45 protein-coding genes (1 of these 45 cut by a window edge) are annotated in these 57,671 nt (G+C 52.5%); 17 read left to right on the forward strand and 28 right to left on the reverse strand.

Going from position 1 to position 57,671, the window contains the following annotated elements; translation table 11 throughout:
* Positions 1-505: 505 nt before the first annotated feature.
* The 5 genes from BMX45_RS22305 (at position 506) to BMX45_RS22325 (ending at position 8,407) form a co-directional block, all read left to right on the forward strand.
* Complete coding sequence (locus BMX45_RS22305) at positions 506-1,837, forward strand: glycoside hydrolase family 125 protein (protein WP_090911927.1); 1,332 nt, start codon at positions 506-508, stop codon at positions 1,835-1,837.
* Entirely contained in the window at positions 1,824-2,714 is an 891-nt protein-coding gene (locus BMX45_RS22310; protein WP_090911929.1) for a carbohydrate ABC transporter permease, read from the forward strand. The genes BMX45_RS22305 and BMX45_RS22310 overlap by 14 nt, the downstream gene beginning before the upstream one ends.
* Positions 2,715-2,727: 13 nt before the next feature.
* Positions 2,728-3,627: a carbohydrate ABC transporter permease gene (locus tag BMX45_RS22315; RefSeq protein WP_090911932.1), complete on the forward strand. Its 900-nt coding sequence runs from the start codon at positions 2,728-2,730 to the stop codon at positions 3,625-3,627.
* Positions 3,628-3,725: 98 nt separating this feature from the next.
* On the forward strand, positions 3,726-5,075 hold the full coding sequence (locus tag BMX45_RS22320; protein ID WP_090911934.1) for an ABC transporter substrate-binding protein: 1,350 nt from the start codon (positions 3,726-3,728) through the stop codon (positions 5,073-5,075).
* 80 nt (positions 5,076-5,155) lie between these two features.
* Positions 5,156-8,407: a carbohydrate-binding protein gene (locus BMX45_RS22325; RefSeq protein WP_090911936.1), complete on the forward strand. Its 3,252-nt coding sequence runs from the start codon at positions 5,156-5,158 to the stop codon at positions 8,405-8,407.
* A 175-nt stretch (positions 8,408-8,582) separates the two neighbouring features.
* Here BMX45_RS22325 and BMX45_RS22330 read toward each other — a convergent pair whose 3' ends face one another.
* The 3 genes from BMX45_RS22330 to BMX45_RS22340 all read right to left on the reverse strand — a co-directional run bounded on the left by BMX45_RS22330 (position 8,583) and on the right by BMX45_RS22340 (position 11,184).
* The gene (locus tag BMX45_RS22330) at positions 8,583-9,614 is read right to left on the reverse strand and encodes a dienelactone hydrolase family protein (protein WP_090911938.1); all 1,032 of its coding nucleotides are present in this window, start codon (positions 9,612-9,614) and stop codon (positions 8,583-8,585) included.
* Between the two features lie 90 nt (positions 9,615-9,704).
* Positions 9,705-10,604: an anti-sigma factor gene (locus tag BMX45_RS22335; RefSeq protein WP_090911941.1), complete on the reverse strand. Its 900-nt coding sequence runs from the start codon at positions 10,602-10,604 to the stop codon at positions 9,705-9,707.
* Entirely contained in the window at positions 10,585-11,184 is a 600-nt protein-coding gene (locus BMX45_RS22340) for a sigma-70 family RNA polymerase sigma factor (RefSeq protein WP_090911943.1), read from the reverse strand. Before BMX45_RS22340 ends, BMX45_RS22335 begins: the two co-directional genes overlap by 20 nt.
* Before the next feature lie 233 nt (positions 11,185-11,417).
* Between BMX45_RS22340 and BMX45_RS22345 the strand changes: the two genes are divergently transcribed.
* The 3 genes from BMX45_RS22345 to BMX45_RS22355 are packed head-to-tail and all read left to right on the forward strand — an operon-like array spanning position 11,418 to position 14,678.
* Positions 11,418-12,581 (forward strand): COG1470 family protein, encoded by a 1,164-nt coding sequence (locus BMX45_RS22345; protein WP_090911945.1) that lies wholly within the window; start codon positions 11,418-11,420, stop codon positions 12,579-12,581.
* Between the two features lie 5 nt (positions 12,582-12,586).
* Positions 12,587-13,609 carry an ABC transporter ATP-binding protein gene (locus tag BMX45_RS22350; RefSeq protein ID WP_090911947.1) on the forward strand — a complete coding sequence of 341 codons (1,023 nt, stop codon included), beginning with the start codon at positions 12,587-12,589 and terminating at the stop codon, positions 13,607-13,609.
* Positions 13,575-14,678, forward strand: a complete 1,104-nt coding sequence (locus BMX45_RS22355) for an ABC transporter permease (protein WP_090911949.1) — start codon at positions 13,575-13,577, stop codon at positions 14,676-14,678. The genes BMX45_RS22350 and BMX45_RS22355 overlap by 35 nt, the downstream gene beginning before the upstream one ends.
* A gap of 95 nt (positions 14,679-14,773) precedes the next feature.
* On the opposite strand, the gene BMX45_RS22360 is transcribed toward BMX45_RS22355, so the two are convergent.
* The 8 genes from BMX45_RS22360 to BMX45_RS22395 all read right to left on the reverse strand — a co-directional run bounded on the left by BMX45_RS22360 (position 14,774) and on the right by BMX45_RS22395 (position 23,975).
* Positions 14,774-15,583, reverse strand: coding sequence for an alpha/beta hydrolase (locus BMX45_RS22360; RefSeq protein ID WP_090911951.1), 810 nt, complete (start codon positions 15,581-15,583; stop codon positions 14,774-14,776).
* A 56-nt stretch (positions 15,584-15,639) separates the two neighbouring features.
* Positions 15,640-15,972: a cupin domain-containing protein gene (locus tag BMX45_RS22365; protein WP_090911953.1), complete on the reverse strand. Its 333-nt coding sequence runs from the start codon at positions 15,970-15,972 to the stop codon at positions 15,640-15,642.
* 182 nt (positions 15,973-16,154) lie between these two features.
* On the reverse strand, positions 16,155-17,273 hold the full coding sequence (locus BMX45_RS22370; protein ID WP_090911954.1) for a hypothetical protein: 1,119 nt from the start codon (positions 17,271-17,273) through the stop codon (positions 16,155-16,157).
* Positions 17,274-17,287: 14 nt separating this feature from the next.
* Positions 17,288-18,727, reverse strand: coding sequence for a family 43 glycosylhydrolase (locus BMX45_RS22375; protein ID WP_254778189.1), 1,440 nt, complete (start codon positions 18,725-18,727; stop codon positions 17,288-17,290).
* A gap of 16 nt (positions 18,728-18,743) precedes the next feature.
* Entirely contained in the window at positions 18,744-19,622 is an 879-nt protein-coding gene (locus BMX45_RS22380; RefSeq protein WP_090911956.1) for a carbohydrate ABC transporter permease, read from the reverse strand.
* A 21-nt stretch (positions 19,623-19,643) separates the two neighbouring features.
* Entirely contained in the window at positions 19,644-20,576 is a 933-nt protein-coding gene (locus BMX45_RS22385; RefSeq protein WP_049788790.1) for an ABC transporter permease, read from the reverse strand.
* 110 nt (positions 20,577-20,686) lie between these two features.
* On the reverse strand, positions 20,687-22,225 hold the full coding sequence (locus BMX45_RS22390) for an extracellular solute-binding protein (RefSeq protein ID WP_090911958.1): 1,539 nt from the start codon (positions 22,223-22,225) through the stop codon (positions 20,687-20,689).
* Positions 22,226-22,436: 211 nt separating this feature from the next.
* Complete coding sequence (locus tag BMX45_RS22395) at positions 22,437-23,975, reverse strand: extracellular solute-binding protein (RefSeq protein ID WP_090911960.1); 1,539 nt, start codon at positions 23,973-23,975, stop codon at positions 22,437-22,439.
* 198 nt (positions 23,976-24,173) lie between these two features.
* Here BMX45_RS22395 and BMX45_RS22400 point away from each other — a divergent pair, with 198 nt between their 5' ends.
* The gene (locus BMX45_RS22400; RefSeq protein ID WP_175495179.1) at positions 24,174-26,486 is read left to right on the forward strand and encodes an AraC family transcriptional regulator; all 2,313 of its coding nucleotides are present in this window, start codon (positions 24,174-24,176) and stop codon (positions 26,484-26,486) included.
* A 145-nt stretch (positions 26,487-26,631) separates the two neighbouring features.
* Positions 26,632-28,206, forward strand: a complete 1,575-nt coding sequence (locus tag BMX45_RS22405) for an FAD-dependent oxidoreductase (RefSeq protein ID WP_090911962.1) — start codon at positions 26,632-26,634, stop codon at positions 28,204-28,206.
* A gap of 76 nt (positions 28,207-28,282) precedes the next feature.
* Here BMX45_RS22405 and BMX45_RS22410 read toward each other — a convergent pair whose 3' ends face one another.
* Positions 28,283-28,990: a 4'-phosphopantetheinyl transferase family protein gene (locus BMX45_RS22410; protein WP_090911964.1), complete on the reverse strand. Its 708-nt coding sequence runs from the start codon at positions 28,988-28,990 to the stop codon at positions 28,283-28,285.
* Positions 28,991-29,173: 183 nt separating this feature from the next.
* On the opposite strand from BMX45_RS22410, the gene BMX45_RS22415 reads away from it, so the two are divergent.
* Positions 29,174-29,935: an aminoglycoside adenylyltransferase domain-containing protein gene (locus BMX45_RS22415; protein ID WP_090911966.1), complete on the forward strand. Its 762-nt coding sequence runs from the start codon at positions 29,174-29,176 to the stop codon at positions 29,933-29,935.
* A 23-nt stretch (positions 29,936-29,958) separates the two neighbouring features.
* Here BMX45_RS22415 and BMX45_RS31610 read toward each other — a convergent pair whose 3' ends face one another.
* From BMX45_RS31610 to BMX45_RS22465, 10 genes are all read right to left on the reverse strand, one after another.
* Positions 29,959-30,066: a hypothetical protein gene (locus BMX45_RS31610; RefSeq protein ID WP_015734120.1), complete on the reverse strand. Its 108-nt coding sequence runs from the start codon at positions 30,064-30,066 to the stop codon at positions 29,959-29,961.
* 877 nt (positions 30,067-30,943) lie between these two features.
* Positions 30,944-35,593, reverse strand: a complete 4,650-nt coding sequence (locus tag BMX45_RS22425) for an S-layer homology domain-containing protein (protein ID WP_090911970.1) — start codon at positions 35,591-35,593, stop codon at positions 30,944-30,946.
* Between the two features lie 124 nt (positions 35,594-35,717).
* Positions 35,718-37,250, reverse strand: coding sequence for an extracellular solute-binding protein (locus tag BMX45_RS22430; protein WP_090911972.1), 1,533 nt, complete (start codon positions 37,248-37,250; stop codon positions 35,718-35,720).
* 96 nt (positions 37,251-37,346) lie between these two features.
* Positions 37,347-38,264 (reverse strand): carbohydrate ABC transporter permease, encoded by a 918-nt coding sequence (locus tag BMX45_RS22435; RefSeq protein WP_090911974.1) that lies wholly within the window; start codon positions 38,262-38,264, stop codon positions 37,347-37,349.
* A gap of 16 nt (positions 38,265-38,280) precedes the next feature.
* Entirely contained in the window at positions 38,281-39,249 is a 969-nt protein-coding gene (locus BMX45_RS22440) for an ABC transporter permease (protein WP_175495180.1), read from the reverse strand.
* A 1,139-nt stretch (positions 39,250-40,388) separates the two neighbouring features.
* Positions 40,389-41,999, reverse strand: coding sequence for a response regulator transcription factor (locus BMX45_RS22445; protein ID WP_090911975.1), 1,611 nt, complete (start codon positions 41,997-41,999; stop codon positions 40,389-40,391).
* Between the two features lie 26 nt (positions 42,000-42,025).
* On the reverse strand, positions 42,026-43,876 hold the full coding sequence (locus BMX45_RS22450) for a sensor histidine kinase (RefSeq protein WP_139212484.1): 1,851 nt from the start codon (positions 43,874-43,876) through the stop codon (positions 42,026-42,028).
* Positions 43,858-45,417 (reverse strand): extracellular solute-binding protein, encoded by a 1,560-nt coding sequence (locus BMX45_RS22455; RefSeq protein WP_090911979.1) that lies wholly within the window; start codon positions 45,415-45,417, stop codon positions 43,858-43,860. The genes BMX45_RS22450 and BMX45_RS22455 overlap by 19 nt, the downstream gene beginning before the upstream one ends.
* A gap of 180 nt (positions 45,418-45,597) precedes the next feature.
* On the reverse strand, positions 45,598-46,029 hold the full coding sequence (locus BMX45_RS22460; protein WP_009591953.1) for a hypothetical protein: 432 nt from the start codon (positions 46,027-46,029) through the stop codon (positions 45,598-45,600).
* Positions 46,030-46,076: 47 nt separating this feature from the next.
* Positions 46,077-46,706 (reverse strand): stalk domain-containing protein, encoded by a 630-nt coding sequence (locus BMX45_RS22465; protein ID WP_090911981.1) that lies wholly within the window; start codon positions 46,704-46,706, stop codon positions 46,077-46,079.
* A gap of 205 nt (positions 46,707-46,911) precedes the next feature.
* Between BMX45_RS22465 and BMX45_RS22470 the strand changes: the two genes are divergently transcribed.
* From BMX45_RS22470 to BMX45_RS22490, 5 genes are all read left to right on the forward strand, one after another.
* The gene (locus BMX45_RS22470) at positions 46,912-47,103 is read left to right on the forward strand and encodes a hypothetical protein (protein WP_090911983.1); all 192 of its coding nucleotides are present in this window, start codon (positions 46,912-46,914) and stop codon (positions 47,101-47,103) included.
* A gap of 141 nt (positions 47,104-47,244) precedes the next feature.
* Positions 47,245-47,589, forward strand: coding sequence for a hypothetical protein (locus tag BMX45_RS22475; protein WP_090911985.1), 345 nt, complete (start codon positions 47,245-47,247; stop codon positions 47,587-47,589).
* 238 nt (positions 47,590-47,827) lie between these two features.
* Complete coding sequence (locus BMX45_RS22480; protein ID WP_090911987.1) at positions 47,828-48,319, forward strand: cation:proton antiporter regulatory subunit; 492 nt, start codon at positions 47,828-47,830, stop codon at positions 48,317-48,319.
* A 3-nt stretch (positions 48,320-48,322) separates the two neighbouring features.
* Complete coding sequence (locus tag BMX45_RS22485) at positions 48,323-49,567, forward strand: cation:proton antiporter (RefSeq protein WP_090911989.1); 1,245 nt, start codon at positions 48,323-48,325, stop codon at positions 49,565-49,567.
* A 17-nt stretch (positions 49,568-49,584) separates the two neighbouring features.
* Complete coding sequence (locus tag BMX45_RS22490; protein WP_090911991.1) at positions 49,585-50,454, forward strand: YitT family protein; 870 nt, start codon at positions 49,585-49,587, stop codon at positions 50,452-50,454.
* 182 nt (positions 50,455-50,636) lie between these two features.
* On the opposite strand, the gene BMX45_RS22495 is transcribed toward BMX45_RS22490, so the two are convergent.
* From BMX45_RS22495 to BMX45_RS22515, 5 genes are all read right to left on the reverse strand, one after another.
* Positions 50,637-50,852 (reverse strand): DUF2905 domain-containing protein, encoded by a 216-nt coding sequence (locus tag BMX45_RS22495; RefSeq protein ID WP_009591958.1) that lies wholly within the window; start codon positions 50,850-50,852, stop codon positions 50,637-50,639.
* A 100-nt stretch (positions 50,853-50,952) separates the two neighbouring features.
* A complete protein-coding gene (locus BMX45_RS22500) occupies positions 50,953-51,786 on the reverse strand; it encodes a carbohydrate ABC transporter permease (RefSeq protein WP_090911993.1) in 834 nt (277 codons plus the stop codon).
* A gap of 2 nt (positions 51,787-51,788) precedes the next feature.
* Complete coding sequence (locus BMX45_RS22505; protein WP_090911995.1) at positions 51,789-52,682, reverse strand: carbohydrate ABC transporter permease; 894 nt, start codon at positions 52,680-52,682, stop codon at positions 51,789-51,791.
* Between the two features lie 78 nt (positions 52,683-52,760).
* Positions 52,761-54,089: an ABC transporter substrate-binding protein gene (locus tag BMX45_RS22510; protein ID WP_090911997.1), complete on the reverse strand. Its 1,329-nt coding sequence runs from the start codon at positions 54,087-54,089 to the stop codon at positions 52,761-52,763.
* Positions 54,090-54,250: 161 nt separating this feature from the next.
* Complete coding sequence (locus BMX45_RS22515; protein ID WP_175495181.1) at positions 54,251-55,750, reverse strand: arabinosylfuranosidase ArfA; 1,500 nt, start codon at positions 55,748-55,750, stop codon at positions 54,251-54,253.
* 409 nt (positions 55,751-56,159) lie between these two features.
* On the opposite strand from BMX45_RS22515, the gene BMX45_RS22520 reads away from it, so the two are divergent.
* The gene (locus tag BMX45_RS22520) at positions 56,160-57,077 is read left to right on the forward strand and encodes an ArsR/SmtB family transcription factor (RefSeq protein WP_009590874.1); all 918 of its coding nucleotides are present in this window, start codon (positions 56,160-56,162) and stop codon (positions 57,075-57,077) included.
* Positions 57,078-57,217: 140 nt separating this feature from the next.
* On the opposite strand, the gene BMX45_RS22525 is transcribed toward BMX45_RS22520, so the two are convergent.
* Positions 57,218-57,671, reverse strand: the 3' end of a protein-coding gene (locus tag BMX45_RS22525) for a sn-glycerol-1-phosphate dehydrogenase (protein ID WP_090912001.1). Its footprint extends 755 nt past the window's final position; the window shows 454 of its 1,209 coding nt (coding positions 756-1,209); the start codon falls outside the window, past its right edge — the gene reads right to left on this strand; the stop codon is at positions 57,218-57,220.

Genomic DNA, 57,671 nt, shown 5'->3' on the forward strand with positions numbered 1-57,671 from the left:
TTACAATGCAACCGGCCCTTATCGCGCTCGGTTTCTCGGTCTTCTCATTGTATGTAGGCAGCGGCCCAGAAGTGCCTGTACGGGGCAAACTGATACGCAAAAACGTTAAATGCGCTATCCCTTCCCGTAAATTTCAAACACCAGTCGCACTCTTGGGCCAATGGAGTTTCTACTTGATCTAATGGATCCGGCTGCCAAACATAAACGATCCGAAACACCGAAATTCCAGAGGTACACCCTATATTGATATAACATGATATAAATATAAGGATCATCAGAATTCATATCTTGAAACCAAAGAGATATCACTTCATTTCAAAGTAAACGATCCAAAGAACCACCATTAATTCGCGTAGCACAACAAAATAATATAACAGCATAAAATTTATAAAATATAATATATTGACATTAAATTGGTATGTAATTATATTGAATGTAAGCGTTTTATATATGAGCATAACAGCAACGATCGACACCCGGAACTATGGAAGGGAGAAGAGCTAACATGTTTACGTTGGACTATTTTGCTGTTTTGCACGATTTGCACCGCACGATATCCGAAGGCACCCCGGATGATCCGAAACTTGGGCATATGTTCAGGAGCATGCTGGACAACACGCTGGGATCGACCATCCGAAGACAGCCAGACGGCACCACCTTTGTCATTACCGGCGATATTCCGGCCATGTGGCTGAGGGATTCGGCGGCGCAAATCCGGCCGTTCCTCGTTCCGGCAGGCCAAGACCCCAGACTGGCCGATCTGATCGAAGGGCTCGTACGGAGGCAGTCGGCATTCATCCTGCTGGATCCTTACGCCAACGCGTTTAACGATTCGCCTTCCGGTCAAGGCCATCAGGACGATCACACCGCCATGAACCCCTGGCTTTGGGAGCGCAAATATGAGGTCGATTCATTGTGCTACCCCCTCCAACTTGCTTACCTGTTGTGGAAAGAAACCGGCAGAACCTCTCACCTCGATCACACATTCCATTCAGCTGCCAAGGCTATTCTGGCCCTTTGGCGAACCGAACAGCATCATGAATCGAAATCGCCGTATTATTTCGAACGCTTTGATTGTCCTCCAAGCGACACGCTGCCCCGCGGCGGCAAAGGCACGGAAGTGGCTTATACGGGAATGACCTGGTCCGGCTTCCGTCCCAGCGACGACGCCTGCGCCTATGGCTACCTGATTCCGTCGAATATGTTCGCCGTCGTCGTGCTCGGTTATCTGGCGGAAATTTGCCGAGACGTCCTTCGCGATCCCCAGATGGGGGCGGAAGCGGCGAAACTGGCGGATGAAATCCGGCATGGCATCGAGATGTATGGCGTACTCGACCATCCCGAATACGGCAGAATTTACGCCTATGAGACGGACGGAATGGGAAACCACCTGTTTATGGATGACGCCAACGTCCCCAGCCTGCTGTCCATCCCCTATTTGGGTTATGCAGGCGCCGATGACCCGGTCTATCAAAATACCCGCCGGTTCGTGCTGAGCCAGGCCAATCCGTATTATTACCAAGGCACTGCCGCCTCCGGCATCGGGAGCCCCCATACGCCGGCCCGTTATGTATGGCCGATTGCGCTGGCCATTCAGGGCTTGACGACCACCGATCAAGAGGAGAAGCTTCGGCTGCTTCGGTTAATGGCGAATACCGATGCTGGCACCGGCATGATGCATGAAGGATTTCTGGTCGACGATCCTGCCCGTTATACACGCCCATGGTTTTCTTGGGCAAATATGATGTTCTGCGAGCTGATCATGGACTATAACGGCATTCGGGTCAAAGCGAATGAACGCCTAGGAGGTCATCGGGATCATCATGGGAACCAATAGAAAGCTACGCGGCTGGGTCATCGGCTATCTGTTCATTTTGCCGTCCATTATCGGCTTCAGTGTTTTTGTCGGATATCCCCTGCTTTCGTCCATGTATTATGCCTTGACGGAATGGAGCGGGTACGACGCCCCCCGTTTTATCGGCTTCGAGAACTTTAGATACCTGTTCACGGAGGATCCGGCCTTCTGGCCATCGATCCGCGCGACGTTTTATTTCGTGATCCTGAGTGTTCCGTTATCGCTGATCCTAGGTTTGTTGTTGGCGATGATGCTGAACAAAAACCTGACCGGCATCAAATGGTTCCGCACCATCTTTTATCTTCCGGTCGTCGTTCCCTCCATCGCTACGCTCACGTTGTGGCAGTTCATATATGAACCGCAATACGGGCTGGCGAATTCGCTGCTAAGGGAGTTCGGGCTGCCGCCGGGCACATGGCTGACGAGCGAAACGACAGCGCTTCCATCCATTGTGTTGATCGGTTTATGGCAGGTCGGTTCCAGCGTCATTATCTTTCTGAGCGGGCTGCAGTCCGTTCCGCAGGACATGTATGAAGCCGCCGAAGTCGACGGCGCCTCCAGATGGCGAATGTCGATTAACATTACGCTTCCGATGATCACGCCCATCCTGTTTCTGCAGCTGATACTCGGCATCATCGGCGCATTCCAGGCGTTTAACCAGGTTCAGGTGCTGACCGGAGGCGGGCCGAATTTTTCCACTTCCCTGCTGAATTACAAGATCTATACCGATGCCTTCAACGGAAGAATGTTTGGTTATGCCATCGCGGAGGTATGGGTTCTGTTCGTTATCATCATGATTTTTACCGTTATTTCATACCGGTACTCCAACCGGTTCGTTTATTACGAAAGCGACAAATAAGGGGGTAAGAAGCATGCAAGCGGAAGTACGGCCGGAAGGAAGAGGAAACCTGAATCCAGCGGACATTCGCGTGAAGCGGAGAGCAAGGTTTAACTGGATTGACGCCTTTCGATTTATGGTCTTGGCCATCGGCGCCATAGCCATGCTGTTCCCTCTCTTCTGGATGGTTACCATTGCGCTGAAGAGCAACAATGACGTGTTCAAAATTCCGCCGGAATGGTTTCCGCGGGAATTTCATTGGTCCAATTTCGTGACCGGAACGAAGGAAATCAACTTCTGGCAAACATTCGGGAACTCCCTGTTCATTGCCATCACCTGCACGATCGGGCAGATTATCAGCTCGGTGCTGGTCGGGTACGGGCTCGCACGGCTGAAGTTCCCGGGCCGGAAGCTGTGGTTCTCGCTATTTATAGGAAGCCTCATGCTTCCCGGATTCGTAGGCATGATTCCCATGTTTAATCTGTACACCAGCATCGGATGGTACGATTCGTGGCTGCCCATCATCGTGCCCGCTTTTTTTGGAAACGCCACGTTCTCGTTCCTGTTCGTCCAGTATTTAAGGACGATTTCCGTTTCGTTTGACGAGGCGGCCAAAATCGACGGGGCTTCGGACCTTTATGTGCTGCTTAAAGTATTGGTGCCCATGTCGATGCCGGTGATCATGACCATGGTGATCTTTGCGTTCCAGGGCGCATGGAATCAATATTTGGAACCCCTGCTCTATATTATCGACCCGAGCAAATGGACGCTGTCTCTGGCAATGGCTACCTATACGGGCACCTATGCGACAGCCTGGAATTTGTTCATGGCCGCGGATCTGATTTATATCCTGCCGATGCTGCTGCTCTTCTTCTTTGGCCAGAAATTTTTTATGCAGGGGCTCGGCTCCATGAATTCCGCAGGCTTGAAGTAAGTCGACCTCATGGATGGGAGGTGATGCAGACCGGGTTGGCTGAAGCGAAAACAAGGTGATGTTCAGTTCATTAATTTTACATTTGGGGAGGTCTTTCAATGAGACAGGGTGCAAAAGGGTGGGCCAGCGCTATCATCGCTTTATTGTTCTTCTCAAGTTTGCTGGCCGCTTGCGGCGGGAACGGCGGCGGAGGCTCCGGTTCGGCGGAATCCGGGAACGTGCCGTCCGGACAAGATAACGCGGGATCCGGCAAACCCGTCGAAGTCACGATGATTACTTGGGAGTCGGCGGCCATGAACGAAAAAATCATGGCATCCATGAAAAAATTCGAAGAGGAAAACCCCGACATCAAAGTAAAACTCATTCCTACGCCATTGGACAATTACGGCGTCAAGATCAACGGGATGATCACGGCCAAGAAAGCGCCGGACATCTTCATGACCGGCAACGACATGCTGCTCGATAATGCCGGCAAGGGACTTCTCTACGACTGGACGGAGCTTGCCACCCAGGACAAAGCGTTCATGGAGGGCTTTTACGAAGGCGTGGTGGACAGCTGGTACTATGAAGGCAAGCTCGTTGGCTTACCGGGTCTCTTGAACACGTACGGCATTTTTTACAATAAAAAGTCCTTCCAGGAGGCAGGCCTTCCGGAACCGAAAATCGGCTGGACCTATGACGAATTCTTTGCGGCGATGGAGAAACTTTCGAGCAATCAAGGCGGCGTTCAGCAATTCGGTTATTATGCCCCCCTTGATCCCTTCCACGTCTCACTCTATTCGGTTTCCGCGGGCGGCGCTCCCTTCGCCGACGCCATTATCAATCCAACGAAGGTGGAAATCAGCGACCAATTCCGGGAAGGCGTCGAAAAGTATAAGTCCGCGATAGCAAACGGCTACATGAATCCCCCTACCTTTGATTTAACGAATGCCATGAGCTCGTTCAAACAAGGCAAAGTTCCGATGACCCTGCAAGGACAGTGGGTAGCGGACGATCTGATCCGCACGGCTCCCAAGGAATTGGAATGGGGCTACGCGCCGATGCCGGTGGTGAACAGCCAGACTGAGATTTATGACGCCGTAGGCTGGTCCAGCCCGGCAACGCTCAAAAATCCGGAAGCGGTATGGAAAGTGCTCAAGTACCTGGACTCCAAAATGTATGAAGAGGTTCTCCCATCGACCCCGGTCGCTCCTGCGGCTTATCAGGCATCTTCCGCAGCTTATTACGATGCGCTGAAAGCGGCGGGCCATCCCGAAGTGGGCGAAGGCCTCGATCATATTCTGAAATCCCCGAATACGCAGCCGGTTCGTTTCCTGTCGACGTGGGCGGGCAAAGCGTACCCGTTCATCGAAGCATCATGGAAAAACATACTGATGGGCAAAGCCCCGATCACCGAACTGGATGTGATGGCTGGAAAAATCAATAACGTGATCACTACCGGCAAATAACCGGAAGCATCAAGCGTTCATGAAGCCGATCGTGAATCTGTCCGGATCGGCTTCCAACTGAAAATGAAGGAGGAATATTCATGTTACGAAGATCAGGCAAATGGTTCAGGTTTTTGGCGGTGCCTTTGACCCTCGCTTTCTTGCTTGGCTCCATGCCGGGGATCGGATCTTCCAAAGCCTATGCCTATACCGCATCGGACGGGGATACGGCGATGAAAGCTTATAACGAAACATTCTGGGACCCGAACGCCAAGATGTTCTGGAAGGACACCAAACGCGACAAACATCAGGACTTCTGGGTGGAGGCAGAGCTGTGGGAATTGGTCATGGATGCGTATCAACACACCTCCGATCCTGCTCTGAAGGCTGAGCTCAGAACACAGATCGACGATGTTTATGACGGCACCGTAGCCAAGTATGGCGAAGATTGGACGAATAATCCGTTCAATGACGATATCATGTGGTGGGCGATGGGCAGCGCCAGAGCCTATCAAATCACCGGGAACCCAAGATACTTGGAGGCAGCGAGGCATCATTTCGATTTCGTGTACGATACGCAGTGGGACGAAGAGTTCGCGGGCGGCGGCATTTGGTGGCTGAACAGCGACCATAACACCAAGAACGCGTGCATCAATTTCCCGGCGGCTCAAGCGGCATTGTATCTTTACGATATTACGAAGGATGAGCATTATCTAAACGCCGCAACCCAAATATTCAGATGGGGCAAAACGATGCTGACCGACGGAAACGGAAAAGTATTCGACCGGATCGAGCTCGAACGCGGCGCGGTTCCGGACGCCACTCACTACAACCAGGGTACATACATCGGAGCGGCCGTCGGATTGTATAATGCGACCGGGAATGCGGTTTACCTCGAGGACGCGGTCAAAGCCGCGAAGTTTACCAAGAGCCGTCTGGTGGATGCAAACGGCGTGTTGAACTATGAAGGCCCCAACGGGGACCTGAAGGGCGGCAAAACGATCCTGATGCGCAATTTGGCCCACCTGCAAAAAACACTGGGTGAGACCGGGCAGCACCCGGAGTTTAGCGCTGAATTCGACGAATTCCTTGCCTTCAATACCGAGATGGCCTGGAGCCACCGCAATCCGAATCAGATCGTGGATGGAAACTGGGCGGGACAGCTGCTGTCCGGAACCTATGAGTCCTGGTCCTCGGCTGCTGCCGTTCAAGCGCTGAACGTCATCAAGCCGATGGAAGCCGACCTTCATTATGGCGTTAAGAATCCCTTCGATAAAATCGAGGCGGAACGCTATAATATCGGTTCCGGTTTCGTGCTCGAGGGTGCGTTTGAAGGTTCGCTCCAACTGGGCGGAATTCAGCACGGCTCTTATGCCGCATATAAAAATGTGGATTTCGGATCAGAAGGGGCGATCGGCTTCATCGCCAGGGCGTCCAGCGGAACGGGTGGAGGCCATATCGAAATCCGGCTCGACTCCAAAGACGGCCCCAAAGTCGGGACCTTGAACGTAGAGGGAACGGGCGGCTGGAATAACTATATCGATGCCGTAACCCTCCTTAAGGACGACCAGGGATCGCCAAGCTCCATTACCGGCGTCCATGATGTGTATCTTGTCTTCACCAAAACGAATGACGATTATTTGTTCAATTTGAACTGGATTAAATTCACGACGACCGATCCGACCGAAACCGATGCCTATGCCAAGCTTAGAGCGGGAAATTACGACAGCAGCGAAGGTCTCAGCAAACATGCCGAGCTTGGGTACTTAGACGGTATCCATCACAATGCTTATGCGGCTTATGAAGGAATCGACTTTGGATCGGGCGCGGCAGGCGTAACCGTCCATGTGGCGAGCGGCAATCAGGGCGGCACGATCGAAGTCAGGTTGGACGGTCTGGATGGACCTACCGCAGGCGTTATCCCAATTCCGGCGCTCGGAAGCTGGGATCGTTGGGTCGATATTATGGCGAATATCGATGACACCCTGGCCGTGGGGATTCACGATGTATACCTGGTTTTCAAGGGAGCGAACGGCAGCGACTATCCCCTTAATCTGGAGTGGTTCACCTTTACAACCATGAAAGGAAAAGCCAGGGACGCTTACGGCAAGCTGGAGGCCGAAAACTATAGTAACGGAGTAGGCTTCGGCAATGAAACCGGAGGCGGGGAAACCTACCTGGCCGGCATATTTGGACCGAATAATCCTTATGCCATGTACAATTACATCGATTTCGGCAGCGAAAGCCCAACCCAGTTCCATGTCAATGCGGCCAGCGATACTAGCGGCGGGACTATTGAAGTCCGACTGGATAGCCTTAACGGGCCGGTTATTGCTACCGGAACCGTCTCGGGAACCGGGGGCTGGCAAAATTTCAAGGTTTTCTCGGCGGACGTAACGACTCCCGTAACGGGAAAACACATTGTATTCATGTCTTTTAAAGGCGGAGACTGGTTATACAACTTCGATAAATTCACCTTTGGCGATCCGGCCGTGTTCAAGGAGCCTACCCCTCCTACGATACCCGAAGAAGACGACATTGCTCCGGGCGAAGTAGAAAACGTGCAGGTGAAGCGCGGAGAGGGTAGCATGACGCTGTATTGGGACGGTCCTTATGATATCGATGCTCAAAAAGTGCAAATTACGCTGCGGAGCGATGGGCAGCAGGTCGGAGATGTCATCGAGGTCAATCGCGGAATTCAAACAGCGGTGATACAAGGAATCGAAGCGGGCAAGGATTATTCGCTTTTCATCCGGTCCAAGGATCTGTCCGGCAATGTTTCGCAAGGGATCACCCTTGAGGTAACCGACTCGCCTGCCTTCTCTCTGACTGTGAACGGCAAGAGCTTGAAAGACGGCGATTCCATGGAGGATTACACGCCCCTCCGTTTTAAAATCCTGGACTCTTCCATCCGTTTTGCCGGGATTACCATCGACGGAAAGGCATACACCATCGATCCGGTGACCATGGATCCTATCGACATTGATTTGACCGGCAACTTGGGCGATAAAACCGCCACGATTACGACAGAGGACCGCTCAGGAAACAAGCTTCAGAAAAACCTCCGGTTCCGGGTCATCACCAGCGTGAATTCCATGAAACAATTAGTCGAGCGATTCACGGATTCAGGCGATGTACGCGGTGCACTCATTCCCCAGCTCAGCAATGCCCTTAACCAGGTCCAGCATCATCTGGATAAGGGAAGACGCGATCAGGCCGTGAAACATATGCAGAATTTCACCAAGCACCTGAATAAAGAGGCTATGGGCCGCAACGTCAACGAGCAAGCCAAGGGGATATTGAATACGGATGCCAACTTCCTGATCCATGATTGGCAGGATGACTTGGAATAAAACGGAAGCGCCTTACCCCCTGATGACATGTAAAAAAGATGACTCCCGGTCACTCGGGAGTCATCTTTTTCGGCTATTATCTCCTGCGTGTGCGCCACTCTTCCAAGTACAGACCCTAATCAATGCGAGATCGGGCTCTATATCTGTGCTAATCAGCGGCCAGCAAAGAAAATCTTCAATTCTTCGGGCTGCTTAACCGTTCGAACAGCCAATCGTACGAATGACGGCCGCTAATTTCGTGCGCTCCAGGAAACAGGTCGGCTTGAAGCCTATCCTCCGCGCCGGCACGCCGATAGGTTTCCCTGAGCTGTTCAACCGCCGAGTTAAAACCCGCAGCCGGAAATATCCGATCATCGGCTCCCGACTCCAGATACAAGGGTCTTGGAGCGATCAGCCCTATCCATTCCGGCAGCTCGGCATGGTTCAGGATACCCGGAATGTAATTGCATATACAGTGCTGCATCGCCATAATGCTGTCCTTGAAGGTGTTGGGATAACCGGCAAGCACCGCAGCCCGGATCCGTTCATCCAGCGCCGCGCACAGGAACGAGATCAGGCCGCCTCCCGAAAAACCCATGATGCCGATTCTGCCCGGTTGGACTTCGGGACGCTCGGCCAGATAGTCCAATGCCCTAAGCGTTTCGGCTGCGCGGAGACCGGCGAGCGTCTTGCCATGCATCAGCAGCTGGGTGGACAGCCGGTGGCAGGAGTTCGCGGCTTCCGGGTTCCGTGCAAGATCGGCGGCTAGGCGGCGTTCTCCGAAACCGGCCACATCCGGAGCGATCACCACCATGCCTCGCCGCACCAATTGAACCGCGAAATGCCGATGTATACCTGGCGGATCCGGATCGCTGGATCCGTCCTGCCTCAGCCCTACGATCTCCCGGCTTCCATAGCCATGGCCATGAACGGCGACGGCTGCGGGCATCGGCTTCCGCTGATCTTCCGGGATTAGGATATACGCCGCAAAGGATACGCCCGGTACGGCTGATAATTCTACCCTTTCGCGAATATAACCGTCGCATGATTCCTGTTCGAGCAGGACAGGCTTGTGATTTTCGTTGGTTTCGAACTCGCCGATCAATCGCCGAAGTGCTTGCTTCAAATACCGATTGCGCTCTTCGGCGCTCATGGCAGCCTGACTGTCTTTCGTTTTTTTCCCAGCCTCGTTATACATGGATTCCAGAAAAGCATCTGCACGCCACATCCGAAAACTCACCGCCTTCGATAAACTCACTATTTTGGACTAGGTGTTCCCTTGGATCATCTCATTTCCCTGCGCCTCAACCTCAGGGCATCAAGGCCCCATATTCACCAAGACGGCTTCGGGCCCGGTCGGACTCCGGCTCCCCCCTTTGGGTTCCATGCTGACCACGATCCGCTTCGCGTTCTCCGCGCCGAACCCGTAATAATAACTCTTTCCCTGCGGACCCTGAACCAGCATAAAGCCGGCGCTCGACAGCCGCTCCTCATCCTGCAGCCATACCTGATAGTCTGTTTCCTGCAAGGAATGCAGGCCGTTCACAACGATCAGCATTTCTCCCGAGCCGCGTTTGAGCCATACCGAGCCGCTGCCGTAAAACGGCTCTACGGGCTGGATGACGTACCGCTCGGTATCTTCGCTCTGCATATCGGCGATCCGCTGGCTCACGGTATGTTCGAAGGTCGCCTGGGTCTGGGTGTCGTTCCCCTTCAAGGTGAATAAACCGGCTACCAACAGGATGAGCAGCGCTCCGGATATCGCCTGCAATGCAGCATGCTTCCTGATTCGGAGTTTGCTTCGGAAGGACCGGATATAAGCCGCTCGCATGAGTCTGTGGCGCAGCCGATCGGGAGGCATGGGTCCATCATTCGGAGCTTGATTCTGCACGGACCCCGTTACGGCCGGCTCCGTACCTGCCGGCTGAGTCGATCCGAGCTGTTCGCCGTCCATATCACGGCTTCGAAGCTGCTCCTGCCCGAAGACATCGGATTCATGGAATGGCATTGCGGGATCATCTTCCGCTCCCATAAGGTCGGCCCATTCCGCCGCCGTACCGGAGCATGCCTCGCATTCCTTGAGATGGAGCTCCAGATTCCTGCTCTCCGCGTACGGCAATCGCTTCATGACGTAATCGACAAGCTTCTCCTCGGGGTATGCCGTGCAGCCGAAGTCATCTTGAACAAGGTGTTCAAGGTTATGCTTTGAATGTTTCATGCTGCGCGCTTCCCCCTTCCTTCCCGTTCATCGCATCCAGCCGCCGCCTGACATTGAGGATGCCGTACCGGATTAAGGATTTGACGGTGCCGACCGGCCGGTTTAACAATTCCGCCATTTCCCGGTGGGACCGCTGCTCGAAGTAGCTTCCGTAAACCGCCATCCGCTGAAGGGGCGGAATGCCTTGCAGCGCCTCCTTTATCTGTTCCAGCTCCACCCGTCGCAAGGCGGCCAGTTCAACCGACTCCTGCTCTTCGCTCCATACCGTCTCCGGCAGCGCTTCCCCGTTCCATTCGGCCGCAGCGATGCGCTGCCGCTTCCGCAGGCGATCCATCGCCCTGCACCTTGTTCTCACGGCCAGCCAAGCCTCGACGCTTCCGCGGGCGGGATCGTACTGATCCGCCTTATGCAGCACCTCCATGAAGATATCCTGGCATACATCCTCCGCCTCGGCTTGGTCCTTCGTCATCTGTAAAGCCAACCGGTACACCAGACGGGCATAGGCATCATAGAAGCGTCCGAATGCTGCGGCGGAACCCTCGGCAATCTCCTCCAACCATAACGCGGAATGATCGTTCATCCCCACAACTCCCCCCTAACCTGTTCTCCTCTCCAATAATTAAGGATGGCTCGCCTGCATACGGCCATTTTCGATTCAATATTTTAGCAAACCGTCCTTGGCTTTTGAATAAACCGGGACGCTTTTCAGGTTCCTTTAATGAATTTTTTAGGTAATTTTAATCTTTCCGATAAATCCAATCCCGGTCGTTCCATCGTACTCTTTGTGACAAAAAAATTAGGAGGGGTAGTGTCATGAAATCATGTAAACAACGAGCCAAGCAGCTGAGCCTGTTGCTCTTGTTCATCCTGGGTACCTGCTTGTTCGGCGGGAGCAACACCGCGTTAGCGGCCGGGGAAATCACGTTATACACGCCATACACGTCGATTTCCGTTCCGCCTGGAGAAGTGATCAATTACCCGCTAGAGGTCAAAAACAATACGAATAGCGTCATTACGGTTCCGCTGCAAATCAACAGCCTCCCCAGCGGCTGGAGCACCAAGCTAAACGGTGGAGGCTGGCAGCTGAAGGAGGTATCCGTGAAGCCCGGCGAATCCGAATCGGTGACCCTGGAGGTAACCGTGCCGCTTAAGGTGGATAAAGGCTCCTACCGGTTTCAATTAACCGCGGGCTCGATGGCCAATCTGCAGTTAACCGTGGATATCACGGAAAAAGGAACCTATCAAACCGAGCTTACCACCGATCAGGCCAATCTGGAGGGGCATGCCGATTCGACGTTCACCTACACGGTGAATCTGCAGAACCGAACGGCCAATAAGCAAAACTATGCCCTGAGCGCCGATGCCCAGGCGGGTTGGGACGTTACATTCACGTCAGGCGGCAAGCAGGTATCCTCCGTCGAAATCGAAGCAGGTGCAAGCCAATCCATTACCGTCGATGTCAAGCCGCCTGCGGAGGTGACGGAAGGCTCCTTCTCCATTCCGATCCGCGCCTCCAATTCATCGACGTCCTCCGAGCTTGCGGTGGAAGCCGTCATTACAGGGTCTTACGGGCTGGAGCTTACAACGCCAAGCGGCTTGCTCAGCACGAATGTCAATGCGGGCGGAAGCAAAACCATTGAGCTGCTGGTGAAGAATACGGGCACCGCACCACTCTCGGACATTAATCTCAGCGCCGATACGCCGGTGGACTGGGAGGTCAGCTTTAATCCGAAAACGATCGAGAATCTGCCTGCTGGCAAGTCCACAACGGTAGAAGCCAAGCTGACTTCAAGCGACAAAGCCATCGCCGGCGATTATGTCACAAGCCTGAAAGCCGCTGCGGCTGAAGCAAGCTCCGACGCCCAATTCCGCGTAGCCGTCAAAGGTTCCATGCTATGGGGCTGGATCGGCGTGCTTGTCATTTTGGCCATTCTGGGAGGCATCTATGTCCTCATTCGCAAATACGGAAGGAGATGACCCTGATGGATACGGTCATTGACATTCAGGAACTGACGAAGAGTTACCACGACACGAGAGCGGTGGACCGGTTATCCCTTCAAATCAAACGGGGCGAGATCTTCGGCCTGCTCGGTCCGAACGGTGCGGGCAAATCCACCACGATCCTGATGCTGCTGGGGCTGAGCGAACCGGATTCGGGATCGATAAGCGTGCTTGGCATCAATCCGACAAGAGAGCCGATTCCGGTGAAGCGGCGGGTTGGGTACCTTCCGGATGACGTCGGGTTTTACGAGGACCGTACCGGCCTGGAAAACCTGATGTTAACCGCGCGGTTGAATCGAATTCCGGATAACCAGGCCCGCGAAAGGGCATTGGAGCTGCTGGAGCAGGTAGGGCTCACGCATGCTGCCCACAAGAAGACGGGGGCTTATTCCCGCGGGATGCGGCAGCGGCTCGGACTTGCCGATGTCTTAATGAAATCCCCCGAAATCATCATTCTTGACGAACCGACCCTGGGCATCGATCCGACAGGTATGGAAGAGCTGCTGAGGTTGATACGGAAGCTCAGCCGCGAGCAAGGACTGACCGTGCTGTTATCGTCCCATCAGCTGCACCAGGTTCAGCAGATTTGCGACCGCGTCGGCTTGTTCGTGCGGGGACGGCTCCTCGCTGAAGGCGATGTCGGGAGTCTGTCCCGAACTCTGTTTGCGGATGATCCCATTATGATCACGGCGGAGCTGGATGAGCTTGTGCCGGAACTGCGGGATGCCATCGGCAGCATCCCAGGGGTTCACCAAATCGAAGTTCCGCCTGCGAAGAGCGGTCCTGCTGAATCAAACGACACCCTGACCAGAGACTTGCCGATTAAGGTTCTGATTCGGGCCGATAGGGATTGCAGTCCGGAGATTGCCCGAACGGTCGTAAATGCAGGCGTTCGGCTGTTCTCGCTGAATCGCCAGCAGCACGGCCTGGACGAAATCTACCACCGTTATTTTGCAGGAGGTGAGGAGCATGGCAGAACGAACGACGCCAAGCATACCGGCTAAGCTGGCCGGCGTGGGCCGCCGGCTGCAAGCCTTATTCGAAAGCAGGGAAAAGGGACCTGCCAAGCCCACTCGGGCCCCCGGAGAAACGGCAGTCGAAAAATCCTCCCATCCCTCCATGCCCTCGGCATTCGGCGTGCTTGTCCGCAAAGAAATAGCGGACCATATCCGCAGCTGGCGCTTCATCCTGCTGCTAGGCATCATTGCTCTAACCTGCGTAGCCTCGCTGTATACCGCCATGAACAGCATACGGGAAGCCCTCGGATCGGAGAACGGGGTCCATGATTTTGTCATTCTGAAGCTGTTCACCATCTCGGACGGCACCCTTCCGACCTTCATCGGGTTTGTCGGTTTCCTGGGTCCGTTGCTCGGAATCGGCATGGGTTTTGATGCCATCAACAGTGAACGGAACAAAGGCACGCTCAGCCGAATCATGGCCCAGCCGATTCATCGCGACGATCTGCTCAATGCGAAATTCGCGGCTTCCCTGATCGTCATCAGTTTCATGTTTATCACGCTCGGGCTGTTGACCATGGCACTGGGCACCCTGATTATCGGCATTCCGCCTACCCTTGAGGAATTTTTACGCATCATCAGTTTTCTGGTCGTGACAATCTGTTACGTCGGCTTCTGGCTGAATCTGTCCATTACGTTCTCCGTAAGGTTCCGACAGCCGGCCACCTCTGCCCTGTCGAGCATCGCCGTCTGGCTGTTCTTCAGCTTTTTCTTTGACATGATCCTGCAGCTCCTGTCGCGGGGACTGGCTCCCAGTACTGCCTCGGCGACGGTCCAAGATGTCATGAGCTATCAGAATCTGATGCTGTGGCTAGGCCGGCTGTCACCGTATACCCTGTTCAATGAAGCGACGACCACCCTACTGATGCCGTCCATCCGCAATCTCGGTCCGCTCACGCAGGAGCAGGTGTATGGAGCCATTGCCAGTCCGCTGCCGTTCGGCCAAAGCCTGCTGCTCGTCTGGCCGCAAATTATCGGGCTGGCCGCAGCCACGCTGATCTGCTTTGCCATCTCCTACGTCCTGTTCCTCCGCCAGGAGATTCGAGGCCGGTCCTGATCTTCAGGCTATACGAACAAGCTCATCTGAAGGATTCTTCAGATGAGCTTGTTTTTTATCGAGCGTTCAAGCGTTCTCAAGTTATATGATTTGTTCTACCTTCCTTGTACAACTGCTTGCGACAGGAACCCGATTTTCTGCAGCCAACCCTCGCACAGGCGCGTCCATTGCGAAACACTGGCATCTCCTTCCGCAAGGCCAAGGCCATGCCGGCCTTCCGGGAAAACATGCAGTTCGAACGGAATTTGCTGCTTGCTCAGCGATCCGGCATACATCAGGCTGTTCTCGACCGGGACCGCGCCGTCATCCGCGGTATGCCACAGAAAGGATGGCGGGGTATCCGGTTTTATCGCCCATTCGAGCGACATCGCATTTCTTAAGTCTTCCGCCGGGTCCTCCCCCAACAAATTGGTCATGGAGCCCTCATGGTAGTAGTCTTTAAATGAAATGACCGGGTAACAGAGAATGGATGCGTTCGGACGGCAGCCCTGCCGTTCAACGCGATCTTCGGCCTCCGGATTTCCTTCATCGAAATAGGTGCTTGCACTGGCCGCGAGATGTCCTCCGGCAGAGAAACCGAGAATTCCGACGCGTTCCGGATCGATGTTCCATTCCTTGGCATGATGCCTTACGAGCCGAATCGCCCGCTGGGCATCATACAGCGGATAAGGATGCCGGTACGGGGCAACCCGGTAATGAACGACAAATGCCGATAAGCCGATCGAATTCAGCCACAGGGCAACCGGATCGCCCTCATGATCTGCCCGCCGTCCATATCCGCCGCCGGGAAGAACGAGCACGGCTCCGTGTGGTGTTTCTTTTTGTAGAAGATAAGGTGTCATGTAGGGCGTGAACGTCTCTTCCACCGACGCATATCCAGGTGTATCCTGTTCCCAAAGCTTCATTCTATCCATTCCTTTCCGACTTCATATGATGCCGTTGTCCTTTGAATCGATTTCTTTCAGCTGCAACTCTCTTCGGGTCCAAGCAAATCATGCCTCAACGGTGTAAACGCATCCAAAAGAGCGGATGGCTCAAGTGCTTTCACGCCATGCTCCGCTCCGCCGGGAATGACGATGGTGTCTCCCTGACGCACAAGGGTCGTCTCGCCGTTGATATAGAATTCAATGGCACCCTTCAGGCAATAACTCATCTGCTCATGGGGATGACTGTGGAGTGCCCCTTCCGCTCCTGCTTCAAAGTGAACCTCCATCATCATCAGACCGCTCCCAGGTTTAAATACCTTCCTCGTCACACCAGGCTCCGCTTGCTCCCAAACCCCGATCTCCGCCATCCTCTTTCCTCCTCTCCTGTGCCAAGCGGCTTATTTTCGAACCATCGATTCTTCCGTAAACGACCTTTCTACTTCTTCGGCGAATAGCATGGATTTTCCTATGGCCATCACCAAAAAAAATGAAATGTCCGCTCGAAGATGGATCTTTCTTAATGAGAAGGTCCTTGCCTTCAAAGCCGCAACTATGTATCTGCAGCTGCCCGAAGATTGGAGAATGCGGAATCCGCGGCATCCAGCTTTCGCTCCTGCAGCCCGCCCAGCTCCCGCAGCGAATAGCGGATCAGAATCGCCTGGGTTCCCGCATTCATATCCCCCTCCATCTCTCCTTTGCCCAGCGGAACCGCCTCCGGCATGTCAGGATAATACTCTCCGGGCTTCACCTGGGCCACATTCGGCGCCGGCGGGGAATGATCGATTTCCCGTGAAAATCCGCCGTCCGCGCGTTTGAGACGCGCCATATTCTGCAAAGTGATTTCCGCGATGATCCGAACATCCTGCTCCGGGATGCGCAGCTTCATCGATGTGAGGAGACTGATCGGGTTCCGGATATAACACATATCAACGGCCTTCTCGCTTTGCAGCGCACGCATCAACGAACGGTATATTTCCGATATCCGCGGCAAGGGAGCTTGAAACCGATTATAGAACGTCAGCAGCTTGAAGGTTCCCGATATTCGGACATAAGGCGTGCCTTCGCCCCACAGCCCCGTCGCCGGATCTTGTATGCTCTCAAAATACGACAGCGCCTCACGCAAAAACGGCTCCCTCTCATCCTGCGGCATTTGGGATAAATAAGGGGCCGAATTACACAGACGATCGCAGCCGCGCCAGCTGTTCACCAGACTGATCGAGCGCAGCCACTCCGCGTATTCCTCGGGTGAGCGGCAGTATGCCGGAGCCAAATGCCGATTGCCCGGCAGCGGGTGCAAGGGGGCTGCACCCAACTTGCGGAGTGCTCCCACGCTGTACCCAAGCGCTCGTCCCACCATCACATCATCTGTTCTCATATTGGGATCCGCATCATAAAAGTAACCCGTTGCGGGGTCTTGTTTGGACTGAAAAAAACGCACGAGCCCCGCCTTGATGCCATCGGACAATCTTTGCAGAAGCCCGCATCGCTCGATAATGCCCAATGCCTGCGCGGTCGACTCGATGTCCGGAACGAACGCCCCGGAATCCCGTGAACTGCGGGCATAATAGAAACCTCCGGAAGCCGCGTCATATTGCCCCTCGAGCCATTCGAAGAAGCCTTCAAACAGCCTGTCGCCTCCTGCCAGAATTTCCTCTAACCGCTGTGCCATTTCTACCCCTTCTTTCAGCTGCTTATGACGTTATATGAAAAATTCCGAAAAATCACCCTGCCTTTACCGATGGCATCCAATCCGACGCGGAGACTCTGAAATCCGCCCAACGTGTTATGATGGATCCCTGAAACATCCGCGACCTTGTCGTACCGGATCCACTGCGTCCCCTCGAAGCTGTAATAGAACGAAACGATATGCGCATCGTTAACCAACCGCAGAAATGCCCTGCGAGTATGGTTCGGCATCGTGCCGTATCCCTTGAATGACCGGAAATGCCGGACTCCGCGCTCATTGACTCCCATGCCGAGATATGCCGCATCGTTGTAATAGAGCAGCAGTCGGCCCTCCGCCGGACCCTCCACGATAATCTCGACCTCTGTTGAATAACGCTTATGGCCCGCCATGTAGAGCAGCGGAGAAGCTTTGGCTTCCTCGGGTGCTGCTTCGGCTGCCAACTCATGATTCCCCGGACGGAACCGGGTGGAAGGCTCCACGCCTTCGCACTGCCAATGAAGGCCCAGTTCAGATCCGGCAAAGGTATCCCTGAATGAAACGCTTTGATTCACCGCATCGTTTTCTTCTTCGTCATGCAGCCCATCATGCCGGTCAAGCCTCTCATGGTCTTCTGCAGCATGAAACCACCCGTCCGATGTCCATTCGATCGGTTCGAGCAAGGTCTGCCGACCGAGCGAATGGAATCCGCCCGCATATGCATGATAGACCATCCACCACTGGCCGTCAGGACTGTCGATCAGCGAAGCATGTCCCTTGGACCACCAGGGCTCCTCCCTGGATTCCGTATGAACGACCGGGTTGTAAGGCGAATGCTCCCACGGCCCCCATGGCGTTCGGGATCTTGACGATACGGCCATATGGCTTGTAGGCGGCCCTGCCGTCCCCCCGACAGCTACCGTCAGATAATAATATCCGTCGCGAACGGTCATTTTCGGCCCTTCCAGGCTGTATGCCTCTACGACCCAATCCTCCGGATACCGCCAGCCGTTATACACATGCCTTACTTCGCCAGCGACCGCGAGCCCGTCTGCCGTAAGCTCTACAAAATCACCGCCCGACATATGCAAATAACGCTTTCCGTCCGGTCCTGCCGTATGCCCCGGATCAATTCCCTTGATCCCCAGATTGATCGGCTTGCTCCACGGTCCCGCCGGACTGGATGCCGTAACGACCCAATTCGTCCGTCCTGCCGGATAATAGATATAATACCTCCCGTTATGCGCGACGAAATCCGGCGCCCACACATCCCCCTCGTAATGGGGCAGTGCGGCCCCGACCCGGTTCCAATTCAGCAAATCACGCGAATGCCAGATGACGAGCCCGGGCGTCAGCTTGTAGGATGAATGCGTCATGTAATAATCCTCGCCGACCCGGATGATCGACGGGTCCGCATAATTGCCGGCCATGATCGGTGCATGCCGTTTCTTTTCCAACACGCTCCTTCGCTCCTCTCTATCCCTTGATGGATCCCAGCAGCGCGCCCTTCGCAAAATGCTTCTGCAGGAACGGATACACGCACAGTATCGGCAGCGTGGCAATGACGATGACCGCCATCTTCACCGTCTGCTCCGGCGGCCGGACGAATTCGTCCATGCCGGACGTATCGGCCGCCAAGCCGCTGGCAAGAATGACGATCTGCCGCAGGATGACCTGCACAGGCCATTTGGCCGCGTCATTCAGGTACAGAATCGCCGACATATACGTATTCCAGTAGGTAACCGCATAAAAGAGCGATATGGTTGCAATGGCAGGCATCGACAGCGGAATCACGATTCGGAACAGGATGCCCCAATCGCCGGCCCCGTCGATTTTTGCGGATTCCTCCAGCCCTTCGGGCAGGTTCTGAAAAAAGTTTCGCATGATGATGAGGTTGAAGGCATTGATCGCCGTCGGGACAATCAAGGCCGCATACGTATCGATGAGCCCCATCTCCTTCACCACGAGGAACGTCGGTATCATCCCCCCGCTGAACAGCATCGTGAACAAGACCATGAACATGATGAAATTTCGGCCATCCAGATCCCTGCGCGACAGCCCGTAGGCCATCAGGCAGGTTAACAGCATGCTGAACAAAGTGCCCAGGAAGGTTACTCCAACGGAAACGCCTAGCGAACGAAAAACCGTATTGGTCGAAAACACGTACTTGTAAGCGTCAAGGGACCATACGGTCGGAACCAGGACGAACTGCTTCTGCGCCAGCTCCGTCACCGTCGTAAACGATCCGGCGATGACGTGAAGGAAAGGCAGAATGGTAACGAGGCCGATGATCGACAGCAGCGTGTAGTTCACGATATCGAAGATTCGGCTCGATATCGTTTTATCTTGTACCATAGCGGTCCACCTTTCTCATAATTAATAGATGCCTTCTTCTCCGGCCTTTTTGGCCAGCCAATTGGCCAGCATCACCAGAATGAGACCGATCAGCGATTTAAAGAACCCGACCGCCGTGCTGAAGCTGAACTGTCCTTGCTTCAGACCCGCGGTGTAAACATACGTATCGAAAATCTCCGCAACATCCCGGTTCATCGAGTTTAAGAGGAGATAGATATGTTCGAACCCAAGTTCCAGCACGTCGCCGATTTTCAAAATCAATAAAACGACGATCACGCTTCGAATCGAAGGGAGCGTGATGTGCCACATTTGCCGAAAACGGCTGGCCCCGTCAATTCGGGACGCTTCGTATAAGCCCGGATCAATCGCGGCCATGGCGGCCAAATAAATGATGGTCCCCCAGCCGGCCTCACGCCAGATGATCTGCAGGACATACATCGGCCTGAACCAGTCGCTGCTCATCAGGAAATTGATTTTTTCGAATCCGGCCATAACCAGCAGTTCATTAATAATGCCGCGATCCATCGAGAGCATGACAAACGAAATGGATACGATGATGACCCACGACATGAAATGGGGAATGTACACCAGCGTCTGGATAAAACGTTTAAAGACTTCGCGCCGGACCTCGTTGAGCATTAAGGCAAGAATGATCGGCACTGGGAAATAAAATGCCAGGTTCAAGAAAAACAGCAGCAGCGTGTTGCCTAATATCGTGAAGAACATCGGCTCGGTAAACAGCCGCTCAAAGTGCTTGAGCCCCACCCAGGGGCTGCCCGTTACGCCGAGATAAGCCTGATAATCCTGGAAGGCTATGATCAGTCCCGACATCGGGATGTATTTAAAGATCAGGAAGTATAAAAATCCCGGAAGTATCATGAGATAGATCGCCCGGTTTTTAACGATTCTTCTCATTCGACCGGACTCCGGTATTGTGGGGGCGTCCTTGCGCATCCCGGTCTTCACTGCGGTTTCGCTCATGATCTCAGACTTCCTTTCTGCCCCGAAGCCTGCCGGAGACTGTAGCATTGAGTCTCCGGCCGTTCGGGATGCTGGCATGTTCGTTATTTGGAAGATTCGTAGGAAACGTTGAACTCATCGATGATTTGCTGACCGCCGCTCTTTAGCCAGTTGTCCACGACGGCCTGGAATCCTGCTTCGTCGAGATCGCCGAGCATGAACCGATACGTGCCGTCCTTGATCATCTCCTGCAGCTGCACGCCCTTTTCGTTAAACGTCTTGGAGTCCAGGGAAGCTGAAGGATCCTCTATGAGATAATCATTGTTCTCCACGATCATTTCCTCGGCCTTCGCTTTAACAGGAAGCATATGCTTCGGCTCATAGAATCCTTCGATCGTTAGCGGCCCGCCCACCTGCATCGCTTGATAAGGCTTCACTTCACGATCGGTCAGCTTGGTGTCCTCCGAAGGAACGACCTTGCCTTCCTCCAGCTGGTGGTGCTGTCCTTCCACTCCCCAATAGATCAGGTTGCCGAGCTCAGGGCTCATCAGCTGATCCATGAAGGCAAGCACTCCTTTCAGTTCTTCCTCCGATTTGATGGCTGTTTTAGGAAAGAGTATCACCGAGCCGTAGCCGGGAACCGACCAGATTCCGAAACCTTTCGGTCCTCCCTCGATTTTATTCTGAACATCGAGCTCCGCATCCGGATTCACTTCGACGACCTTGGGATGCAGGCTCGATACGTCTCCCATCGCTCCGATATAAACGCCCGATTTGCCGGTAATGAACAAATTTTGCTGATCGGTTTTGCTGGTAACCGGGAAATCCTGATTGATCAACCCTTCCTGATGAAGTTTCTTGAAGAATTTCATCGTCTCCATATATTCGGGAAACATGAACTCGGGAGCCAGCTTGCCGTCCTTCTCGCCCCAGTTATTCGGTGTCCCGAGCCATGAGCTTATCGTTTTGAATGCCCCATAGATCAGATCGTTCCGGTCCGTCAACGGAATCGTGTCGTCTTGGCCGTTGCCGTCAGGATCCTTTTCCTTGAACTGCTTCAGCATATTATAGAACTCGTCAATATTGGTCGGAGCGCTGAGCCCAAGCTTGTCGGCCCAATCCTTGCGATAAATGATGCCTTGGCGCGACAAAGGCACTTCGCGGTATAGCGCATAGATTTTGCCGTCCACCGCCGTGTTCTTTAACACATCGGGTTTCAGCTTGCTGAGGTTCGGGTATTGATCCAGCAGCGGCCCGATTTCCCAGAATTGCCCATTGCGGATCGCGTCCCGCATATTGACTAGCGAAGCGGCATTCTTCAGATACGTCACCTGCGGCAGCGTTCCGGTTGCGAAGGATGCATTGACCTTCTCGTCGTAAGTGCCGTCCGGCACCCACTGAATGTCAAGCTTGGTGCCCGTTTTCTCTTCCAGCAGCTTCTCAATCATGTCGGAAGGAACTTCAGGGGTGTGGAGGTTGGCCATGATCGAGATGGCAACCGGTTCGCTTGGTTTCTCGCCTTGCGCCTGACCTCCATTTGTGCTGCTGCCGGTTGCTGCAGGGGCGGAGCCGCCGCCACAGCCCGCCAACACGGATAAAGCGGTTACAATTGCCAGGATGGTGCTGGCTTTCTTCTTCTTCATCATCTGACCTCCGTTATAATTGGGTTAGGGACTGACAAGAAACAGCTTAGATGACGGAAGCTCGGTGCGTATATAATCCTTCGATTGGATATGGGGAGTTCGGCCGCGCCCGGCATAAGGAGCCGGGGGAATCAAATCTAATGATTACATAGACAATGGGATCGCCAGGCAAGACACGACAACAAAAAAAACCGCCGGGGCAATCAATCCCCTAGCGGTATTTCTCATGCAAATACGGTTCCATCGTGCTTCGATACGAAGCATCATATTCCTCGATAATCTGGCTTCCCCCTTCTTCAAGCCAACGGTCGATCTCCGCCTCGAACCCCTTCTCATCGATCATTCCCAGCATGAATTGATAGGTGGCGTCCCGCATGCGTTCATTCAATCGGACGCCGATCTCGTTATACAGTGGAGATTCCAGCGGTGCGGTGGGATCATAGATGAGGAAGCTTTCATTATCATAAATCAGCCGCTCGGCTTTATCCTTGACCTTATTCGTGTTAACCGGCTCCAGCATGCCCGGTATGGTGCTGAAGCTTCCCGCCATCAAAGCCTGGTAAGGCTTCACGTCCTTCTCCCTCAGCTCAAAAGCATCCACCGCCACCGCTTTGCCATCCTGTACGGTATAGTGGGTGCCCTCGATTCCCCAATACATCAGGTTCGCAAGCTCGGGACTCATTAGCGCATCGTAGAAGGAGAGCACATTCTTCAATTCCTCTTCCGTGGCGATCGCGGACTTCGGAAACAAGATGACCGTTCCGTATCCCTGCGATGCCCATATCCCGAACCCTTCCGGCCCGCGAACCCGATTCTGAACATCGAGTACGGCCTCAGGGTCATTCGCCAGCAGCCTTGACTGCAGAGACAGGACGTCCCCCATCGCGCCGATATAGACCCCGGCTTTCCCCGTTATGAACAGCTCCTGCTGGTCCGTCTTGCTGGTAATCGGAAAATCTTCATTCACCAGTCCTTCGCTATGCAGCTTCTTGAAGAATCTCATCGTTTCCATATACTGCGGAAAGACGAATTCCGGCTGCAACGAATCGTTGTACCATCCCCAATGATTCGGCGTTCCGAAATAGGAGCTGATCGTCTTGAAAGCCCCGTAAATCAAGTCGTTTCGGTCCGTCAAGCCGATGGTATCATCGATGCCGTTGTTGTCCGGATCGTCATATGTAAACCCTTTCAGCATATCGTACAAGTCGTCGAGCGTTTCCGGTGCCGGAAGCCCCAGCCGATCCGCCCAATCCTTTCGGTAAATGATGCCCGAGCGGGCCAAGGCACGCTCCTGATACAGGCTGTACAGCTTCCCATCAATAGCGGTATTCCTCAAAACCTCGGGCTTCAATCGCTTTAAATTCGGATAGCCGTCAAGGTACGGGCCGATTTCCCAGAACAGCCCGCTTCGTATTTCATCCCTGAAGTAGGACAAGGATGCGGCATTCTTGAGATAGAGGACTTGCGGCAAGGTCCCTGTTGCCAGCGCTGCAAACACTTTTTCATCATAACTGCCGTCCGGCACCCACTGGATGTCCAGCTGAACGCCCGTTTTTTCCTCGATCTCTTTCTCGATCCGATCGGATGGAATCTCCGTGGTGTGCAGGTTGGCCATCATCGAAATGCGGGTACTGCGTTCAAAAGACGCATTTCCGCCATCCGCTCCCGATGAGCGGGCCATGGTGATGCAAGCAGCCGATACCAATAGGATAGCGAGCGTAAGCATAACATAGTTTGACAGACGGGTCATCAATCCGTTCTACCTCCGTTCCCCCATGTTTCTTGCAGATCCCAAGTGACTGAGATGATCATATCATATGTACATCTTTTTTCATGACAAACCAGGATGATCAAATCCAGTGATTATTCATTTTGAAATGATTATTGAATGTAACGGGGGTTGCCCATACAATGATTATACACTTTGTTAAACAGGAAGGTGTACCTATTGCATCCAAAAAGTAGCTTTTATTCTAAAATGGTCCTGTTCGGCTGCTTCATCAGCATCATTCCTCTTGTGGCCCTCGGCTTCTTCTCGTTCATGAAATCATCCACCTCCGTGCAAAACCATGTCAACAGCGGCAACATCCAGATCATGAATCAAACGAACAGCAATCTTGAACAGGTGCTGAGGACCGTAGACTATACACTGAATTACGTCATCAATTCCAACATGCTGCAAAGCGCCTTATATCGTCCCCTGTCCTATTATGACTTCCAGCTGTATAACAAACTGAGAGAAGAGATGAGTCTGCTGCAGTCTCCCGAAACCAAAGTAACGGACGTCATTCTTGCGAATGCGACAAGCAACTGGCTGATCAATAACCGGGGCATGTACGAATTTAATGAATACGCTTCCAAAGAGATGCTCCTGAAGCTTCTCGAGCTGCAAGGAAACTCCAATTGGATGATGCTGGAGACCGAATCCCTCGGCTCCAGCGATACGCTCAGTTATGCCTGCCCATATACGATCGCCCTTGTGAAGAAAATGCCGCTCTCCTCCTCCAGCGCCCGGGGCGTCGCGCTTGCCACCATTCCCAGCTGCAGTCTTGCCGCCATGATGGACAGCCCTTCCGAATCCCGGGAGGTCATGGTGCTGGACCACAATTACCGGATCGTTGTGCATCCGGAACAAGGGAAACTGGGACTATATCTGACCGATACCGGGTACGCGGAGGCGGAGCTGGACCATTTTGACAGCAAATCGGGGCAGTTCGAGACGAAGATCGACAACAGGCAAGTGTCGGTTACGTACGTGCGTTCCGATTTTAACGGCTGGCTGTATGCCTCCTTCACTGAAATGTCCGCCATCACGAAGGAGTCCCGTTCCATCGGCTGGTTCACGCTGTATATCTGCCTCCTGATGATCGGTTTCAGCGTCCTGATTGTATGGCTTGGAACGCGGAAGATGTATACGCCCATCCGTCGCATTTTCGAAAATATCGTGGAGCGTCTCCCGGAAATCCAAGCGAACAAAAAGAACGAGCTGCAAGTCATCGACGAACATATCCGGGATATGTTCAATTCGAATACCAAGCTCCGCAGCGAGCTTCGGCAGACGAGCCAGCAGGTGCGCACCTTTTTCCTCCATAAACTGTTCCTGGGCAAGATCAATCCGCCCGAAGTGATGGAACAGATCGAGATGTTCGGCTTCAAGGAGCAAGTATCCGCATGGGAACAGCTGGCGGTCTTCACCCTCCAGATCGACATGCTGGACGAAACCCGATATGAACGCAAAGACCGGGATTTGCTGCTGTTTGCCGTGAACAATATCATCGAGGAGATGATCCCCTCCTCCCACCGCCTCCCTTCCGTCATTATCGACCTTACGCAGGTTACGCTCATCGGACGAGGCGGCATCACGCCTGAAGCATTCAACGATTATGTGTATACCCTATCGGAGGAGATCCAGAAGACGACGCAAAATTTCCTGGACCTGGAGGTCAGCATCGGCATCAGCCTGCCTTACGACAACCTGTCCAAAACGTCGCGCGCCTACCAGGAAGGGCTTGAAGCCCTGAAACACCGCATCAAGCTGGGAACCGGCGTCATCGTCCCTTATTTCAGCCTGAACTCCGGCAAGCATACCCGGGTCTATTTCTACCCGATGCAGGTGGAGAACGAACTGATCGATGCCATCAAGCTGGCTGACGAGGAACGGGCCGTGGAGCTTCTGAGGCAGTGGCTGGACGAGGTGTTTCGCAAGGACCGGACGCCGCATGAGTATCAAATCTCGCTCATCCGGCTGTTGAATGACCTGATGATCGTGATGCAGGAGAACGGGATCATGTTGGAGCAGCTCGACATCCGGGACAGCTCCCTCGTGGAGGAGCTTCTTCGACTCTACACCAATCCCGATATCGAGAGCTGGTTCAGATCCCGGATCATCCGGCCGATGGTGAGTGTGTTCCGGGATCGCCAGGACTCTCAATACCAGAATCTCTCCGAGCAGATGATCGAGATGATCCGCAAGGAATTTGACCGCAACATTACGCTTGAGGAATGTGCTTCGCGCCTCCATTACAACAATTTTTATCTAAGCAGCGTGTTCAAGAAAGAAACCAACATGTCCTTCAGCGAATACCTGTCCCAATACCGCTTCAAGATGTCCAAGAAATGGCTTGTCGAAACCGATATGCCCATTAAGGATATTGCGGAGAAGCTGAGTTACAACAATTCGCAGAACTTTATCCGGTCCTTCCGCAAGCTGGAGGGGATGACGCCCGGGCAATATCGCAGCAAATACAAAACCGGATCATAAGCCTTGTAAAACGGCATCAGATTACCAAAAAAGGTCACCTGTGTCCCGTACTTTTCCTAAGGATGAGCATCTACAATTAGAATAGTCACTTTTTGTGCTGATTGTTGATCATTTACGAAACCATCCCAAAAGGAGAATCTGTGCCATGATACGAGAAATGCAGGCCGATATCGTCATTCTCGGCGGCGGGACAGGAGGAACAGCCGCTGCGCTTGCCGCCGCCAAATCAGGAAAAACCGTCATCATGACCGAGGAAACGACTTGGATCGGGGGACAGCTGACCAGCCAGGCGGTTCCGCCCGACGAACATCCGTGGATTGAATCCTTTGGCTGCACGCGCAGCTACCGGCAGTTCCGCGAAGGCGTCCGCCAGTACTATCGCGATTATTTTCCCATGACGCCCGAGGCCAGATCCAACGTGCAGTTGAATCCAGGCAGCGGCATCGTCAGCCGGCTGTGCCATGAGCCCCGCACGGCTCTCGCCGTGCTGCACCAAATGCTGGCCCCGTACATTCATAGCGGGCGGCTGACGATCCTGTATCAATATGCGGCGGAGTCTGCCGACGTTTCAGGGGATCGCGTGGACAGCGTAACCGTGCGTCATCTTGAAACCGAGGATCAAATCGTCCTCCGCGCCCCGTTCTTCGTGGATGCCACCGAGCTCGGGGATCTGCTTCCGCTGGCAGGCATCGAATATGTCACCGGTGCGGAGTCCAAATCCCAGACAGGGGAGCCGCACGCCGTCGACGGCGATCCGCTGCCGCAGGACATGCAGGGCTTTACGTATTGTTTTGCCGTCGACTATCTGGAGGGTGAAGACCATACGATTGAGAAGCCCGCGCTTTATGATTTTTGGCGGGAATATAAACCCGATTTCTGGCCGGATAAGCTGTTAAGCATGACCGCCGTCAAGCCGTCAACGAATGAGCCGATCGAGTATGAGATTTTCCCGGGACACGGCAAGTTCCCGCTTTATCAATACCGTCAAATCCTGGACCCGAAGCATTTTGCCGAAGGTACGTTCGACAGTTCGGTGTCGCTTGTGAACTGGCCACAGAACGACTACTGGCTGGGTTCCATTATCGATGTGCCGAAGGAAGAGGCCGACCATCATATCTATCAAGCTAAACAGCTCAGCTTGTCCCTGCTGTACTGGCTTCAAACCGAGGTGCCCCGGCCCGATGGCGGACAGGGTTATCCCGGACTGCGTCTGCGTCCCGATGTGGTTGGAACGGAAGACGGCATGGCCATGTATCCTTACATCCGTGAGTCCAGAAGAATTCAGGCCGAGTTCACGGTCCTGGAACAGCATGTGGCAACCGAATCGCGCCCTGACGGCGTTGCCGAAACGTTCCACGATTCTGTCGGTATCGGCTGTTACCGGATCGATTTGCACCCGAGCACGGGTGAGCGTCCTTACATTGATATCTCTTCCCTGCCATTCCAAATTCCGCTGGGCAGCTTAATACCGAAGCGGGTGAAGAATGTGCTGGCGGCCAGCAAAAACATCGGGGTCACCCACATTACGAACGGCTGCTACCGGCTGCATCCTGTAGAATGGAACATCGGCGAGGCCGCCGGATACTGCATCAGCCATTGCCTGGATCATGACATTCTGCCGACGGATGTTCGGAACGACGAAGATAGACTCGCCAGCTTCCAGCAAAAGCTCGTAAGCGAAGGCATCGAGCTGACATGGCCGGCACTCCGGCCCGTCTGATTCGCCGCCGCTATAGAACCGCTGCATAAACCAGCTCAAGGACAACGCCCTGAGCTGGTTTTGGTGTTTTTCCATTTTATAACTCATCAGCCGTTACGTATTGAATCTGATCGGGAAAATGGCGATCCATGCTGCACACCGACAGCTTGTACCCTTCTTCCAGCGCATATTGCTTAAAATAGTAGGTTCCTCCGTTCTCGCCAACCACGGGTGCCCACTCCCATTCACCGCCTTGCCGCTCCATTACAAAAGAATCCAAGGGCAAATGCAGGCCTTTGCCAACGGCCTTGATGTAGCTTTCTTTTAGCGTCCATAAATCAAAGAAGCGGAAAAGCCGTTCGGATGGAGGGCAGTTAAGCAGCGCGTTAAACTCGGTTTTATGGAAATAGCGTTTGGCGATATCCATATCGATGTTCTCCAGTTTCTCGACGTCAATCCCGACCGGCTCATAGCCGACGGCGCACACGACCCACTGCCCGGAATGGGAGACGTTAAAATGCAGGTTATCATGATCCTTCAAGAATGGTTTGCCGTAAGCGTTTCTGATGATTTTCATATTCATCCGTTCCCGTCCCAGCTTATCCCGAAGCATGCGATGGGCCAAGGCATCGCCAAGCACCGAACGCTGGTAATCGCTCGCCCTTCTGAACTTGGACACATACTCCTGTCGATCAGGGGACAGCGTCTGGTACAAGGCCCGAAACGTTTCGTCGCGGATATGATCGGAATTCCGGATCGCGTAGACCTCCACAGCGCTAGGCTGATTCTCGTTAAAAGTGCCCATAACTCCGCCCTTTCTCTAAACATAGTCCCGTGTTCACTTCGATATGTACGTTCCGTTCCCCTGCTTCTTTCCGCCATCCTGCTGCCTTTCCTCCTATACGGGGGAAGGAATGATCATTGACAACGGAAAGACCACCCTACCATAATGGATAAAAATATCGTTTAAATGAAGGTGGGGGTACGATTGGACACGCAATCGGTTTTGGATCAAGCGGTGGACTTGTTTACGGAGGAGCTTGGCAGCCATTTGGTCGGCGTTTACTTGCATGGTTCCTTGGCTATGGGCTGTTTCAACCCGGAAGCAAGCGACGTGGATCTGCTGGTCGTGGCAGCAAGGCAGCCGTCCCGGGATCAATTGAGGCGGCTTGCCAACAAACTCGTAGCCCTCCACGATGAAATGGCCAATCAGCAGGGATTGGAACTGAGCCTGGTCCTGGAGTCCAGTCTCCGGGAGCTCGTTTATCCGCCACCATTCGAATTCCACTACTCCGCCTTCCATCGCGAGAGGTATCTGGCCGATGACGATTACCTATGCGGCGGATTCCAAGACGCGGACCTAGCCGCCCATTATACCGTGATCTATCATCGGGGCATTGCACTGTACGGCAAACCCGTTCGCGAGGTCTTCCCGCCCGTGGACCGGTCCTATTACGTCCAAGCCGTCCTCGAGGATGTAGAGAGTGCGGTACAGGATATTACCGCCTCTCCTGTGTATTACACGCTGAACCTTTGCCGGGTGCTGTACTATCTGAGGGAAGGCGTGGTGTCCTCCAAAAAAGAAGGAGGCGAATGGGGGCTTCGCGCACTTCCCTCGCAGTATCACCCGATGATCGAGCATGCCCTGCATCAATATACCGGCGGAGCCGGGAAACCCGCGGAATCCGCACCGGATGGACTCATCGCGTTTGCCGGCGACATGCTGGAGCGAATCCTGAAGGCTTTATGATTGACGAGAATGCTCACCATGACTTAAATCCAAAAGGTGCTTAATACAATCACCAACAGGATGAACAATACCAGAACAATGCCTACCGAAGTTCCGTATCCACCGCCGTAGCAGCATTTATCGTAGCTCATCGATATAAACCTCCTTGTGTGATGGTATGGTACAGTTTATGTAAACGGATGCCCTTAGACAGGGCATTTCGGCAATGATGATCAGAATGTGCATGAGTCTAATTTCCATGCCAGGCCTCCTGTATGCCGAAGCAGGGTTCGGTACATCCGTCACCTCCTATTTATTGGAACTTTGTACAGATTCCTGCGTACTATTTACTTTAAGAAGCTGATCTGATTCTGAAGCGAGGTGCTTAATATGAAAAAATTCAGGTTTGGAAGATCCCGTATAGACAACTGGGCAAACATCGTTACCCTCATATCTGATACCGTGTTGTATATCCCGCGACTGCTGATGAAGCTATTCAACTGAAGGCTGGGTCGATAGCCGCCGCGATGCACTAAAACCCTACTTAGATTTAGAAAGTCTATTATAGTCTGAAGATCAAACAGGGGGGGAATCGGTTGAAGATTATACTCAAACTGTATTCGGAGTATCTAATTATCCCGCGTCCTTTTCGATTATGGGTTCTGTGGGGTTGGATCATTTTATTTATAGCTGTTGGAATTAGATTTAACTGGTTCTTCTAGGAGAGTTTCTTATGGATAAATTAGCGATCATGATGGTTAAGTCTCTGGCCGTTGTTATATTCATCCTTCTATTTATCGGTGTTTTCTTGCTCGGCAGATTTGTTGGTAACGCAACTCCCTGGTACGTAACAACCTCCTTACTGATACTGTTAATTGTTAGATGGGTTTACTTAAGAATAAAGAATAAAGAATAATCACTATTATACGGATCGTAATAATCTATCCGTATTTAATAGATCGTTACTTATGTGCGACTCCCTGGTACATAACAAAGACCCGTTCGATAGGATCGAACGGGTCTTTGGCTTTAACGGTTGATAAATTCTGCCATTTGCAGCATTCTGGTTAATACGACCGCTCCTTCAGCACGGGTAGAATGTGCCTTTGGAACGAACTTATCAGAAGAACGTCCCTCCATCAGACCTGAACGGACGATGGCCGACACGGCCTCTTCGGACCAGGATCCGATGCGGTCACGATCCTTGAACCCTTCCAACATGGAGCCGGTGTCTCCTGTCTCCGGATCCTTGCCGGCAAGCTTCAGCGCCCGGAGCAGCAAGACACTCATCTGCTCACGGGTAATCTCCTCGTCCGGACGGAATGTGCCATTGCTGAAGCCTTCGATCAGCCCATTCTCCACAGCCGTAGCGACAGCGGATGCAAACCAATCGTTTGCCTTCACGTCCTGGAAGCCCGCGTCGGCTCCCTGATCCTTCAACCCGAGCGCACGGACGAGCATGGCCGTGAACTGCGCTCTCGTGATCGGCTCATTCGGACCAAAACGAGTATCGCTCAGTCCTTCAATCAGTTTTTTTGAGGCCAGCAGCGATACGTCCTCGCGGGCCCAATGATTGCTTAAATCCCCAAATGTCTTCGCATGGGAGACAACAGAATAAACCCCGCTCTCCCTCCATTTGAACTCCGCTTGGGAGGTACCGTTCGATGTGCGAATGAGCGCCGGTACGAAGACCAGCTTGCCGGATGCCGGATCCATCCGCAGCACCGTCGTTTGGGATGGGCTGGCGACACGGGATAAAACCTTCGTAAACTTAGCGTAAGGTCCTTTCAGTGCCGGGAGTGTCGATAACTTGTCACCCTGCTTCCATGCCAAGGTTATGGCAAGCGATGCATCCAGCATGGAGGCTCCCTCCTCCAGTGCTGCCTTCATCCGGTCCTCTTCTTCTTTCGAAGCAAACCCGACGCGGATCTGCAAGCTTTCCGCCGTCCCTCGCTGCTGCATGGCTTCCGTCAGCGACTGGAGCGGTATTTCCAATCGGCCTTGGGAGGATTCCAACACGATGGTGCCCCCCGGCAGGTCTTTCACGGCAGCGCTCAGTCCTTGAACCGGCAAGTGAAGAACGACGGAATCCGAAGCGTCGGTCAACGAATACGTAAGCAAGCGTGAAGCCGCCGGCAGCTTGCTAAGCCGTGCCACATCATCAAGCAAAGACTTCTCGTTTGCATCCGCTATGATGACCGTCCTGCCGTCCGGTGCCGTCTCTTTCTTGATGTTCAAGCGCTCGGGTTCGGTCGGTTTTGGAGGGGTCGGCGTCGTTCCTCCACCAGGTGAACCGGATCCGCCGCCCGGAGTTCCCGGATCGGATCCGCCGTCTCCCGTAGAAGTCCGGATGACCTCAAACGTCTTGCTGTTTGTTTTGAAGTCGTCAACGAACACGTCCACGGTGATCGAATTGGCGCCCGTTTGCAGCGGCACATTCGCTGTAAATTCACCTTTCGCCGACAGGGTCGCATCGGCACCGTTCACCTTTACGGCCGCTTGGCCGGGTCCAAGTACTTCGACCAGCCCTGTCAACGCAAGCTGGCTGGCGCGCGTTTCCTTGCCTTCGTCATCCATCAGCCCGCTTAATACAGCCGAACGAACCTGGTCGCCCGTTTTGTAAGCATTGGCCACGAGCTGACGGAGCGTCCTTGTGCCAGACGGATCCAGAGCGGAAATAACAAAACCTCCCGCTGGTATGACGCTGTTATTCTCTTCCGGGGCTCCCCAGCTCCAGTTGATCGCTTGGTTCCGGTTGACTACGCGCGTCACGTGACCCGTGTTATCCACAACCACTTCAACCCCGAAGCGGTTCGTGCCCGTGGAGTATCCGAAGGCTTCCGTCATCACGTTGACGTTGCCCTCGATCCGGTTGATATTATAGAAATTGCCTTCTAGGAACGAATCCGGGCTTCCCGGCAAGCTCATGCCGAGCTGGTAGTCCTTCACCCACTCCTTATCTTGGAGAGCGGCAGCCGCGATCGGCCAGTTGACCTGAGAGGCGTCAAACAGCATCAGGCCGTTCGTGGACTTCAGCCCCGCCTGGAATACTTCGCGCTGGACGGCCGGCGCCTGCACATTGTTCATGGCAATGCCTGCATACAGCGGAATTTCCCCGTTCGTCACGATATTGCCAAGCGTAATGTATTTCTGGATTTCCTGACTGGTCGTTTGATAAGCCCCGATCATCAGAAAATCCAAATACTCGATGTATCCGGTTTGATAATATTCCGGCGTATACACCGATTCGTCCGGCATGCCAAGTGCCGGATTGAACCGGAAGTTCTTGCTGCCCCAGTTGACGCCGTTTAGATAATACGTCTCATACCAGGATCCTACATAAGAGGATACCTCGATCTTCCTGCCTTCTGAGACTTCATAGGAATCCACCAGCGCCTTCACTTCGCCGAAGAAGCTCTGAATCGTGCCCGAGCGGAATTCCCACCAGTCCTGAATCAGCGGGCCGTATACCCTTACATTGTTTTCATAGGAGAAGATATCGTTTGGCCAATTGACAAGCTGCTTGCCCCGGGCCTGCAAAAACTGCTCGAACTTCACGCGGGTTTCGTCGCTGAAATCGGCCCCTTCGTTGTCATACCGGCTTCGGTCATGGACAACCCCGTCCACGTCGTAGTTCTTGATGATTTCCTCGAACGTTCTAAGCTGATAATCGCGAACCTCGTCATTGGACGGATTGACGAACGCAACCAAGCCCTGCTTTTTGCTTTCGCGCAGACGCTTGATCTCGCCGTTGTTTTCAGGGAAATACACGCGTTCTTCCCAGTCGAGGTGGTCGTTCAGAACCGCATACTCGTTATGGGCGATCGATCCTTCGGCAAACACGTTGATCGCCGCATGGATCTCTAATCCCAGGGCATGACCATGGTCAATGAACTCCTGCAGCAGGTCCAGATCCGGACTTGCCCCCGCCTTTTCCGGTGCCTTGATCTCGCTGACGTAAGGTCTGCCCGTCAAATCGTTCTTTTTGTACGAAACATAGCCTTCAACGCCCTTCACGTCAAACGCGACCGACGTCACGCCCGTTTCTCTGGCTTTTTGCAGAAATGCCAAAACATCCTCGCTGGTTTTGAACTTTCTTGCATTGGATGCCTGGTCCACCCAGAGAATGACTTCTTTTTCCGGAGAAAAACCAGGTCTGGCAAACACGGCCAAATGACGCACATCCTGCTCGATGTCATTCTTCATCACTTTGACTTCGATATAGTTGGTGCCGTTCGTTAACGTATAATTGTGAGTGAAGGTGCCATCCGCTTCAAACGGAATCTCGTTCCCGTTCACCAGCAGTTTGATCGCCGCAACATCATCCATGTTGTCGATGCGCCCCGTGATGGCAGTGCTGCCTTCCGTTACGGTATACATCGTCTGGTTATCCAGCGTAAGCCGTGCAATGAGGCCGTTGCCGCTCATGATGTCGCGTACCTGAACCACTTCCCCGTTCTTGCGCAGCTTGATCATGTCGCCGACCTTAAAGTTCTCGGCCAAAAACCGCTTGATGTTGTTGCCTGCATAGCTGTTGTCCTGTGCCATCAGCACATAACCGCCTTCGGGTATTTCAAGATCGGTCGGTCCGGTCCACACCGGAGGCTTGCCGTTGATCGAAGGATTGACCACCCGCAATACGCGGTTGTTGGCATCCACCTGCACGGCCACATTGGTCTGGGGAATCGTGATGGTGCTGCCGTAATCTCTCGTAAATACCGCCACGATGTTCGGCACGCCCGTGACATCCTTATCAACGTAATCCAGCTTTTTACGCGGACCTTCGATGTCGATCGTAATATCCTTCGGTGCCGCCTCGACTTCAATATAATCCTGGTTCTCGATCGGTTCGTACACGATGTTCAGCGTTTGGGCGGCCAATTCGCCGTCTCCCTTAAACAGCTTTACCTCAGCCGCGTTCGGGCCCGGCTCCAAATACACATTCGTGCGGAACACGCCATCCGCCGTAAGCGCCGTTTCATCGCCATTGACGGTCACGCTTAAATCCAGGTCCGCGGCATAGTTCGCCACAAAACCCGCAATCTCAATGACCGGGATATCCACGGTCGCATCGTTTGGCGTAAGCAGATGCAGCTCCGGCGGCAGCGGATCCGGCCCAGGCCCAGGCTGATCCGGCAGGAAATCGGCTGCTTTCACTTCGACGCCCGCGCGCATCAGCTTCACCGAATCTCCCGTTTGGTTTTGATTAAAGAGAGGCTTTTGAAAAGCGGATTGCTCCCACGGAAGGGTCCCTCCTGCCACGACAACATAACCGCCGGCCGGAATCGGGAGCAGCGTGCCCGGATCCCAGGCCGTCGGAGGATCGGCGTCCGGTCCGAGAATGTCCAGCACTTGACCGCCGGCATCCACCGAGACCGCGACATGAAGCGTGGGCACCCATACCTCATTGGTATACACGGAGCCCGTAACCGAAGCACCGCTCGTATATAGCGCCAAGTAGTCATTTTGGTTCTTCAGCGCGTCGCCTGCCACGTTGATATCCGTGAATTCAAGACTGCCTCCGTCTTGGGAGACCAGCGTAACCGGTTCGGGACCCGCGCTTTGAGCCGGGGCAATTTCGTTATCCGCGAACGCGGAAGAACCAATCGGCACGATGAGCGATACGATCAGCGACAAACTGAGGAGCAGCGCGATCCGCCTGCGAAATAAACGATACATCAAGGAATACCACCCTTCTTTTATTCAGAATGAACGATCACGTGAATATAAATTCAACAGTCACCCCCTTTACGAATTTTGAAAAAGCAGCTGCTTGCGCAGACTGCTTTTTCGTTTAGGTCATTTACTTCGTGGATTGAAACCATTCATTTGCTGCGGTCACCATATCGGCTCCACCTTCGGCTCTCCATTGAGCCAGGAATTGATCGTAAGCATCGATCGGCTTCGCTCCGGAAATGAATTGCAGCACATTGTCATCGAGCATGGTCGTCAATTTCAGCAGGTTTTTGGATACGGCTTCAATCGGCGGTGCCGTTGACATCGGATCCACAACGATGATGCCTTCGGCATTCTTCTGGAAGGCTTCGAAATGCGCTTGCAGAATCGGATCTTTACGTACGCGTGCCTGCCAGTAGATCGGGTATTTCTCTTCGTCTACCCCTGTCAGGAAGCTGCTTGCATTACTCAATTCATCATTGAAAATCGGCAGAATCGGATAGTATTTTTCGTCTTTCACTTCATAGTGGACGCCTTCTTTACCCAGCGCGATGCCTTTGAAGGTCTCCGGCTCCATCTTTGCGTTCAGGAATTCCATGGCGGCTTCCTTGTTCTTCGAGGATTTCAGGATGGCTACATACCAAGTGGTATTCGCTTTCGCTCCGACCATGGCTTTGCCGTCCTTGCCTTTCAGATAAGGAATGATGGACGTTTTGGCATCCGGGAAGTTTTTCTCCAGTGCGGCAATCGTCGTGCCTGCGTTCCACCATGCCAGCTTATACATCGCCGCATTGCCGCCCGAGAATTTCTCAATGGACTTTTGCGCGGTATTGATCGGCGTTTCGGTGTCCAGCAGACCCTCTTTGTACAATTTGTTCATAAAGGTGATGTATTCTTTCATTTCGGGCTGCTCGGCACGGTGCACCAGCTTGCCGTCAACCTCTTTCCAATCGGTCAAAATGCCGAATGTCGTCGCGATGTCGCCATACAGGGAGTCCTTGCTCATGGTGAGCGGAATGACTTTTTTCTTCTCTTTGATCGTTTTCAGCACATTGTACAGCTCATCGGCGGTCGTAGGCGTGGCCAGCCCCAATTCATCCATCCAATCCTGTCTGACCACAAGCTCCTCTCCGATGCTTACGCCGGCTCCGGTTTCAGGAATGCCGAAAATCTTGCCGTCGATCGTTGCACTGCCAAAGGATTCCTGTTTAATGGACTGCTTAATATAGTTGCCGTGGGATTCCAACAGCTCATCGATCGGCTCGAGCGCTCCTGCAGAGGCCAGATTGTAGAACTGGGCCGCATTTAATTTCACCAGATCATAGTTATCTTTGCTGGACACGAGCAGGTTCAGCTTCTCGTCCGCGTTCTCGGCCGGCAGCAGCTCGTATTCCACGTTGAATCCGGTTCTTTCCTGGATGTACTTGGCCACGTATTCGGTCTTCGGATCAAACAATCCATATTGCATGATCATGCGCAGCCCTGGTTTTTCAGCCGTTGTATCTTTGTTCCCGTCGTCTTTCGGGGTGCTGGCCGGTGTGTCCGATGGCTGAGCCGCCGGCGTGTTCGTCGTTCCGCCTCCCCCGCCGCCGCAGCCGGACAGCGCCAGCGTGAATCCGAGAATCCCGGCTAGTACCGCGGATTTTTTAATCTTGATCATGGATAACCCTCCTTGTGATTGAGAAATTCAATGAATTCTGCCAGCTGAGCAATACGGAGCGCATCACCACCTTTATAAAGTAAGGCCTAAAGGACCCTAACCTTTAACCGAACCCACCAGCACGCCTTTGACAAAATACTTTTGCAGGAATGGATACACCAGCAAAATCGGGATCGTTGCCAGCAGGATCGAAGAAGCTTGTATGGACTGCGGCGTGGCGTTGATCGCGGCGTCGACATTGTCCTTCAGGAAATCCCCGCTGGATGAAACCAGCAGTTCTTTCAGGTATAGCTGCATCGGCTTGATCGCCGGATCGGTAATGTAGATCATCGCTGCGAAATAGTCGTTCCAGAAAGCGACCGCAAAGAACAATCCGATCGTTGCCATGACGGGGAGCGAGAGCGGTACGATGACCGAAACCAAAATGCGGATGTTCCCCGCGCCGTCCAGCTTGGCGGATTCCTCCAGCTCATCCGGAAGACCTTCGAAATAGTTTTTGATGATGAGCATGTTATACACGTTCACCATCGCCGGCAGAAACAACACCGGGAAGGAATTCACCAGATTCAAATTCTGCATGAGCAAGTAAGTCGGAATCAGTCCGCCGCTGAAGAGCATCGTGAATACGAAGATCAACAGAAGGCCTTTCCGTCCGCGCAGCCGGTATTTGGACAACGGATAAGCCGTCAGCGTGGTCAGAAACAAGCTGCAAGCCGTTCCGACGATCGTCAGAAAGATGGACACCTTGAGCGAATTCAAGAACATGGAATCCTGCAGCACGTACTTGTAGGTTTCGAATTGAACCCCGATCGGGAGCAGCCCCACCTTGCCCGATATGACGGCTCCCTCGCTGCTTAAGGATTTGGCGATCAGATTCACGAAAGGCAGCAGGGTCGTTAACCCCATCACGATAAAGAACGTGTAATTGAATACCGAGAAGCATTTTTCCGAGAACGACGTTTTGATGACACCTCGGGTGGTGTTTGTTCCTTCCAAAGCTTTTTTGTGATCCATTTATGCCACCCTTTCTTTACCAGATCCCGCGCTGTAAGTATTTTCTGCTCATGGCATTGCCGACAATGACCAACGTGAACGATATCACCGCTTCGAACAAGCCGACCGCGGTCGAGAAGCTGTAGTCCTGGTTCCCTAAGCCTTGCCGGTAAACATAGGTACCAATGACATCCGACACCTGGTACACCACCGGGTTGTACATGACCAGAATCTGCTCGGTTCCCGCTTCCAGCACATTCCCCAGCCGCAGGATAAACATCAGGACAATGATTGGCGCAATCCCCGGCAGCGTGATATGCCACAACTGCTTCCAGCGTCCGGCGCCGTCAATCTTCGCCGCTTCATACAGCATCGGATCGATCATTGTAAACGCTGCCAAATATACGATGGTGCTCCAGCCCGTTTCCTTCCAGCCCGCCGACGTGATCAGCACGCTCCGGAACACGCTGTTATCCAGGAAGAACGCAATCTGCTCCATGCCCAGAGACACCAGCAATTTGTTGACGATTCCTCCATTCGTCGACAGCAAATCGATAAACAATCCGCCAACGATGACCCAGGACAGGAAATGCGGAAGATAGATGACGGTTTGCACCGTGCGTTTAAATACCATATGCCTCAGCTCATTGAGCATCAGTGCGATAATGATAGGGAGCGGAAACAAGATCACGATTTTCAGGAAGCTGATGATGACCGTATTTTTGAATACCTGAGCAAAATCCGGCGACGTGAACAGCTTCTCGAAATGCTTCCATCCTACCCACGGGCTGTCGGCAAATCCGGTGAAGATGTTGAAATCCTTAAATGCGATCGTGATCCCGTACATCGGCGTGTACTTGAACAGTAAAATGAACAAAATGCCCGGCACGAGCAGCAGATAAAGATCCCACTCTTTCCATATGTCGGACCCTAAACGGCCCCAATACCCTCGTTTTGGCTTCATCTCTCTATGCGGTGCGGGCGATGGTTCTAACGTGGGTTTCATCGACTCGTCTCCCCCTTTCTATTGATTCAATCTCCTTGGTTACTACAAATTGTAATTCTCTGCGCAGGGACTGAGTAGGCGAGGATCATTACTATTTATGGTAATCTGATGTTGTGTTGGGGCACGGACGTCAGTAATTATGCCATGGGGCTACGGTGGGTGTTTCATGGGATGTTAACTTATGATGATCGAACGAACCGTTGCAACGAAAATCATACTGGAGTTCAAAGCATACACTGCCAAAAAAGAGGGTTGTTCATCACTCCGCATGCGGATTGTTCTTCTGATCCCTGTTACCCCCGGATTTCATCCGAATGGATGGATAATGTAGAAATCCGGTGATAAAGGGGACCGCTGCCGCTTCTCCAGAACAATTCCGCCTGCTCCGTTGAAGCTGATTCAATCATGGTGTTGGCATTCGAAGACGGCAATGCCGTGCTTCGTCGCCAAGCAAGGCCTCCTCTGCTCTGCGCCGAGCTTGGCCTCCCTAGCCTCACCATTCTGCGCGGGTGATTACTTCCGCCTGCCGATGGTTGGGGCTGGGGGTAAATGCAAACGAGCCGTTCGGGATGTTGGCCCCGAACGGCTCGTTTGCTTGGTTTATGTAACTGCGCACGCTCCTGCTGCGCTGCGTTTTGCCCCCTCCCCCCATCCTAATAGGGGGAGGATGGGGGACCCACGCGGTCCAGCGGAGCGGACGAATCGATTCCGGAAAAGCGTTAGTGGTCGCCCGAAAGTTTTCCAACGGAAAACTCGCATCGAAAGCATTGACTGGAGCCGAATTTCTTCCTCTGTCATCATCATTCCAGGAAATTTGGCGACAACAGCGATTGGAGGAACGATACGACCGCGCAGCGGGCTTTCACCTCTCTCCCTTCCCCGACCAATTGGGAGAGGATATGGAGGGGGGGACCCACGCGGTCCAGCGGAGCGGACGAATCGATTCCGGAAAAGCGTTAGCGGTCGCCCGAAAGTTTTCCAAAGGAAAACTCGCATCGAAAGCATTGACTGGAGCCAACTTTCTTCCTCTATCATCATCATTCCTGAAATTCGACGACAACAGCGATTGGAGGAACGATACGGCCGCGCAGCGGGCTTTCAGATGTGAGCAGCAGTATCATACAGCCTCTCCCATATCCTTATCCCTTGAACTCCCCCGGATTCACGCCCCAATACTTGCGAAACACCTTGGTGAAGTAACTGACATCGCGGTACCCGACCAGCCGGGCGGCGTCGTATACCTTGAGACCGTCCTGCAGCAGCGATTTAGCCCGCTCCATTTTGCGTTCGAGCACATATGCGGAGAAGACGACCCCCATTTCCTGCTTGAATAGCCGGCTAAGGTAGGAAGAATTGACGTAAAGCCGGTCCGCTACCGTATGCAGCGTAATCTCCTGGTCCATCTCCTCCTCGAGCAGGTTCAGAATGTCCTTTACCACCTGATTGCTTGTCGTTTTCCGCTGTTCGCCCATAAACGTGATGATATGTTTCACCGTTCGCTCCAAGAGCGACCAGGTTTGCATTTTGGTGCTCAGCAGCTTGACGTTGTGGAAATATTCGATATCGTCGCCGACGACTCTTTTTACCGTCCAGCCCTGCTTCTGGATCATTCGGGTAAAGAAGCTGTTCATATAAAGCACCGCCTCCTGGAATTCGTCCGAGGATTCGGACCTCGAGAAGGCTTCCTCCCATAATCCCTTCAGCGCCTCCAGCGCCTTCGTTTCATCCGCCGTTTCCAGCGCGATCTCCAGCGTCTTCTCCAGGTTCTGCTGCACGATCACGCCCTGAATATCCCGCTGAAGCTGCTCCCGGTAAGGAATCGCGAGATCGTGTCCATACACGACGCGCTCCTGAAGCGCCCGGCAAGCCTGCGCATACAAGAGGCTCATCTCCTCGATCGTCCCGATGGATGCACAGATGCCTGCGCTGGCCGTTATCTTCAGCACCTCCCTCGTTTGGGAGAGGAGCTTGGATACGTCCGCATTCAGCCGCAGCATGGCTTCCTTGGCATCCTGGCTTTCCTCCAGGATCAGGACCATCAGGAGCATATTGCCTGAATCGGACGTGATCCAGAGCGATGGATGGGACAGCAGCTCCTTGGCCAGGCACTGCATCGTAAACTGCAGCAGCTCGACATCCCCCCGCTGAAAGCGGGTCTCGCTCTCCGGCAGGGGGTCCAGATCCACCACGGCGACGGCGAAACGGTCATTCTCCTTCAATGAAATATATAATTCCCTGCCCTTGGTAAGGATGTCCTGTTTTGTATATTTGCCGCTGACCCATTGGATAAAAAAGAGATTTTGCAGATGCGGCAGATTGTCCTTCCATTTCTGCTCCAAGGCCGCCTTGCGCTGCCACTGCTCCAAGTCCTCCCGCAGCTGCTGCCTCGCTTCAAGCACCGCTTCGAGAATGTCTTTCTCGCCGGCGGGCTTCAATAAATATTTGGACACCCCGTATTCCAGCGCCAGCTGCGCGAACTCGAAGTTGTCATGCCCGCTTAGGATGATCATTTTCGTCAATCGGCTGATGTCCTGACGGCTTCGCAGCTCTCCGAGGAGCGTCAGTCCGTCCATTTCAGGCATCTGTACATCGATCAGCATTATATCGGGTTTTTTTCGGCCTACCAGCTCAAGGGCTTCGATGCCGTTGGACGCCATGCCCACAACTTCAATCCCATGCTTGTCCCACGGGATATTGTAAGCCAGTGCGTTGCGCAGCCGGGGCTCATCTTCCACGATCATGAGATTCATTCGGTTTGTTCCCCTTTCGAGCATCTCTATATAAGTGTCTGCTTCAGATTAAATTCCTTGCAGCGATCCAGCGGGATGGAAATCGTGACGGTGGTGCCTTCCCCTGCCACGCTTTGTACCGTCAGATCCGCTTCTCTGCCATAATACAGCTTCATTCGGCCAAGCACGTTCCGAAGACCGAACAGATCCTTCACATGCTCTTCATCCTGGGAAGACGCGGGCACGCTGCGCGAGCCCATCATCTCCAGCTCATGCTGGATGTAGCGCAGCCGCTCTTCGCTGATCCCGGGCCCGTTATCCTGTACGCTGATAATCACCGTATGCCCTTTTTCAATCCGACTGGAGATAATCAGGCTCCCTCCGGAGGATTTGCCCTCCATGCCGTGAATGATGGCATTTTCCACCAAAGGCTGAAGCAGCAGCTTGAGAATCGGAACCCCCTTGCTCTCTTCCGAAATTTGATAATCCACGGTGAAATTGTCCATGAAACGAAGCTGCTGTATACGTAAATAGTAGTGCAGGTGGGTAATACTCTCCTCAATCGTAAACACCTGCCTGCCCTTGTTCAGGCTCAACCGGAAAAACTTCGACAGGTTCATCACCATCTCGCTGATCTCATCCGCATCGTAGTTTTTGGCCGTCCAATAAATCGAATCGAGGGTGTTATACAGAAAATGCGGATTGATCTGGGATTGCAGGAACTTCAGCTCCGTTGTCGTCAATCGCAGCTGCTGCTCGTAATGATCCTCGATGAGATGCTTCTGCACGACGGCCATTTTGTTAAACGACTGGATGAGAAAACCGAATTCGTCCTTCCGCTTGGTGTCGACATGAATGTTCAGCTCTCCGCTGCTGAGCCGTTTCATCCCGCGCGACAATTTCAACACAGGTGAGGCAATCCCGCTGTACACCACCCATGAAATGATAATGGCCAGCAGGATGCTCAGCCCGATGATCGCAACCGTGAACAGGCGCAGCTGATCGGTCTCTTTGTACAGCTCGCTTTTCGGCTGAACCAGCTCAAGACGCCATGTGGAGTAATCCGAATCAATCGTGACGGTCATATCCTTGTCGGTAATGTCCCCCTCATACACTCTTCCGGTCTCCACCACCACTTCTCCCCTTTCGTTCAGCAGGGCGATGCGGCTGTTCTCGGACGGAAGCAGCGTCTTGATGATATTCAGCAGCTTGCTTTTATTAAAAGACACCACCAGCAGGTTCGACTGCCGTTCGCTGTTGTACAGGTCCATGGCCCGAATCAGGGAGATGCTATCCGTATTGGTCATCTGGCCAAACGTAATGCCTTCCGCCACGGGGGCTTCCGCCATGACGTAGGAAATCCCCGTTCCGTTCCGCCGCGCAGCTTCCACCAGCCATTCCTGCTGCGTCTCCCCCGTCAGCTTTTTGCCGCCGTAATGGGTGGAGATAAACCTATTAGACGCCTGATGATACACCGAAATTTGGGATACGAACCGGTTCACCGAAACGGAATTCAATAACTGTCCCAATATATCCGAGAAATCCACAATCGATTGAGGGGAGAAGTTTGTGCTGTTTTTGTTAAGCAGCTCATTCATTCCAAGGTCGCCCGCAATCAGGGTCGATATCTCCTCCACGTTTTGCAGCGCCAGATCAAAATGATTCATCGCCGACGACAGCGCCATCTCCGTCCTCTCCACCGCCTGTTCGTAAAGAATATCCCGGGATCGTTCCACCGCGAACAGGCTAATGATGACCAGCGGCAGCAGGATCAGCAGAAAATAACCGGTCAAGCGGGTTTGGATGTTCTGCGAAAACCGATCCCGGATCCAGCGGAACAAGCCAAGCACACGGTCCCCCGCGCTTTTGGCCGCCAGCATTATTGTTTGGAGTACCATTCATTCACTTCCTTCGTGATTTCATCTCCCCCTTCTTCCTTCCAGGTCTTCACATAGTCGTCGAATGCGTCCAGCGGCTCAAGCCCCATAATGATTTTCGTGAACACATCCTCCAGATTTTTAAGCTTCGTGTTGTATTTCGTCATCCCGGGGGTAGGAACTCCGTAGAATGCATTCGGAATAATATGCTGATTGATCAGCTGCAGATTGTTGTACAGATTGAAGTCCCCGAGCGAATCAAGACGTTCCTTGAACAGCAATTGATCCGGCACGTCGACAAGGGACTGGTAAATGCCGCGGTATAAATGCTTGTCGTGCAGCGCGAAGTCCGTAACGATCGCCCCGTCCTCCCAGCGCCAGATTTCGTTCTCGAAGCCGAGCTTCAGCGTTTTGTAGTCGCTTGCAATGAAGTCCAGAAACCGGATCACTTCGGCAGCCTTCTCCGATTCGGCCGGTATGACGTTATAACCTCGTATGATGTCCTTTCCTTCAACGCCTTTAAATCCGTCCGGTCCCGTCGGATACGGAAGCGGCATCCATTCGGCCTCGGGGTCCTTGCTCATATTGGCCGCAATCGGTCCACGCGTATCGTACCAGGCCGCAGAGAAGAGGCCGACCGTGCCGTTTTCTATTTTTTCGAACAGATTGTTTTGCAGGTTTAAAGGAAATTCCCGATCGAGCAGGTTCTCCTGATACAGCTTGTTAAAAAAGGCAAGGGCTTCCTTCGTTTCCGGCAGAATGCTTCCGTTCACCAACTGCCCGTCCCGTTCAAACCACGTATTTCGCTGCGTGCCGAAAGCGCCGAAAAACGGCGAGGACCTTCCCAGGCTCGAGGTCAAGGTTAAACCGATCGTATCCTGGACGCCATTGCCGTCAGGATCATCCAGGGTGAAGGCACGAATGACTTCGTAATATTCCTCCAGCGTTTCGGGCGGCTGTAAGCCGAGCCGATCGAGCCAATCCTTCCGGACATACATCAATTCGGCTCCAGTCACCTCATTCAAGCTCGGAACCGCATAGATTTTACCGCCGTATCGGACCCGATCCCAGACCTCCGGCGGAATTTTTTCTTTCAGATGGGGGCCGTACTCGTCGATTAATTCATCCAGCGGCATAAATGCCTTCTGCTTGACGTAATTGTCGAACCACACCGGCTCGTACGTATGGAGCATATCCGGCAAATTGCCTGAGGACATAATGACATCGAGCTTCTCGTTGTATACCTCGGGCGGAGGAAGATTGACTCCGATCTCGAGCCCCGTACGCTCTTCGATGTAATTCAGGTACGGATTGTCATTCTCGTCCATTCCTGCAGGGAACGTCATCCCCAGACTGGAAATGACGATGTTGATGGATGCGCCCTTGGGTAGATTCTCCGGCGGATTCTCCTCCTCCGAAGACCCCGGGCCGTTGCACCCGGCAGCAAGGAGCATCAAAATTACGCATACGGGAAGCAATAGAACGTTACCTTTAAGCAGCCTTGACACCCCTCGATCCCCATGTTGACTAAATTCATCATTACAGGCCTTGTTCTTCGGCATATGTCCTCACTCCCTCCAGCTAGTAAGCTAATATTACTATATAACGATGATGTCGTGAGTAAGATCACCTTAATAATCATTCTCCTAATAAAGCGCTGCTTCCTTCACCCCGGACAAAAAGAAAAAGCCGACCCTGGTCATTCCCGACCAGGGTACGGCTATTCATGAAGCAAACAGCTTCTATTTCGGCTCCTCTTGGTCGCCGCCATCCTCCAGCAGCGGAACCTCTTTGCGCTGCTCTTCCGCTTGAACTTGAATCACTTCGAACGTACGGCCGCAGTGGGCGCAAAATTTGGCATTCACGGCTGAACTGTTCCCGCACCCTCGGCATATTTTCTCATCGGTGAGGTTGGCAATCTGGAGCAGATTTTGTTCGATTTCAAAATTCAATTGATGAATCTTGGCCACGTAGCTTTGGATGCTCTCCTGATCAGGCGGCCACTTCCCTGCTTCGGTTGAAGCGAATACAACCTTGCCGATTTCCAGGAGCTGTTCGTCGATATCGCTTTTTTTGCCGTTGTTCTGCAGCTTTAAGCGATTGATCTCCACCAGCGTTTTCGCTTTGTTTCCGGCATCCGATACACCGGCTTTAAATTTATCAAAAAAACTCAAAGCAAACTCTTCCCCTCTCTGTTCGCAAAATGGAACCCGTGTTTATTTTATTCCTTAAACGATATTCTCAGAATCTTATCATGCTCGGTATAGTTTACGCCAGCGCCAAGCCCCCGTGCAAACACCTGAATGGGAACATACGTCACGCCGTCCATCACTTTGGGAGCTACCGAAACGGTTTCGGATTTGCCATTATAATAAACGGTCTTGCTTCCGATCGTAAGCGTGATTTTATGATTGCCTCTCTGCACGCCGATGCTGGCCGCATCGCGATTCCAGACAACCTTAGCCCCCATGCCCTCCGCTATTTCCCGCAGCGGCACCAGGTTGATGTTGTTATACACCAATGGCTCGCTATCAAATTTTACCACGCTGCCGTTGACGTAAACCTTAAGGCCGGACTTAGCATAAGCCGGAGCCGCGGGCTTCGGCGCTGCAGGCTTAGCCGTGCTCTTTTGCGATGATTTCGACTTAGGCGCGGATGAAGGCGACTTGCTTCCGGAAGAGCTCCCACCGCCGTTATGATAATGATACTCGCCATATGACAGACCCCAGCGTTCGCAATTGGTTCGGCAGGTATGCCCTCCGTTGGCATCCGTTCGTCCCGGATGCGCAGATACGACAGAGCCGGATACAAGCAATAAAGCAAGGGTGCAGCCTATCCATTTTTTCTTCATGCCTAAATAACCCCCTGGTATAATATTCCTCTACTATTCTAGCATACTCTTTTATAGCTGATTTATATAGAGTTACATTATATAGAAGGTGAATAGTTACCAGGCCGACGTTCCTGCAATGTTTCACTTTCTTCCCTCGCGTTTATTCGTTACATATAACAGATCCTTTTGTGCCACAATATTGCCAGAAAGGAATGAGAGCCTAATGAGCAAAAAGAAACCTGAATTTGACGGTCAATTCCCCGGCGTGGACCCGATTCCCGAGCCCGATCGGCCGGATCAGGCCGCAACCGATAAACTCGACGATCTTGTCCTCGGCGTTTTGGAAGATAAGGATCAAGTGAAAGCCGATATCGGGCCCGATACGGAAAACTATGATAAGCTTCGCAAAAAATAGAAGAACCATCGCTTCTATATAATGTAAAAAATTGAATCGATCTGTAAAAGTGTTCAAAAATAATTTATCGTTCTCATTTTGAGAACGATTATTTTTATGTTATGATTAACATAGAAGCTTGGGACGAAGGGGGGATTAACCGTGAACTGTTTCTTAAAAACGGCAAGAATCGCATGGATGCTGGTGCTTGTTCTGGTTACGGCATTTGCCCTATACATTCCCGTCCAGGAGTATTACAGCAACGAAACCCAAGATGAGCGGTATGTTTACAAATATGACGATCATCTGAAAGCGGCTGTTCCGAAACACTCTCAAATCCTCTCCAAACTTAAGGCAGCCGGCAATACCATCGCGCTGTTCTTATTGATGTCGGCCATTGTGATGCAGCAGGCTCCCAAAACACGTCTGCCCTATCGGCCGATTATTCCGCTTCGACTCCGGCTTTTAGTATTATTCCCCATTAAATACACATCGAAGTTCGTTTAGTCCTCCACATATTTTTCGCATTCCAACTGACTGCGGTTTCTTAAATTTGCCAATTTTTCTTTTCCCATGCAACAACATAAACAGCCTGTGCAGATTGACCTGTGCATTAGGGTTTATTAAAGACTGTGCAATTTCATCGTGAATGGATTGTATGATTTGGCTGCGTGTATTTTTGATATCCGTGTGATCGGTGTGCAAAACAACTAAAAAGTGTATTTTCTTAGGAGGACTCTAATCTATGCATGTTCGCGAAACAGATTTGCCTGGAATCGGTAAGAAATTCGTAATTGATACCCGCGGTGGCGATAAGCTGGTCATCATCATTCATGACGACGGCCGCCGTGAAATGTACCATTATGAATATGACGATCCGGACGAAAGCATCTCCATGATTTCCCTGGACGATGACGAGGCCCGTCAAATTGCGGCCATCGTCGGCGGTCTCACGTATAAACCGAAGGCGCTCGAAACGATTGACATGGCGCTGGATGATTTGATCATCGAGTGGTACCGCATCGAGCCCCACTATTACGGGGCAGGTAAATCGATTGGCGACTTGGGCGTACGCCAAGCCTCAGGCGCAACCATCATTGCAAGAGTTGACAAAAACAGCAAACAAATCAATCCCGGGCCTGACGTTATCATTACACCGGATTCGACGCTCGTCGTCGTAGGTGAACGTCAACAACAGCGGCTATTTAAACAAATCTTGATGAACGGACGTGGTTGATGAATGGATCATTTGGTTTTAGAAGTAGGATTGGCGATTGCCTTGATCGCCCTGGCGGGGTTGCTATCAGCTAAACTCCGGTTTTCCGTCGTCCCTTTCTATATTCTGGTGGGGATGGCGGTTGGGCCTCATGCTTTTCATTTTGGATCTTTCGATTTTCGTTTTATAGAAAGTGCTCCGCTCATCGACTTTATGGGGCGGATCGGCGTACTCTTCCTTCTGTTCTATCTCGGACTCGAGTTCTCGGTCGGCCGATTGATCAAATCGGGCAGATCCATCGTTGTGGGTGGCAGCATCTACATTGCCATTAACTTTACGCTTGGACTGATGATCGGGATCTTTGCCGGATTTCCCTTGGCGGAGACGCTCATTGTCGCAGGCATAACGACCATCTCCTCGAGTGCTATCGTGGCCAAGGTGCTGGTCGACTTGAGAAGAACAGCGAATCCGGAGACCGAGATGATCCTCGGGATCATCATGTTTGAGGACGTATTCCTCGCTGTATATATCTCGATTCTTTCCGGGCTCGTATTGAGCGGCTCCTCGTCGCTGGGCGGGGTCCTTATATCTGCCGTGATTGCTCTTGGATTTATGCTGCTAGTCATTATTATCGGGCGGAAAGCCGTACCGCTTCTGAATAAAGCATTGAATATACGGTCTAACGAATTGTTTGCCTTGGTCGTGTTCGGCGCGTTGTTCCTGCTCGCAGGATTCGCTGAAACGATTCATGTTGCCGAGGCTATCGGCGCGCTGCTCGTCGGGCTTGTTCTGGCCGAGACCGAGCATCGTGAACGCATTGAGCATTTGATATTACCATTCCGCGATTTCTTTGGAGCCATATTCTTCTTTAGCTTCGGTTTAACGATAGTACCGTCCGAGCTTGGCGGAGCTGTGTGGTTATCACTGATCGCCGTGATCATCACGCTCCTTGGCAACTTCATTGCAGGCATGCTTGCCGGCCGCAGCGCCGGATTGTCTTCGAGAGCATCCTCCAATATCGGTCTGACGATTGTATCCCGCGGGGAGTTTTCCATCATTCTCGCCAATATGGGGAAAGCCGGCGGGCTTGCAACCTTCATTCAACCGTTCGCGGCCCTGTATGTACTGATACTCGCCATACTCGGACCGCTGCTGACCAAGGAGTCCAAGCACGTCTATAACTTCTTGAACAAAATATTTAAATTTAAAGATCATAAGGAGAAGAAACCGGTTAAACCGAAGCTAAAGGATGAAAGTGCCAGCGGATAAAGGAGGGTACATTGCCTATGGTTCAAGCCCCGGTTCGGACAACGAACGGTGCACAAGAGGCCGCAAGCAAGGCAAGTACACGTAGAAGACTGAGCATGGCTGCCATCGGAGGCCTGATCGCAGCGTTCGGTTTGGATTTATTTCTTGTTCCTAGCGGAATCATCGCGGGCGGCGTAACGGGAATCTCCGCGCTCGCTTCGCATCTGACGGGACTTCATACGGGCATGTTTTTGTTTGCATTAAATCTGCCCTTGCTTCTGCTGGCCTATCGCCGGTCAAACCGGGAAAAAGCCGTCATCGCAACCGTCGGGCTGCTTACGTTTTCCGTATGCTCGATCCTGTTCTTTCCGATTCCCGCTCTCATCGACAGCAAGATCGGGAGCGCAGGCATCGGCGGCATTTTCCTCGGTCTCGGCATCGGCATCGGCCTTCGTTACGGCGTCGTTCTGGATACGCTCCAGATGCCGAAGATCCCCCAGCAGCTATCGCAGCTGCTGACCCGGCTGAAACTGCCCTACGTCCATATCATGATCAATCTACTGGTACTGACTTTGGCGGGGCTCCTCCTCGGCTGGGAACGGGCGATGTATTCCGCCATTGCGTGCCTGATGGCACTGGAGACAGGGCGCGTTACGACTTCAAGCCTTCCGCTTAAACGGGAGGTAAGGATTGGAAGCATCAGCGAAGCGGAAATCCGGCACACCATGAAAGCCATCATGGGGTATGATCCCCAAACGGCACATGCCAAGGGTGAAGGCGCGAACCACGGTGACGCCGCCGATTCGCAGCAGCTGGTCTACCGGATTCACATTCTGGAAATGCCCAGGTTCAAATCTATCGTGTTTAGCCTGGATCCGAATGCCGAAATCACCATCATCCAAAAATAAAACGTCTTTTCCATGTAAACAGGCCGGTTAAGGGTTTCCCCTAACCGGCCTGTTTTTTTGGATATCCGAAAGTCTAAACTCCGAAGCTTAGGCCTTCCTGATATCGCAAGAAAACCATCCCTTAACCGCGGTCTGTCTTCTGAGAAAGTACGTCGATAGACGTTTTTCTTATGAAATCCCGACTATTTGCGAAACTGCTGGATCAGAAACAGAATCAACGAGCCCACCACGCTGATGACGAGGCAGGTTACGATCGGAAAATAAATTTTGACATTGGGTTTATCCACGACGATGTCGCCCGGCAGCCGGCCCACGAATCGGCCGATGACAGGCCACAGCAGCCCGATCACGATCAGAGCGCCGCCAATCCATAATAGAGCCTTTGTTACAGGATGCACGATACGTCACCTCATTCATCTGAATACGCAGGTTTCTTTGTATCATAATGGATTTGAGGTGCCGACAGCAAGGGCAGAACCGGTCACACCTACCGGGCGATCAGCCTTTCACCGCCCCCGCCGTCATCCCGTCAATGAAATATTTCTGGAAGGCCATGAACAAGATGAAAATCGGGATGATCGAAAAGAAGGAGCCAACAATCAATAAATCATAGTTGTTCCCGTAAGGAGTCAACAGCGTTTTCAACCCGATCGGAAGCGTGTACTTGCGATCATCGCTAAGCACCATGAACGGCCACAGGAAATTGTTCCAGCTGTTCATGCCGTTCAGAATCGCCATGGCTGCAAAGGACGGCTTCATCACGGGCAGGATCAACCGTACATAAATCCCGTATTCGCTGGCCCCGTCGACCCGACCTGCCGCAATCATTTCTTTTGGAACCCCTCTTAAATACTGCCTGAAGAAGAAAATCGTGGCCGCGCCTGCGATCCCCGGCAGCACAATCGCCGAGTACGTATTCATGAGGCCCAGATTGTACGTCAGGGAGTATAACGGAAGAAGAAGAATTTCAAAAGGAACCATCATAATCAAAAGCACGCAGATAAACAAGAAGTTCTTGCCGATGAAATCATAGGCTGCAAACCCATAAGCAACGGTGGCGCTGACCAGCAGGGTTAACGTAACCTGCACCACCGTGAGGAGCAAGGAGTTAAAAAACCACATGAAGTAGGAGTGATCGCCCGTGAACAGGTAGGCGAAATTGTCCAGGCTCATCACCGACAGATCAAATTTCAAATTCAGGCCATACCGGATCAAATCCTCGCCGGGTTTGAAGGAAGCGATGGTGACGGCATAAAAAGGCACCAGGATCAGAAAGCACAGTATGGAGAACAAGATCAAGAGGATTATTTTGACCAGCGTTTCTCTTCTCATCCTCAATCCTCCTTCTTGAACATGCCGGAGAGCTTCAGCTGCGTCAGGTTAATGATCATGGTGATTGCCAGCAGCACGACCCCTACAGCGGCGGCATAACCCAAATTGTTCTTCTCGATGCCTTGACGGTATAGGTAACCGACGATCGTGAGGCCGATATTCTTCGGAGAGTTGTTGCCGTTCCAGAGCATCATGCTCTCGATAAACATGGCAAGCCCCGCATAAATGCTGATCGTTAACACATAAATCGTGGTCGGCTTCAACAAAGGCATCGTGATTTTGGTAAACTTCTGAAAGGCCGAGGCCCCGTCGATGGATGCCGCCTCGTAATACTCACCCGGAATGTTCTTGAGTCCCGATAAAAAATAAAGCATATTGACCCCCGTCCACCGCCAAGTGGCCAGTGCCACCAGCGCGATAAAGCCGGTGACCTGTCCCTTCAGAAACTTCACCGGATCGATCCCGAACCACCCCAGGATGCTGTTGATCAGCGACCCTTCCATCTCGCCGAACATGAGCCGGAAGATGGTGCCTGCCACAACGACCGACGTCAGTGCAGGGAAGAAAAAAGACGACTTAAAAAACTCCCTCCCCCACATGAACTTGTTGTTGATCAGCACCGCGAACAGCATCGGAAACGGAATCAGGATCAGAAGGGTCAACACCATGTAAATCGCGCTGTTCGTGACTGCCTTCAAAAAGATGCCGTCCCCCATTAGTTTCCCGTAATTAGCCAAGCCAACCCAATCCGCTTCTTGCCCCAGCTGCGTTTTCTGAAAGCTCATGCTGAATGAACTGCCGAGCGGAAACACCCAAAATACGAGGAATACCAGAATAAACGGCAGGACAAACACGTAAGGAGCAACCTTTTGAGAGTACAGAAATTTTTTAATCATGATTCGACTCCTTTAAATGAGAGCCGCTCACCGACGATCCATGAGCAGCTCTTCGTTTTTGTACCGTATAAGCGAACGTTATTTCAATTCCTGTTCGATTTGCTTCTGGGCGTCATTCAGGGCTTCGGTAATGTCCTTGCCGTCCTCAAAAATCTCATTGAAGGTGGTGGTGCACAGGACGTTGTTGATGGTGGGCGATGCGGAGGTCGATTTGATTAACCGGATTTCATCCCGGATCTCATTCAGGACATCGAACGGATTATTGACGAAATATTTCACGAACTGATTCTCGGCATTGTGCGTAACATCCTTCATATCCCAAACGTCCATATTGACCGGATCGAATCCAAGCGTGTTCCAAATTTCTTTATTGGCATCCAGGGACAGCTTGGCGAAAGCCAGAAAATCTTTTGCCAGCTGCACGTCTTTTGCCGTCTTGGTCACGACCGTGCCGGTTCCGCCGCCGCCAACCGACCGGGGCATTCCTTCTTCGATGACCGGAATCGGCGCGATGGCTATTTTTCCCGACAAATCGGACATGTAGTTGGTATATCTGGACATTTGCCATAACGGCATGAAAGCCGTGGCATAATTTCCTGCATTAAACTCGCCGTAGGCCTCTTCGGTGTCAGGCTGACCGCCGGCGATGGTCGCAATGACATGACTGTCCTGCAGATCCTTGAACAGCGTCATGGCCTTCACCATCGGTTCCGAATTCACGATCGGTTTGCCGGCATCGTCCGTCAGATCCGCGCCTTGCTGCGCGAGCAGCATGGAAGCTTGCCAAGCCGCGCTTGTATCGGCCGTCCCCATATATTTGCCGGTTTTTTCATATACCTGGATACCAGCCTGCTTGAAATCCTCCCAAGTCACGATATCCTGATAGTTGACCCCGGCCTCCTCCAAAATCTCGGTATTATAGAAGGCGACGGAAGCTCCGACATGGGTCGGGATGCCGTAATTCACATCCTCCTTGCTGTAAAGGTCGATACGGGATTTCACGATGGTATCCCGGTATGGATCAATGACGTCGTTGAGCGGTTCAAGCTGCGGCGTGCCGGCAAGGAAATCCGGAAACTTCCCGAGCTCGATATCCGCAATGTCGGGGGCACCCGTCCCCGATTGAACCGCGATGGATAATTTGTTATGCATGTCGTCATAAGGCATGACCGTTACGTTCAGCTTGATCTGGCGATCGGGATTCTCCGTGTTCCATTTGCCCAGCATTTTCTCGAAGTGCTGGCCGTGCAGCTCAACAAACGTCCAATACGACAGCTCCGTAGCGCTTTCTCCCGCCCCTCCGTCCAGAACCGAGGTTTCGCCGCCGGCATTGTTCGATTTGCCGCATCCCCACAGGAAGAGCGTCATACATAACACCATGAATACAACCATCCATCTTTTCATCATCTTACTGGACCTCCCTTAATTTTCGTTCATACAAACATACACTTCGAACATCGGTACTTCTGCTATTCCTCAGAAATAAAGCGCTTTCATATTATGTGTAATTTGATATGAGTGTTTGGGAGACGGGGCAGCCCAAATCTAGAACCGCCCCCTTGCTGTTATTAGGCTTTTTTCAAGCGGATGACGTTCCATGATGCCTTGGCAAGCCTTGCGTTAACCATACCGTTATCGAGTTTCGCACCCCCCTGATGATGAGGCTTTACTTTTTCCTCGGATGCGGTGTTCACCGCTTTCAGATCCTCATGCTCCAGCACGATATGCTCCAGCAGCCGGTAACCTTCAAAACTGCGAACATCGCATTCGAGCTCCAAGGCTTCCTCCAGATGGCGGTTCACGGCAAAAATCGTAATTTCTTCATCCTCTTCGTTATGGACGACCGCGCTGTCCAGATAAGGAACGTCGGTAAAGTCCTTGGAATCGTATTTCGGCGAGTCGACGATCGGCAGCAGGGATACGCCCCGGCCAAATTTGGAAGCATGAAGATACGGATAAAAGATCGTCTGCTTCCAAGATCGTCCGCCGTTCTCGGTCATAATCGGAGCGATCACGTTCACGAGCTGCGCCAGGCAAGCCATCTTGACCCGGTCCGCATGGCGCAGGAACGTGATCAGCATGCTGCCCACAAGAATCGCATCCTCGAAGTTGTACACATCCTCCAGCTGAGGGGGAGCGATGCTCCATGGATCAATCTGCCTGTCGGCGTCATTGGAATGATACCAAACATTCCACTCATCGAAGCTCAGATACATCGTCTTTTTGCTGCGTTTCTTGGCCTTGATGTAATCGCAGGTGGATTTCACCGTATGAATAAAGTGGTCCATATCGAGCGTAAGTGCCAGGTAATTGGCGGTATCGTTATTACGGTTGCCGTAATATTGATGCAGGGATATGTAATCGACCGCCTCATACGTATGATCCAGCGTTACGGCTTCCCATTCAGGGAATGTCGGCATGCCCGTGCTCGAGCTTCCGCAGGAAACCAGCTCGATGGCCGGGTCGACGAGCCGCATGGCTTTTGCCGTCTCGAGCGCAAGCCGGCCGTACTCTTCGGACGTCTTGTGTCCGATCTGCCAAGGTCCGTCCATCTCGTTACCGAGGCACCAGGTCTTGATCTTGTGCGGCTGTTCATAACCATGGCGGCGGCGCAGGTCGCTCCAATACGTGCCTCCCGGATGGTTGGTGTATTCCAGCAAGTTTCTGGCGGCATCGATCCCCCGCGTCCCCAGATTCACCGCCATCATGACATCCGAGCCTACTTCCTTGGCCCAGGATATAAACTCATTCGTGCCGACATCGTTCGGCTCCAGCGTTCTCCAAGCCAGCTCCAGCCGTTTTGGCCGTTCGGCAACAGGCCCCACGCCATCTTCCCAGTTATATCCCGAAACGAAATTCCCGCCGGGATACCTGATAATCGGGACGTCCAGTTCCTTGACCAATTCCTTTACGTCATTCCGAAAACCGTCCGCATCCGCGGTTTCATGGCCTGGCTCGTAAATCCCGCCATATACTGCGCGGCCTAGGTGTTCAATGAATGAACCATAAATGCGGTTATCAACTTGCGCGATCCGAAACGACTTATCCACGATCATTCGTGCTTTCATGTTCTCAGCTGCCAAGTTCTTCACCTTCCGTTTGATATAATTGTAAAACAATTCAAATATAATTAAATGAATTCGTTTTCAGATTTAAAATATCATATGAGGGGGTCTCTGTAAATATACAAATGTAAAATGGTTTATATAAATAAAAAATAAAATTATATGCTCAAAAAAACCAGTGCATTTTCTGTCGAAAATAGCCGAAATTACTTGTTTTTCGCAATTCTTTTTTAATATAATCCTCAAATAAAAGCTGTTTCAGTATCCATTTTATTGTTTCACGCACAAGTTTTCTGAAGATTTTGAACACATCTTTATTTCACGCTCATATTGATTTATAATTATTTGAAATAAACGTTTGCAAACATTCCATCGTTATAAATCCCTTAATCGGAAGAAGGTTTGAAATAAGATGATCTACATAAAAGATTTAATGAGCGGACTGGATATTTTTAAAGCGCTCAGCTCCGAGATCCGCATTCAAATTTTGGAACTGCTGGCCAAGAATCAAAGCCTGAACCTGAATGATCTCGCAAACAGGCTGAACCTCAGCAATGGCGCCATTACCATGCATATCAAGAAGCTGGAGGAAAGCGGCCTGATCGAAATCCATACCACGGGCGGGAAGCATGGCATCCAGAAGATCTGCTATCTGAATAAAGACACCTTGATGGTCGATTTGCGAAGCAAGGATATTAATAATCTGTACGAGGTGGAAATTCGGGTCGGCCATTACAGCGACTACCAAGCCATCCCGACCTGCGGACTTGCGACCAAGGACAGCATCATCGGAGATTTCGACGATCCGCGCTATTTCGCCGATCCGGAGCGCATCAATTCGGAGATTATTTGGCTGACCGAAGGTTTCCTGGAATATCGGATCCCGAATTATTTGAAATCCAACCAATCGTTCCGCGAGATCCAATTCTCCTTGGAGCTGGGGTCTGAAGCACCGGGACATTGCGATAATTACCCGTCGGATATTTTCTTTTACGTCAACGGGATCGAAATCGGCAGCTGGACAAGTCCGGGGGATTTCGGGGACAAACGCGGTACCTTCAACCCTGAATGGTGGCCACCCCACTTGAACCAATACGGCATGCTGAAGCTCATCCGAATTAATAAAGAAGGCAGCTTTATCGACGGGTGCCGCATTTCGGATGTCGGTTTGGACCAAATTCAGCTCGATTACAAGAGCGAGCTTACCTTCAGGATTGCCGTTAACGAGCAGTCGGTGAATAAACGCGGCTTAACCATTTACGGCAAGCATTTCGGCAACTACAGTCAAGATCTGTTGGCCCGCGTGCTGTATGATGTGAAGGAAGGATAAGGATCGAATGCAAAAAAGGACTCTCTATGATCATTCGATCATGAAGAGGCCTTTTTTAGCAAAACGGAATACCTTCTATTACCTTATCAGCAAGCCCATTCTTTAGGGCGGAGGACGGACATGGCCCGCTTTCTGCTTTACTATCTGTATAAAGTCATTTCACGTTGTTCTACTCCGTCAGCCTCGTTCAGTGCCCTCAGGATGGTATGACGGTCGCGCAGCTTATGCGCCTCACGCAAGCTCTCCCCGAACAGCTCCTCATCAATGCCAAGCTCCTCCAGGCTGGAAGGACCTCCGGCTTGCCGCAGCAGTCCGCCGATCTCTTCCTTCGAAGGAACCTTCCGAAGCCACTCCCGTACCTGCTCTCTATACGTCTCCCAAAGCTTGGGCTCGGCATAAGGATACACCCCTTGATCAGCCGCAGCATGGTAGAGGCTCGATATCTCGCTGCAGGCAACCCCTACCTTGGCGCCATGAAGCAGCGCCCGGTTGCCGCGCCGCAAGTACTCCATCTCCCAGTAATGCGACAAATGATGCTCTGCCCCGGAGGCAGGATGGGACTGCCCGAACAGCAGCATCGCGATCCCGGATTCA

The sequence above is a fragment of the Paenibacillus sp. cl141a genome (assembly GCF_900109305.1).
Taxonomy (GTDB): domain Bacteria; phylum Bacillota; class Bacilli; order Paenibacillales; family Paenibacillaceae; genus Paenibacillus_AQ; species Paenibacillus_AQ lautus_A.

Bases quoted from the DNA above. Each gene is read 5' to 3' on its own strand.
- BMX45_RS22305 (WP_090911927.1), top strand. From the start codon at position 506: ATGTTTACGTTGGACTATTTTGCTGTTTTGCACGATTTGCACCGCACG.
- BMX45_RS22310 (WP_090911929.1), top strand. From the start codon at position 1,824: ATGGGAACCAATAGAAAGCTACGCGGCTGGGTCATCGGCTATCTGTTC.
- BMX45_RS22315 (WP_090911932.1), top strand. From the start codon at position 2,728: ATGCAAGCGGAAGTACGGCCGGAAGGAAGAGGAAACCTGAATCCAGCG.
- BMX45_RS22320 (WP_090911934.1), top strand. From the start codon at position 3,726: ATGAGACAGGGTGCAAAAGGGTGGGCCAGCGCTATCATCGCTTTATTG.
- BMX45_RS22325 (WP_090911936.1), top strand. From the start codon at position 5,156: ATGTTACGAAGATCAGGCAAATGGTTCAGGTTTTTGGCGGTGCCTTTG.
- BMX45_RS22330 (WP_090911938.1), bottom strand. From the start codon at position 9,614: ATGTGGCGTGCAGATGCTTTTCTGGAATCCATGTATAACGAGGCTGGG.
- BMX45_RS22335 (WP_090911941.1), bottom strand. From the start codon at position 10,604: ATGAAACATTCAAAGCATAACCTTGAACACCTTGTTCAAGATGACTTC.
- BMX45_RS22340 (WP_090911943.1), bottom strand. From the start codon at position 11,184: ATGAACGATCATTCCGCGTTATGGTTGGAGGAGATTGCCGAGGGTTCC.
- BMX45_RS22345 (WP_090911945.1), top strand. From the start codon at position 11,418: ATGAAATCATGTAAACAACGAGCCAAGCAGCTGAGCCTGTTGCTCTTG.
- BMX45_RS22350 (WP_090911947.1), top strand. From the start codon at position 12,587: ATGGATACGGTCATTGACATTCAGGAACTGACGAAGAGTTACCACGAC.
- BMX45_RS22355 (WP_090911949.1), top strand. From the start codon at position 13,575: ATGGCAGAACGAACGACGCCAAGCATACCGGCTAAGCTGGCCGGCGTG.
- BMX45_RS22360 (WP_090911951.1), bottom strand. From the start codon at position 15,583: ATGAAGCTTTGGGAACAGGATACACCTGGATATGCGTCGGTGGAAGAG.
- BMX45_RS22365 (WP_090911953.1), bottom strand. From the start codon at position 15,972: ATGGCGGAGATCGGGGTTTGGGAGCAAGCGGAGCCTGGTGTGACGAGG.
- BMX45_RS22370 (WP_090911954.1), bottom strand. From the start codon at position 17,273: ATGGCACAGCGGTTAGAGGAAATTCTGGCAGGAGGCGACAGGCTGTTT.
- BMX45_RS22380 (WP_090911956.1), bottom strand. From the start codon at position 19,622: ATGGTACAAGATAAAACGATATCGAGCCGAATCTTCGATATCGTGAAC.
- BMX45_RS22385 (WP_049788790.1), bottom strand. From the start codon at position 20,576: ATGCGCAAGGACGCCCCCACAATACCGGAGTCCGGTCGAATGAGAAGA.
- BMX45_RS22390 (WP_090911958.1), bottom strand. From the start codon at position 22,225: ATGAAGAAGAAGAAAGCCAGCACCATCCTGGCAATTGTAACCGCTTTA.
- BMX45_RS22395 (WP_090911960.1), bottom strand. From the start codon at position 23,975: ATGACCCGTCTGTCAAACTATGTTATGCTTACGCTCGCTATCCTATTG.
- BMX45_RS22405 (WP_090911962.1), top strand. From the start codon at position 26,632: ATGATACGAGAAATGCAGGCCGATATCGTCATTCTCGGCGGCGGGACA.
- BMX45_RS22410 (WP_090911964.1), bottom strand. From the start codon at position 28,990: ATGGGCACTTTTAACGAGAATCAGCCTAGCGCTGTGGAGGTCTACGCG.
- BMX45_RS31610 (WP_015734120.1), bottom strand. From the start codon at position 30,066: ATGAGCTACGATAAATGCTGCTACGGCGGTGGATACGGAACTTCGGTA.
- BMX45_RS22425 (WP_090911970.1), bottom strand. From the start codon at position 35,593: ATGTATCGTTTATTTCGCAGGCGGATCGCGCTGCTCCTCAGTTTGTCG.
- BMX45_RS22430 (WP_090911972.1), bottom strand. From the start codon at position 37,250: ATGATCAAGATTAAAAAATCCGCGGTACTAGCCGGGATTCTCGGATTC.
- BMX45_RS22435 (WP_090911974.1), bottom strand. From the start codon at position 38,264: ATGGATCACAAAAAAGCTTTGGAAGGAACAAACACCACCCGAGGTGTC.
- BMX45_RS22440 (WP_175495180.1), bottom strand. From the start codon at position 39,249: ATGAAACCCACGTTAGAACCATCGCCCGCACCGCATAGAGAGATGAAG.
- BMX45_RS22445 (WP_090911975.1), bottom strand. From the start codon at position 41,999: ATGAATCTCATGATCGTGGAAGATGAGCCCCGGCTGCGCAACGCACTG.
- BMX45_RS22450 (WP_139212484.1), bottom strand. From the start codon at position 43,876: ATGGTACTCCAAACAATAATGCTGGCGGCCAAAAGCGCGGGGGACCGT.
- BMX45_RS22455 (WP_090911979.1), bottom strand. From the start codon at position 45,417: ATGCCGAAGAACAAGGCCTGTAATGATGAATTTAGTCAACATGGGGAT.
- BMX45_RS22465 (WP_090911981.1), bottom strand. From the start codon at position 46,706: ATGAAGAAAAAATGGATAGGCTGCACCCTTGCTTTATTGCTTGTATCC.
- BMX45_RS22470 (WP_090911983.1), top strand. From the start codon at position 46,912: ATGAGCAAAAAGAAACCTGAATTTGACGGTCAATTCCCCGGCGTGGAC.
- BMX45_RS22480 (WP_090911987.1), top strand. From the start codon at position 47,828: ATGCATGTTCGCGAAACAGATTTGCCTGGAATCGGTAAGAAATTCGTA.
- BMX45_RS22485 (WP_090911989.1), top strand. From the start codon at position 48,323: ATGGATCATTTGGTTTTAGAAGTAGGATTGGCGATTGCCTTGATCGCC.
- BMX45_RS22490 (WP_090911991.1), top strand. From the start codon at position 49,585: ATGGTTCAAGCCCCGGTTCGGACAACGAACGGTGCACAAGAGGCCGCA.
- BMX45_RS22500 (WP_090911993.1), bottom strand. From the start codon at position 51,786: ATGAGAAGAGAAACGCTGGTCAAAATAATCCTCTTGATCTTGTTCTCC.
- BMX45_RS22505 (WP_090911995.1), bottom strand. From the start codon at position 52,682: ATGATTAAAAAATTTCTGTACTCTCAAAAGGTTGCTCCTTACGTGTTT.
- BMX45_RS22510 (WP_090911997.1), bottom strand. From the start codon at position 54,089: ATGATGAAAAGATGGATGGTTGTATTCATGGTGTTATGTATGACGCTC.
- BMX45_RS22515 (WP_175495181.1), bottom strand. From the start codon at position 55,750: ATGAAAGCACGAATGATCGTGGATAAGTCGTTTCGGATCGCGCAAGTT.
- BMX45_RS22520 (WP_009590874.1), top strand. From the start codon at position 56,160: ATGATCTACATAAAAGATTTAATGAGCGGACTGGATATTTTTAAAGCG.